We start from the raw sequence: 57,671 nt of genomic DNA, 5'->3' as shown, positions 1-57,671 counted from the left end.
TCGTGACTTCGTCGAGGCCTTGAAGCCCTACGGGCTGGACCAGAAGTACGCCCACATCGCCGAGCAGCGTGGCATGTTCTCCTACACCGGCCTGACGCCGGAACAGGTGGACCGCCTGCGCGACGAGTACGGCATCTACATGGTGCGCTCGGGCCGCGCCAACGTCGCCGGCTTCTCCCAGGAGAACCTGCCGTACCTGGCCAAGGCGGTGGCCGCCGTCAACGACTGACGCCCTGCCAGCGGGCTGTGCCAGCCAGCAAACGACGCCCGGGCCTGTCCCGGGCGTTGTCGTATCCGGACGAACTTCCCGGCGCCACCGAGCGCAACCACCATTCCTGCAAGCCTGTTTCTGCAAGCCATCGGCTCTGTCCGAAAAGTCGACGAGCGTAGGCAGGTTTCGCAAAAGCCCTAGGCGCAGTCCGAAAAGTCGACGAGCGAAGGTTAGACAAGGCAAAAATCGGTGAGAAAGCGCAGTTTACGGGGTGTAAATGAGCATTTTGACCGGGCTGGCGCACCAGACGATTTTTAACGCCGTATTACCGAGCGCAGGCACTTTTCAGACAAGCCCTAGCCCAGGCCATGCTTGGTGGCCCACACCGCTGCTTCCACCCGTGAGCGAAGATCCAGCTTCTTGAACAGATGCTTGACGTGGACCTTGACGGTGCCCTCGGCGATGTCCAGCTCACGGGCGATCATCTTGTTGGACAGGCCGCGAGCCAGGGTCCGCAGGATGTCCCGCTCCCGAGCGGTCAGGCACGACATGCCGTCGTCGCCCCCTGCCGGCAGCTCGCCCTTGACCACGCTGGCCAGCAGCGACGCCATCTGTGGCCCCAGCACCACCTGACCCTGGGCAGCCTCGCGAATCAGCCGCAGCACCTCCTCGGGGTCCATGTCCTTGAGCAGATAGCCATCGGCGCCTTCCTTGAGCGCGCGCACCACGTCGTCGTCGGAGTCGGACACGGTCAGGATCACGATGCGGCTCTTGACCCGGGCGTCACGCATCCGCCGGAGCACCTCGATGCCGTCGATGGGCTGCATGTTGAGGTCGAGCAGGATCAGGTTGGGTTGCAGATCGACGGCCTTGCGCACCGCCTCGGCGCCATCCGAGGCTTCACCGACCACCACCAGACCAGGATCCATGTCCACCAGTTGACGCACCCCACGCCGGAACAGGGGGTGATCGTCCACGATCATCAATCGAAGCATGCTCATAGTGCTATCTCCAGAGTGGTTTCACCCGACCCGCTGCCGGGCAACACGTTCAGCAGGCCACGTCGTCGCGACCTCGCGCCCGTGAAAGCCCATCACTCGGACGCCACAGGTAACTGCGCCAACAGACGCGGCAGAAAGCGGACGGTCACCACGGTGCCGCAGGGCTTGATGCCCCTGACCGTGAGCTTTCCACTCAGGCTTCGTGCCCGCTCCTCCATGATCGCCATCCCGTGGGACATGGATGGATCGGATTGCGGTCCGATGCCTACACCGTCGTCCGTGACCGAAAGTTGATAGTGCCCCGTGTCGTCGACGGCGAGGCTGATGGTGCAGTGCCGAGCACGTGCATGGCGGGCCACGTTGGACAGCGACTCGCGCACGATCTGCAGCACATGAATTTCCTCGTTGGGGGTCAGCGACAGCCCGCTCCACTGGCCTTTCAGGGTCAGCTCGAAGTCACCCCGCTTGGAGTACTCCAGCACCGTTTCCTCCAACGCCGCTTCCAGACCCGACTCATGGATGCGCAGACGAAAGGTGTTGAGCAGCTCCCTGAGCTGGCGGTAGGACGAATTGAGACCGTGCCGGAGTTCCGCGACCACCTGCGCCACCTGCTCGTGGCGTTGCTGATCGAGCTGCATCTGTAGACGGGTGACCTGGATCTTCAGGTAGGACAGCGACTGCGCCAGCGAGTCGTGAAGCTCTCGCGCAATCACCGCGCGCTCATCCATCAGCGCCAGACGACGCTGTTCGTCGGCTTTCTCGGACAGCGACAAGGCCGCGGCAATCAGCCCGGCCACCGTCTCCACCAGCTCGATCTTCCACTGGGCAAGCATATGGCCGGGAGGCTGATGGACACGCAACTCGCCAAAATCCCGACCCGCTTCGCGCACCCTGACCGCGTATTCATTGCCGTTGGCATACAGCCCGGCAGCCGCCTTGTCTGATATTTCACGCCCGCGCGATGGTGCCTGAACGAAAGCGCTTTCCGCGCCGGGGCGAGAGCTGAGTCTGACAATATCCTTGCCATTGCCTCCCATGGACAGGCGCAGCTCGAAGGGGCCTTCGTCGGTCACCGCCTCAAGCTGGCGCAGCACTTCCTCGAGCTCTTCCCGGGTCAGCGGAGTGACCCCATTGAGACGCCGCGCGGTCAGATAAAGCATACGCAACGCATCATTGCTGCGCTTCAGTTCATGGGTCTTCGCCGCGACACGCTTTTCCAGCTGACCGTACATTTCCGACAGGCTGGCATTCATCTTGTTGATTGTTCTGGATAACAAGCCTAACTCGTCGTTACCTCGGTAGATGGTTCTCCCCGAAAAGTCACCGACCATCACGCCATTTACAACGCGAATAAGGTCACGAAATGGCGGCATGACACCGCAGACTATTCGATAGACAACCATCACCATAAATATCACGAGAACGGCGAGTGATACCCCCTGAAAAACCTCAAGAAATACGACCTTTGACTCGGCATATTCTTGAAGCCTTCCCACCAAAATATCGACCTTGTCGACGAACTCGGCGACCTTATCATCCAGCCGAAAGACGTCACCACCTTCGAAATCCACCGTGTTGGGACGCAGGGTTTCGTGCCAGCACTCCACCACCCTGTCGTAGGCCTCTCTGAGCGGATCATCGGCGTCCACCGGAATCAGCGCGATGATCGCCCCGGCAGCCAGCGTGGCCTCCATCTGTTCGTGCTGCCAGCGTCGCCTGGGGTGATCCGCCGGCAGCAACTCCGACGTCGCCAGCAGTCGATAGGCCTGCATTCGCAGCGAGCCCGCCTGGTTGATGGCGTCGGCGTAACCTCCCGCGCTCTTTGCGATGACGATGGAGCCCAGCAGGCTGACCAGGGCCAGACAGGATATCGCCGCCATGGCGACCAGCATGCGCAGCATCAGTGATCGGCGCAGGTAAAAGGCGCCGTTCATCTACCACACCTTCCCTTTTTGACCCAGATCAAGGGTTTCATCATCTAGAAGTTTCCGGAATGTCGCATCCATCTGAGAGGGCAGATAATACGTGACGATCACCTCAAAAACACCCGGATACCTCCATGGAGGTAATTAAGCAAATGCGCTGGATATAGCACGCAATTCTCTTGACCACAATCAAGTGCCATACAGATAAATTGTAGCAAGGTTTAGGGGCCGAACCGGCACCCCTAAAGAGGAAAGCACATGCTCCAACATGACACCGTACCCCGGCGTCAGCAGAACAGAGCGCTAGGCCTATCCACACTCGCCTTCACTCTCTGCTTCGCCGTCTGGACCCTGTTCTCGATTCTCGGTATCCAGATCAAGGAGGACTTCGCGCTCTCCGACACCCAACTTGGCCTGCTGATGGCCACTCCCGTGCTGACGGGTTCGATCAGCCGACTCTTTCTCGGTGTACTGACTGACCGCTTCGGGGGCCGCTGGGTCTTCGGCCTGCTCATGCTGGTCACCGCTACCTGTGTCTACCTGCTGACCTTCGCCAACAGCTACGTGATGCTGTTGGTCGGCGCACTGGGTATCGGCCTTGCCGGTGGCTCCTTCATCGTCGGCGTGGCCTACACCTCGGCCTGGTTCGAGAAGGAACGCCAGGGTACGGCGCTGGGCATCTTCGGGGCCGGTAACGTCGGTGCCGCCGTCACCAACTTCGGCGCGCCCTTTCTGCTGATGGCCATGGGCTGGAAAAGCACCGCCCTGGTCTACGCCACCATCATGGCGATCATGGGCGTGGCCTTTATCCTGCTGGCCAAGGAAGACCCCCAGAATCAGTCGCGCAATGCCGTACGTCTGCCGTTGTCCGAGCAGTTCGCGCCCCTGGCCGACCTGCGCGTGTGGCGCTTCTCGCTCTACTACTTCTTCGTCTTCGGTGGCTTCGTCGCCCTCGCCCTTTGGCTGCCCCACTACCTGATCGAGGTCTACGGTCTGAGCCTCTCCGCGGCGGGTATCGTGGCGGCGCTATACACCATCCCGGCCTCGCTGTTCCGTATCCTCGGCGGCTGGATGTCCGACCGCTACGGCGCCCGTCGCGTGATGTACTGGACCTTCCTGGCCTCGGTCATCTGCACCTTCCTGCTGAGCTATCCGCCCACCCAGTACGTCGTCGATGGCGTCCGTGGTCCGGTCGAGTTCACCTTCGCCATGCCGCTGGTCGGCTTCATCCTGTTGACCATGGTGCTGGGCTTCTTCATGTCGCTGGGCAAGGCCGCCGTGTACAAGCACATCCCGGTCTACTATCCCAAGAGCGTCGGCCTGGTCGGTGGCGCCGTCGGCATGGTCGGTGGCCTCGGCGGCTTCTTCCTGCCGCTGACCTTCGGCATGCTCAACGATGTCATCGGCATCTGGCAGAGCTGCTTCATGCTGATGTTCGTCGTGGTTGCCGCCGCGCTCATGTGGATGCACTTCGCCATCCGCAAGGCCGAGCGTATCGAGGCCCGCGATCGCTGCGAGTCCACCGACCTGCCCGAGCTGTCCACCCCGAGCCGTTTCGTGCTCGAGGACTGGCGCCCCGAGGACGAGTCCTTCTGGCAGTCCACCGGTCGCAAGATCGCCACGCGTAACCTGTGGATCTCCATCCCCTGTCTGCTGCTGGCCTTCTGCATCTGGATGGTGTGGTCCATGGTCGTGGCCAAGCTGCCCCAGGTAGGCTTCGAGTACACCCCGAACCAGCTGTTCTGGCTGGCGGCCCTGCCGGGTCTTTCCGGTGCCACTCTGCGGATCTTCTACAGCTTTACCGTGCCGATCTTCGGCGGCCGTCGCTTCACCGCGATTTCCACCGCCTCGCTGCTGCTGCCTGCTCTGTGGATCGGCTTCGCCGTCCAGAATCCCGAAACGCCCTACCTGGTGATGGCGATCATCGCCCTGCTGTGTGGTTTCGGTGGCGGCAACTTTGCGTCCTCCATGGCCAACATCGCCTTCTTCTATCCCAAGCGTGAGAAGGGCAAGGCCCTGGCCATGAACGCCGGCCTCGGCAACCTCGGCGTGTCGGTGATGCAGTTCCTGGTGCCCGTGGTCATCTCCACCGGCAGCTTCGTGATGTTCACCGGCAGTGGCCAGCCGATGTCCGACACTGATCTTCTGTGGCTGCAGAACGCCGGCTTCGTGTGGGTGCCGTTCATCGCCATCGCCACCGTTGCCGCCTGGTTCGGCATGAACGACATCGCCAGCGCCAAGTCCTCCTTCAAGGAGCAGTCGGTCATCTTCAAGCGCAAGCACAACTGGCTGATGTGCATCCTCTATACCGGCACCTTTGGCAGCTTCATCGGCTTCTCCGCCGGCTTCCCGCTGTTGACCAAGACCCAGTTCCCGGCCATCGATGCCCTCCAGTACGCCTTCCTCGGCCCGTTCGTCGGCGCCCTGAGCCGTGCCTGGACCGGTGGACTGGCCGACCGCTTCGGTGGTGCCCGGGTCACCTTCTGGACCTTCCTGACCATGATCGGCGGCGTGATCGGCGTGTTGTTCTTCCTGATGAACAAGGACATGTCGATCGCCTTCTACGGCTTCTTCGCCTCCTTCATGCTGCTGTTCTTCGCCACCGGCGTCGGCAATGCCAGCACCTTCCAGATGATCCCGTCGATCTTCCGCAAGGAAGTGCCGCGGCTGATGCCGAACCTGACCGCCGCCGAGCAGCTGGTCCACGCCGAGCGCGAATCCGCTGCCACCATCGGCTTCACCTCGGCCATCGCCGCCTACGGCGCCTTCCTGATTCCGAAGTCCTTCGGTACCTCGATCTCGCTGACCGGCGGCGCCGAGGCGGCACTGATCGGCTTCATCGTGTTCTACGTGTTCTGCACCGCCCTGACCTGGTTCTACTACAGCCGCAAGGGCGCGGAGATCGAACTGAACCTGGATGCGGGTCCCACCCGCAAGCCAAGCGCCGGTGCGGCTCAGACCCAGCACTGACGTTCCCATCAAGACCGTGACATTCGAGTCCACAAGGACCGTCTAGCCAGGCCCCCTTCGGGGGGCCTTTGAGGAGACCTCCATGAGTCATTTTCTCGATCGCCTGAGATACCTGACCAAACGTCCTCCGGAATTCGCCAACGGACACGGCGAAACCCGCGAAGAGACACGTGACTGGGAAGACGGCTATCGCGCCCGCTGGCAGCACGACAAGATCGTGCGCTCCACCCACGGGGTGAACTGCACCGGCTCGTGCAGCTGGAAGATCTACGTCAAGAATGGCCTGGTCACCTGGGAAACCCAGCAGACCGACTATCCGCGCACCCGCGCCGATCTGCCCAACCACGAGCCCCGTGGTTGCCCACGTGGCGCCAGCTACTCCTGGTACCTGTACAGTGCCAACCGCCTCAAGTACCCGCTGATTCGCCAGGAGCTGGTCAGCCTGTGGCGACGCGCGCTGGACAAGCACGCCGACCCGGTGGATGCCTGGGCCTCCATCGTCGAGGACCCGGTCCTGGCCAATCAGTACAAGCGTGCCCGCGGCATGGGCGGCTTCGTCCGCGCCGACTGGGACGAGGCGCAGACCCTGATCGCGGCGGCCAACGTCTACACCGCCAAGACCTACGGTCCCGACCGCATCATCGGCTTCTCGCCGATCCCCGCCATGTCGATGGTCTCCTACGCCGCCGGCGCCCGCTACCTGTCGCTGATCGGCGGAGTCTGCCTGTCGTTCTATGACTGGTACTGCGACCTGCCGCCGGCCTCCCCCCAGACCTGGGGCGAGCAGACCGACGTGCCGGAATCCGCCGACTGGTACAACTCCGGCTACATCATCGCCTGGGGTTCCAACGTGCCGCAGACACGTACCCCGGACGCCCACTTCTTCACCGAGGTGCGCTACAAGGGCACCAAGACGGTGTCGATCACCCCGGACTACGCCGAGGTCTCGAAGCTCACCGACGAATGGCTGTCCGCCAAGCAGGGCACCGACGCCGCCCTGGCCATGGCCATGGGCCACGTCATCCTCAAGGAATTCCACCTCGCCTCGCCCAGCGTCTACTTCACCGACTACGTCAAGCGCTACACCGACATGCCCTTCCTGGTGGCCCTCGAGCCCCGCGAGGACGGCACCTACGCCCCGGGCAAGCAGCTGCGTGCGGCCGACTTCGACGCCTCGCTCGGCCAGGAAAACAACCCCGAGTGGAAAACCGTCGCCTGGGACGAGACCCGTGACCAGCTGGTGGTGCCGCGCGGTTCCATTGGCTTCCGCTGGGGCGAGAACGGCGACGACGAAAAGGGCAAGTGGAGCCTTGAGTCACTGGACGCCGACGGCCAGGAGATCGACCTGCGACTGTCGCTGGCCGACGCCCACGACAGCGTCGCCAAGGTGGCCTTCCCCTATTTCGGTGGCATCGCCCACGAGCACTTCGACCACGTCGAAGGCAACGAGGTGCTGCACCACTGCCTGCCGGCCAAGAAGCTGACCCTGGCCGATGGCAAGGAAGTGCTGGCGGTCACCGTGTTCGACCTGATGTGCGCCAACTACGGTATCGACCGTGGCCTCGGCGGCGAAGGCGAGGACGACGGCGCCACCGCACTGGACCAGCTGCGTCCCTACACCCCGGCGTGGCAGGAAAAGATCACCGGCGTGCCCGCCAACCAGTGTATCCGCATCGCCCGCGAGTTCGCCCACAACGCCGACAAGACCCAGGGTCGGTCCATGATCATCGTCGGTGCCGGGATGAACCACTGGTACCACATGGACATGAACTACCGTGGCCTGATCAACATGCTGGTGCTGTGCGGCTGTATCGGTCAGTCCGGCGGTGGCTGGTCCCACTACGTGGGCCAGGAAAAGCTGCGTCCCCAGACCGGCTGGACTCCGCTGGCCTTCGGCCTGGACTGGCAGCGTCCGCCGCGCCACATGAACGGCACCTCGTTCTTCTACAACCACTCGAGCCAGTGGCGCTACGAGAAGCTCGAGGTCAAGGAACTGCTGTCGCCGCTGGCCAAGGCCGACAAGTACGACGGCAGCCTGATCGACTTCAACGTGCGCGCCGAGCGCATGGGCTGGCTGCCGTCGGCGCCGCAGCTCGGGGTCAACCCGCTGCGCCTGGCAGGCCCCGCCAGTGAAGCCGGCATGTCCACCGCCGACTACGTGGTCAGCCAGCTCAAGCAGGGCCGTCTTGGCTTCGCCGCCGAGGACCCGGACAACCCCCAGAACTTCCCGCGCAACATGTTCGTGTGGCGCTCCAACCTGCTGGGCTCCTCGGGCAAGGGTCACGAGTACATGCTCAAGTACCTGCTGGGCACCCGCCACGGGCTGCAGGGCAAGGACCTGGGCGAATCCGGCGGCGCCATGCCCCGGGAAGTCACCTGGCACGACGAGGCCCCCGAGGGCAAGGTGGACCTGTTCACCACCCTGGACTTCCGCATGTCGACCACCTGCCTGTACTCCGACGTGGTTCTGCCCACCGCGACCTGGTACGAGAAGGACGACCTCAACACCTCGGACATGCACCCCTTCATCCATCCGCTGACCGCCGCCACCGATCCGGCCTGGGAAGCGCGCAGCGACTGGGACATCTACAAGGGCATCGCCAAGAGATTCTCCCAGGTCTGCCCCGGCCACCTGGGCGAGGAAACCGACCTGGTCACCTTGCCGCTGCAGCATGACAGCCCCGGCGAGCTGGCCCAGCCCGAAGTGCTCGACTGGAAGCGGGGTGAGTGCGAGCCGATCCCCGGCAAGACCATGCCGAGCCTGATCGAGGTAAAACGCAACTACCCCGAGACCTACGAGCGCTTCACCTCGGTGGGCCCGCTGCTCGAGAGCATCGGCAACGGTGGCAAGGGCATCGGCTGGAACACCGACAAGGAAGTCGAGCTGTTGCGTGGTCTCAACCACGTCAAGCTCGAGGGTCCGGCCAAGGGTCAGCCAAGACTCGAAAGCGCCATCGACGCCGCCGAGATGATCCTGGCGCTGGCACCGGAGACCAACGGTCAGGTGGCGGTCAAGGCCTGGGACGCGCTGTCGAAGATCACCGGACGCGACCACACCCACCTGGCGATTCCCAAGGAAGAGGAGAAGATTCGCTTCCGCGACGTGGTGGCCCAGCCGCGCAAGATCATCTCCAGCCCGACCTGGTCTGGCCTGGAGGACGAGCACGTGTCCTACAACGCCGGCTACACCAACGTCCACGAGCTGATTCCCTGGCGTACCGTCAGCGGCCGCCAGCAGTTCTACCAGGATCACGCCTGGATGCGTGACTTCGGCGAGAGCCTGCTGGTCTACCGTCCGCCCATCGACACCAAGGCCACCAAGGCCATGGCGATGCCGCGGCCCAACGGTAACCCGGAGATCGCGCTGAACTGGATCACCCCGCACCAGAAGTGGGGCATCCACTCCACCTACTCCGACAACCTGTTGATGCTGACCCTGTCGCGTGGCGGCCCCATCGTCTGGCTGTCCGAGGAGGACGCGGTCGCCATCGGTGTCGAGGACAACGACTGGATCGAGCTGTACAACGCCAACGGCGCCATCGCCGCCCGCGCAGTGGTCAGTCAGCGGGTCAAGACCGGCATGGCGATGATGTACCACGCCCAGGAGCGCATCGTGAACGTGCCCGGCTCCGAGGTCACCGGTACCCGCGGCGGTATTCACAACTCGGTCACCCGCGTCTGCCCCAAGCCGACCCACATGATCGGCGGCTACGGACAGCTCTCCTACGGCTTCAACTACTACGGCACCGTCGGCTCCAACCGCGATGAGTTCGTCATGGTGCGCAAGATGAAGCACGTCAACTGGTTGGACGGCGAAGGACAGGACAGCGCCCAGGAGGCAGTGAAATGAAGATCCGTTCCCAAGTGGGCATGGTGCTCAACCTCGACAAGTGCATCGGCTGTCACACCTGTTCGGTGACCTGCAAGAACGTCTGGACCAGTCGTGAAGGCGTCGAGTACGCCTGGTTCAACAACGTCGAGACCAAGCCGGGCATCGGCTATCCCAAGGAGTGGGAGAACCAGGCGCGCTGGAAAGGCGGCTGGCTGAGGCGCGAGGACGGCACCATCGAGCCACGCATCGGTGGCAAGTGGCGGGTGCTGGCGAACATCTTCGCCAACCCCGACCTGCCGGAGATCGACGACTACTACGAGCCGTTCACCTTCGACTACCAGCACCTGCACCAGGCCAAGAAGGGCCGCCACCAGCCGGTGGCGCGCCCCCGTTCGCTGATCTCCGGTCAGCGCATGGAGAAGATCGAGTGGGGCCCGAACTGGGAAGAGATTCTCGGCACCGAGTTCGCCAAGCGCCGCAAGGACGCCAACTTCGACAAGATCCAGGCGGACATCTACGGCCAGTTCGAAAACACCTTCATGATGTACCTGCCGCGCCTGTGCGAGCACTGCCTCAACCCGGCCTGTGTGGCCAGCTGCCCGAGCGGTGCGATCTACAAGCGTGAAGAGGACGGCATCGTCCTGATCGACCAGGACAAGTGCCGCGGCTGGCGGATGTGCGTGTCCGGCTGTCCGTACAAGAAGATCTACTACAACTGGAAGTCCGGCAAGTCCGAGAAGTGCATCTTCTGCTACCCGCGTATCGAGTCGGGCCAGCCTACGGTGTGCTCCGAGACCTGCGTCGGTCGCATCCGCTACCTGGGCGTGCTGCTCTACGACGCCGATCGCATCGAGGAGGTTGCCGCCTCCCAGGACGAGCGCGACCTGTACAAGCGCCAGTGCGAGATCTTCCTCGACCCCAATGATCCCGAGGTCATCGCCCAGGCCAAGCGTGACGGTATCGATGACAACGTGATCAAGGCGGCCCAGGAGTCCCCGGTCTACAAGATGGCCATGGACTGGCAGCTGGCGCTGCCGCTGCACCCGGAGTACCGCACCCTGCCGATGGTCTGGTACGTGCCGCCGCTGTCGCCGATCCAGTCGGCGGTGGACGGTGGCCACGTGGAAACCGACGGCGTGCTGCCCAAGGTCGAATCACTGCGTATCCCGGTGAAGTACCTGGCCAACATGCTCACCGCCGGTGACGAGGCGCCGGTGGTTCGCGCACTCAAGCGCATGATGGCCATGCGCGAGTACATGCGCGGCAAGCACGTGGACGGTGAGTTGCGCCACGACGTGCTCGACGAGGTCGAGCTGAGCGAGGCCCAGGTCGAGGAGATGTACCGCTACCTGGCCATCGCCAACTACGAGGACCGCTTCGTCATCCCGACCAGCCACCGCGAGCAGGCCCGCGAGGCCTTCCCGGAGCGTGGCGGCTGCGGCTTCACCTTCGGCAACGGCTGCCAGGGTGGCAGCGACAAGACCAGCCTGTTCGGCGGACGCAAGCAGACCACCACCCTGGTCAACGTCGAGCAGTACGACCCCAGCCATCCGGAGGTCGAGCATGACTAATCCACTCGCCCAGGGTCTGCGCGCCCTGGCCCGGCTGCTCGACTATCCCGACCGGGAACTGATCGAGGGGCGTGCCGAGGTCAAGGCGGCGATCGCCGCCATGCCACTGCCGGGGGGAGCCCCCCGGCAGGCACTGCTCGACTGGTGTGATCGCCTGGCGGATGCCCGCCTGCTGGACGTCCAGGCGGCCTACGTCGCCCAGTTCGATCGTGGCCGCGCCACCTCGCTTCTGCTGTTCGAGCACGTCCACGGCGAATCCCGCGACCGCGGCCAGGCGATGGTCGACCTGCTCGGCGAGTACGAGGATGCCGGCTTTGCCCTCGACAGCCGCGAGCTTCCCGACCACCTGCCACTGCTGCTCGAGTTCCTCTCCACCCGCGAGGGTGATGAGGTGGCCCGCTGGATCGGTGACGTCAGCCATATCCTGGCGCTCATCACCGCCCGTCTGGAGACCAAGCAGTGCGACCAGGCGCTGGTGACCCTGACCCTGCTGTCGCTGATCGGCGCCGAGGATCAGGTGGACCTCCACCGCGAAGCGGTCAAGGAAGAACCGGCCGACAACACCCCTGCCGCCCTCGACGCCGTGTGGGAGGAGGAGGCCGTGCGTTTCTCGGCCGAATCCGACCAGGACTGCGCGCTGACCTCCGCCGAGGGCAAGCGCCTCGCCGAACGCCGGGGCAGTATCCAGCCCGACACCGTTCGCCTCCCCGATGCCATGCCCTCTCGACCCACTGGAGGTCTGTCATGAACTACCTGCACACCCTGCTGTTCGGCCTCTATCCCTACCTGGCGGGCAGCGTCTTCCTGATCGGTAGCCTGTTGCGCTTCGACCACGGCCAATACACCTGGAAGACCGGCTCGAGCCAGATGCTGTCGTCCAGGCGCATGCGCCTGGCCAGTCCGCTGTTCCACGTCGGCATCCTGGTGATCTTCTTCGGTCACCTGGTCGGCCTGCTGACACCGCATTGGGTCTACGCTCCCTTCATCAGCGCCGGCACCAAGCAGGTGTTCGCCATCCTGGTCGGTGGCCTTGCCGGTATCGCCTGTCTGATCGGTGGCGCCATGCTGCTGCATCGCCGCTTCACCGACCCACGGGTCAAGGCATCCTCCAGCTTCATGGACAACCTGATCATCGTGCTGCTGGTGGTTCAGGTCACCCTGGGCCTGCTGACCATTCCCGCCGCCCTGCATCACCTGGACGGCGGCGTGATGATCAAGCTTGCCGAATGGGCACAGGCCATCGTCTTCTTCCAGGGCGGCGCCGCCACCCACCTCGAAGGCATTGGCTTCATTTATCACCTGCACATTCTGGTCGGTCTGACCATTGTGCTGGTGTTCCCGTTCACTCGCCTGGTTCACGCCTGGAGCGCTCCCCTGGGTTACCTGGGGCGTCGCTACCAGATCGTCCGGCGCCGTGCCTGAGGAGGCATGTCATGCAAACCATCCCCGTGGAAACCCTGCCGCACACAACGGTTCCCAGCATTCGTGTTGGTGACAGCGTGATCGGCGAGGAAGCCATCGCCGGGGAGATGCAGTTCCATCCGTCAACGGATCGCGAGGCCGCCGCCAAGGCGGCGGCCCGCGCCCTGGTCATCCAGGAACTCTTGCGCCAGCGCGCCGAGATCCTGGGCATCGAGACGGGCTCGTTGCACGAGCCCGACGAGCGTGCGATCGCCGTGATGCTGGATCAGGAACTGCAAGTCCCCCCGCCCGATGAAGAGGCCTGCGTACGCTTTCACGCGGCTCACCCCGAACGCTTCTGCGAGCCCACCCGTCTCAAGGTCCGGCATATCCTGCTGGCGGCGGCCCCCGACGACCTGGACGCCCGCGACGAGCAGTTCAAGAAGGCCGAAGGGCTGATCGACACCCTCAAGCAGCATCCCAAACGCTTCGATGAAATGGCGCAGCGGTTTTCGCAGTGCCCGTCGAAGGACGAAGGCGGGAGCCTTGGCTGGGTCAGCCGCGGCCAGACCGTCAGCGAGCTCGACCGCGCGCTGGAACCCCTGCCCGAAGGCCTGCACGAGCGTCCGCTGCCGTCACGCTACGGTTGGCACGTGGTCGTCATCGACGCCCGTCTGGAGCGCCAGCCACTGCCCTACGCCGAGGTCAAGGACAGGGTCGCCCACGAGCTGACCGAACAGGCCACCCGAGTCGCCCTGCGCCACTACCTGCTGGCGCTGGAAAGCGAGATCGGCGTCGAGGGTTTCACCCTGGCCGACGATGACGTCGACGGTCCCCTGATGCGCTGATAAGGGCGCTGACAGGTCGCTGAAAGAGCACAGACAGAGCGCCGACCAGGCGCCACTAGCGAACGACGCGTGCGACTCCCCCTTTCCCTCTCACCTGACACCCCCGCCAGACCTCAGGGTCCGGCGGGCTCCCTTCACGTTCTCTCCACCGGAGTCCTTGCATGTCTCATACGTCCACGTGCGCCGTGTTCACCCCGCTGGATATCGCCATCCTCACCGTGTCCGATACCCGTGGCCTGGACGAGGACGGCAGCGGCAACCTGCTGGCGGACCGGTTAGCCGGCGCCGGACACCGCCTGACCGAGCGCGCCCTGGTCCCCGACGACATCTATCGCATTCGCGCCCAGGTCAGCGCCTGGGTGATCCGTTCCGACATCCAGGTGGTGCTGGTCAACGGCGGCACCGGCTTTACCGCCCGGGACAACACCCCGGAGGCACTGACGGTACTGTTCGACAAGGTCGTTGAAGGCTACGGCGAGCTGTTTCGTCTGCGTTCCTTCGAGGCCATCGGCACCTCCACCATCCAGTCCCGCGCCGTGGCCGGGGTGATCGATCGCACCCTGGTGTTCTCCATGCCCGGCTCGCCCAAGGCCTGCGCCATGGCCTGGGACGACATTCTTGCAGCCCAGCTCGACGCCCGCACCCGGCCCTGCAACTTCGTCGCCATGGTGGTGAAGGACAGCCAGCGCTGCACCAGCCGCAGCGCGGATCACCACGTCGCTTCCGACACCCGGACGACGGCTCGACACGAAGCCCTGGAGGTCACCCCATGAGCGAGATCTGTGGTTGTGACACTCCGACCAGGGACCGCTCCCTGGTCGATCCCTGGCAGGCCCGCGAGCAGGTCATCGCCTTGACCCGCCCGCTGGAGGACACCGAGACGCTGAGAACGACCCACGCCCGTGGCCGCATCCTGGCCGCGCCGCTCAAGGCGCTGCACGACGTTCCCGGCATCGACAACAGCGCCATGGACGGCTACGCCCTGCGTCTGGCCGACCTCAAGCACCGGCTTGCCCTGCCGGTGGTGGCCCGAGTACCCGCCGGCGCTGCCCCGATCACCCTGCCTTTCGACGGCTGTGCGCGCATCTTCACCGGCGCACCGATTCCCCGCGGTGCCGACGTGGTGGTGCCCCAGGAACGGGTACGGATCGACGACGCCGGCCAGATCCACTTTCCCACTGACTTGCACCTGGGAGACCATATCCGGCGACGCGGCGAAGAGCTCACCCAGGGAGCGGCTCTGCTCGAGCCAGGTGAGCCCCTCGATGCCATCCGCCTGGCGCTGCTGGCGGCCCAGGGCATCACCGAGGTGCCCTGCCGGCGTCGGGTGCGCGTCGCCGTCATCAGTACCGGCTCGGAGCTGGTCACGCCCGGCAAACCGCTGGCCCCGGGCCAGATCTACAACTCGAACGCCGGCATGCTGCACGCCCTGCTGCAGGATCACAACGCCGAGCTTGTCGACCTTGGCAACATCAGCGACAGCGCCACGGCGCTGGAAGAAGCGCTGACCTTCGCCGCCCGCCAGGCCGACCTGATCGTCTGTACCGGCGGCGTCTCGGTGGGTGAGGAAGACCACGTCAGGCCCTGTCTCGAGCGCCTTGGCGGCATCTGCCTCAGCGGCGTGGCGATGAAGCCCGGCAAGCCCTTCACCCTGGGCTACATCGGCCAGTCCCCGTCCACCGGCACCCCGTTGCTGGGACTTCCCGGCAACCCCACCGCCGCCCTGGTCGCCTGGCACCTGCTGGGCCTGGCGGTACTGCATCGCCGACAGGGTCGAACCATCGCCCCGCTGGCGAGCTTTGCAGTGCATGCAGGCTTCACCTACCGCGCCAACCGCACGCGCACCCAGTGGCTGCGCGTCCGCGTGGATCACAGTGACATTGCCCCGGTGGCCAGGATCGCCGGCGACCAGGGCTCCAATATGCTCAAGAGTGCGGCGCAAGCCGACGGCTACCTCCAGGTGCCCCCCGGCCAGCAGGTGGTGCCCGGCCAGCGCTATCCCTACCTGCCGCTAAGCCAGTTCGCCCGCTAGCGCCACGACCTGAACACCGACAGCACACCTAAAAAATGTTCCGACAAGGAGAGCCCACCATGGCCACCCCCTCACCCCTTCCCCTGGTCTACGCCTGCTCTGGTTGCTCCGACGTGGCCCAGCTCGCCAACAGCGTTGCTGTTGCGCTCGACCATCGCGGCATCGCCGAGATGTCCTGTATCTCCGGCGTTGGTGGCGGCGTGCCCGGGCTGGTGCGCAAGGCACAATCCGGGCGACCGATCGTGGCGCTGGACGGCTGCCAGATGCACTGCACCGCGCATTGCCTGGACAAGGCCGGCGTCAGCGCGTCCCACCATCTTCGCCTGTACGAACAAGGCTTCAAGAAGCGACGCGGCCGCCGCTACGATGACGATTGCGTGGAAGCCGTCATCACACAGCTCATTCCCGTGGTTGACGCACTCGCCTGCGGCGACGCGACCCTCGACCAGGGCGACTCCCCTGTCAGACTCACCGCCCACCACTGAGCAAACGCGACGCAATAAAGCCAGCCCCGTCAGGTGAAAGCGGCGTGGCGCGTGAGAGCAATACGCAAGAACGACAAGGCCCCGCCGGGCTGCAGTGCAGCAGCTGCCCGGCGGGGCCTTATCATTGGCCATGTCATATTAGCGGTGCGTCATGACAGCGACGTCGCTGCTCAGCTCATCCCCGCTGTCTCGTCGAGCCCATACTCCCGCTCCACCAGTGCCACCCTGACGCGATAGCTTGCATACCAGCGCTCGCGGCCCCTGGCCTGGGCCTCGCGATGATCCAGGTTGGCCTTCCAGGCGCGGATCGATGCCAGGTCAGACCAGTAGGACACCGTGATGCCGGCGGCATATTCACCCGGCGAGCGTGCCGACTCCACCCCCAGAAACCCCGGCTGCTGTGCCGCCAGTTCGACCATGCGCTCGGCCATCTCGCCGTAGCCGTCATCCCCCGGCGTTCTCGTGGAGGTGAAGATCACCGCGTAGTACGGCGGTGTCGGTGTGGTGGCGATGGCGCTCAACGGTTTTCCTCAGTGATGATGGACAAGACACTCCGAGGCCGTCACGGAACTCGCTATCCGCCACGGCGAGCTTGGCAATGTAGCATGAGACGACGTCAACGGCCTTCCCGGTGCATATGCCAGGCTGACACCAAAGACCTGCGCCGACGCCAGAGACCTGCGCCAGAGACCCGCACTGACAAGAGCGGATCAGAAACCACCGCTACCCGAGCCAATCGCCCCCTCATTGATATGTTCAGTAAACGGATCATCGAACCCCGAGCCTACCGCGCCTTCATTGATACCCGGGGTAAAAGGATCGTCGTGCCCTGATCCGACTGCACCTTCGTTGATATCGTCGGTGAACGGATCATCGATGCCCGCGCCGATCACGCCTTCGTTGACGTCTTCCGTGAACGCATCATCGAAACCGGTTCCTACCGCCGCTTCGTTGATGCCTTGCGAAAAAGGATCATCAAAGCCGGAACCCACCGCCGCTTCGTTGATGCCCCTGGTCCAGGGATCATCATGGGCCACGGCGCCTCCCGGCAACAGCGCCAGCATCAGGAAAAGTCCACAGACGCCATACCTCATGACATACCCCATGTCGGCAAAATGTCAGGATACAAGGTCCCATCCGATGCCATGCTGACCCGCATCCTGAAACAAGGGCCGTCAATTGACGGCCCTTGTCCATGGCGACGAGGCACCTATTCAAGATTCATGGAAAAAGGCGCCACCAGGTCGTCCACGCGATAGGCATGACCGCCCTTCATCACCATTTCCACCTTGATGAGGTCACGGATGTCCTCATCCGGCTTCCCCCGGACAAAGGCGATATCCGCCATCTTGCCGACTTCCAGCGTGCCCAGTTGCTCGTGCAGGCCAAGCTCCATGGCGGGTACTGCTGTGGCAGACCTCAGCGCCTGGAACGGCGTCAAGGGGCCGCTTTCCAGCCAACGCAGATTGCTGTGGAGTCCGAACCCGACAAAGTCCAGAGGGGAGTCGCTGCCGGCGATCAGCCGCCCTCCCGCTTCGACGATCCGAGCAAACGTTTCGGGATTATCCGCGTACTGTGCCAGGAAGTGGGAGTTGTCGGGGGAGCTGTCGCTGTCGAAGGCCTCCTGGAGGGCATCTCGCTCGGCCCGAGGGACCAACGCCTTGACCCTGACATCGTCTCTAATGTCGTTGTCGCCAAACAGCGATGGCTCCACCGCGAAGAAGGTCGACACCACCGACATGTTCGCCCGGGAAAAAAGATCGATCACATCCTGATAGGTCCTGCCCGTCAGCGAGCCGATACGCGAGTAATCCAGCCGCTCGGTGGCGCCCAGATGGGTCGTGCCGCTCTGGTCCAGATAGACGCCCGGGGCGAGAAAATGCGAATAGGTCGGCACCCCTCGCTGACCCGCTTCATCGGATACCGCTTTCATGAAGGCCGGGTTCATCCGCACATAGGTCTTCATCACATCGAAGTCCAGGGCCTCGGCGCGCTCCAGCTCTGCCGATAACTGGCCTTCGTCGGCTACCGGGCGCATGGCATTGTAGTAGATGCGCGAACCATCGAGCGGGCCCCCCGTGTAGAAGAAGCGCGGACCGACACGCTTCCCTGACGCGATAGCCTCGTGGTCGCCCACCGCTCGGTAGGCAAGATCCCCCACCGAGACCGTGCTGGTGATCCCCATGGACAACAAAAGGCGGCCCTGCCGGGCGCCATAGCCGAAGGTGTGATTGCCCCAGGTCTGGTGGGTGTGGCCTTCGATCAGCCCCGGTACCGCGGTCAGCTCGCTGGCGTCGATGACATTGCCCTGTGGCCTGCTGTCATCGTGCGAACCGATGGCGGCAATTCGACCATTCACCACCGTGATATCGACATCGGTAAGCACCTCGTCGCTTGCGCCGTTCCACAGGCGGCCAACATGCACAACCGTGCTCTCAGGCAGCTCCTGTGGCGACCACTCGAGCCTCACTTCGATGTTCTGGACCTCGCCATCGTCGAGGCTCACCATCTTGAGCTGGCCATCTTTCAGAAACAGCAAGCGGGATGCATCCCCGCTCCAGGAAGGAGAATCGGCGATGCCCTCTGCGACTCGCCTCGGCTCGCCTGTGGGGCGGCCTTCGGCGGAGACATCCATCACGTAGAGCGCGCCATCCAGTACAAAACTCATCTTGCCGCCGTCAGGCGCCCAGACGGGGCCATTGTCGGAGCGAGTGGTAATCGAGGCATGTTCGGCAACCGGATAAAAGCGCTGCTCACCCGACGCGACATCGACCACCAGCACCTGATTGGTGCCCTCCCTGAAACGGCTGGTGTAGGGCACGACACCGGCAAGCGCGACGTGCTTGCCATCGGCCGACCAACTGGCGCGGCCAGGCTGAAACATGCCTTCGACGATAGCGCGACTTTCACCTGACGCGATATCGATCACCTTGGTATCGCCCGAGGCATTCTGATAGACCAGCCTCGAGCCATCCGGCGACCAGGCAGGATAAAGCTCTGTCGCATCGGAGTTCGTCAGGGCCCACGTCTTGCCGCTCGCCATCTCTCGAATCCAGATGTCCAGAGCGCCATTGCGATCACTGACGTAGGCCAGTCGCTCCCCATCAGGCGACCATGCAGGGTCGGACTCGTAGTAGACATCGTTGGTCAAGCGTTGCGGAGCCTCGCCGAGCGTCATGAGCCACAGGTCATTGAGCGCGGCAAAGGCGACCTGAGTGCCGTCGGGATGCAACGCTGGCGTCACGATCCCCTTCACTCGGTGCCGCCCGAACCCGACAAGGTCGTTCTCGCGGCTGAAGTTCGGTCTGTCGATCGATAGGCTGGCGGCAAAGGGAATCGGGACCAGCTCATCAGACCCAGCTTCCAGGCGCATCAGTTGGCCATCGGCCGCCAGTACCGCACTACCGTCGGTCTGCCAATCCACGCGGAACGGGAACACGTCGTGTCCATCGAGGCGCACCTCGTCGCCCAGCATCAATTCGGTCTTGCCTGGTGTCGAACGAATCCAGGATATCGGCTCATTGTCCCCCGCCGACCAGGAAGGGGCGTAGGCAACTCCCTGAATATCGGAGACCAATGCCCGGATGTCTCCTGCGCGGCTTACCTCCTTGATACTCGTGCGATCGGCGACGTAGGCGATACGATTGCCGTCTGCTGCCCAGGTGGGATACGCCTCTTCTTCAGGCGTATCGGTCCACTGGGTAAGGGCCCCCGTTTCCAGCATCATCGTCCAGACGTCATAGCTACCGCCCCGGTCGGACACAAAGGCGATTTCACTGCCATCGGGCGAAAGCTCCGGCTCGCGCTCGTCCCAGGGCGCACCCGTGAGCGGTTTCAAGCCTTCGCCATCGCTGTCCATCATCCAGATATCGAAGGTTCCCTGCTGGTAGGCCTGCATGACGATATGGTCACCGGACGGCCCCCAGTGCGGCCTGGCCGGATCGAGACCAGGCTCGGTAAGCTTCACCGTCTCCCCCGACGCCATGTCCAGGCGCCAAAGCACACCTTGAATATCAAGGACGGCCTGGCTGCCGTCTGGAGAAACAGTGGCGGCAAGGTTCGTCACTTCCTGGAAGTCGATGTCGACGGGTTCCGCCACCGCCGTTCCTCCCACCATAAAAGGCACCAATGCAATGCACCTTATTGGTCTTGAGAAAAACATGGCTTTCTCCTACGTCAAAGCGCAATAAAGAGGGCATGCTGACGTAAGAAAGATAGATTCCACGATTAAAGAGTCGTCATGTTTTTTAGTAGCAACGACTTTCGTCTTGCTCCGATCACGTACAATCTTGCGAAATATTTCAACATCAGAAAAAATGCAACGTTCGCAGATAGACAATCCACAAAAAAGAGAGCTTAAATTTCTTTCCTCCTGTTCAAATAACGAAGGCCTCGATAAACCATCTTGGTCTCATTCGGCCAAAGTCTCGTCGAACATTACGTTTCAATGATTTCTTCGAATCCAGTACGCGCTCTCCCCCTTCGTCTCGACGAAAGACGACCCAATGCCAGAACGGTCGCCCTCTCTCCCGTCGCCATTTAATGGCCAGCACAGCCAGGTCGGGAAGCCCCTCCCAGGACTCGAACGGCAACTCCCTGGCGCCCAGCTCGACCCCCAGATCGGTTGCCAGCCGCCTGACGTATGCGGTATCAGACCAGAGCGCCTGGTCCTGTGCGTGGATGCCCAACACGTTGGCCCTGCTCCTGGCCTCGGCGTAGCTTACGCCGGCCAGAACCGCGCATGTCGCGATACCGCAACCCGATATCTCTTCCTGAACAACCGCTTCCATCTTCTACCCCCGCTATTAGCCGGCCAGCGTACGGCCACTAGGCGCTGTCCGAAAAGTCGACGAGCGAAGCGCTCGTCAAGCCTCCCTCGACAGGCTACCTCGCCAGCAGGCGGGGAATCCCGTGATCAGGTGGCGATGCACCGAGACGGAGTGCCCACTAGCCAGTAAAGGGCCGGCACCCTGCACGGGTACCGGCCCCTTCCTGCCAACTCTTTTCCTTCTACTTTCTTGCGTCTCTTGTGGGCTCGAGCCTAGCCGATGGGATCTACCTCGACCAGCGGCTCCCGCGGCAGCAAGGGTCGCCAGTAGGCAAGCTCAGCGGCCACCGGCAACAGATTGACCGACACATCCTTGCGAGTCGGTTTGCACGGACGGCAGCGCCGCTCTATACCGGGCTGATTGAGCTGAATACAGGTGTAGAGCTCCAGGCCACGGGCATCGATGGCGCTGACACACAGCTCGCACTTGAACGACTGGCCCATTTCGGTCGCGACCTTGAGGCGTCGTCCCTCCAGTCGATAGGTAATGATGCCTGCCGCGCTCTTCACCTTGCCATCGCCCTGTTCCAGGGTCTGCCCACACAAGCACCACTCGTAGTCCACCGGGAAGGCGGTGAGCCTGGGCCAGGCTTCAAATACACCGGACCATCGCACCGGGCTGGAACGACAACGAGAACAGTCCTTCGCCACGTAGTGCGTCACCTCTCCGCGCTCTGTCACGCTCCATCGTGCCGCAATATCCAGCGATGGCGTCGGGGTGTCGAAGGTGATCCAGTCCAGATGCAGTGCACCCTGCTGATCGATCTGGCGCCAGGCACGTAACTTGGCCAGGCGCCCTTCGGACGTGCGCATCCCGAAGACCACCTCATGGTGAGGCATGAACAGGAACCATCGTGGCCACGTGAGGGGTATCAGGCCCAGAGACATCTGGCTTGTTGCCAGCGGCAGGCGCGATATCTGCACCGGTGTCAGCGCGCCGAAGGAGGTCCCCGTCACCGTCAGTCCACTGCCACCGACGGCATTCAAGCCACTTGCGGGATTCCAGGCGAGATCGGTTCCGGGCCGCACCCCCGCACTGAGGGCGCCACTGTCCAGATCCACCGAGAACCCTCCGAGACCGATGTTTCCGCCCTGGTGTTTTACCGGCACCGAGACCGACCGCACGATGCTCGAGCGCAATTCCAGATCATCGAGGACGATACTGGACAGCGTCAGACCACCACCGATGGGCCCGAGCGGGATCGCCGGCAGGCCACCAATGGCCCCGCTGATTCCATCCGAAATCAGACCATCGGCGATGCCTTCTGCCACCGCCTCGACAATCGCCAGCACCACGGCGGCAATGATGACTCCGACGATACCGCCGAACAGACCTCCCAGACCGAGTGAGGCAAGCCACACCCACCAGGCCAGGTCCACATCGGTATCCACCACCGGCGTGGTGGCAGTCACCGTGATCGCCCCAGCATCCAGACCGATATCGATGAAGAACGAGAAATTCGACTCCGCCGACCAACCACTACCCGAGTCGGTGGCACGTCCCGTGACGGAAATGCGATTGGCGACAACGCGAGCCTCAAGACTTCGAAGCGTCCCCTGACCACCCGGTGCGGGGATACTGCGGTTTAGCCTCAAGGGGGTGTCGAAATCGGTGACAGGTCTGCCCATGGAGCTTGCGATACGTGGGCGCATTACCCTGGCCAGCAACCAGAAGTTGCTCATCGTCACCAGCGACTGGCTCCCGGCAGGGATCAAGCTGGAGGTGACGTTATTGATATTACCCCCGCCGTCGCTGGACATGCGCACACCGAACGCAAGGCAATCACGATCCAGTGCCGTGGTATCGTTCACGGTGGTGACATCGATGTCGAAGACGGTTGTCGCATCCGTATCGTCGACGACCGGGATCGCTGGCGTCAGATCGATTCGACCGATGCTGGACTGAAGCTGGTCGAGCACGACTCCCGCCATCATGTTCTGCGCCTGCGTGAGGCTCAGCCCCGCAACATCCAGAAGCGGCTCAAGCAGTGACACCGACGCAGGATCGAAGGCCACATTGACCGTGGGCGCACCGGCATTGAAGTCCATGGTGGCGAATTGATTGCTGCCCTCGGTCACCATGGCGATACTGTCCACCACCGTGATGGCGCCACCGATCGGGGCGACCGGCAACGCCAGGGGCGCGGTGATCTGGAGCTGAGAATTGGAAAAGGGAACGGTCAGCCCCATTCTCGGCCGAGGGCGGTCCAGGTCGGCGACGGGAGTATCGAAATTCAGATCGGCGCTCCCGCTGACACCGCCTGCATTGACCGGCACGCTGATACTGGGTGGAAAGATCCCTCCGGCGAGGAAGGCCGTGGCAAGTTGATTGTTGAGTTCGTTCTCGGAAATCTGAACGAGCATGTCAAAACCGGCAGTTCGATCAAGTGCCATGACTAGCCCTCCTTGTGAACGGCAAAGCCATCATCGTCCTGCGGCTTCGCACCCGGCTTGATCTCGCCGATACGACCACGCGGGAAGGCCGCAGCCTTGAAACCCGCCACCTTCACTCCGGGACCTACCACTGCTGTCTGTTCGACCTCCCCGTGGGCCCGCTCGACGGCCTTCAGCTCCTGCCTTGACAATTTGACACCGGCCTTGAGCAAGGCCTCGACAGGATGCGCCATGTATAGGCTCGCGTTCGCCTCGTCCTTGGCCAACCACTCCATCATCAACTTGTCGGCCTCCTGGAGTTTCTTCATCACCTCCTCTGGTAACGCAAGAGGCTCGGCATCCCGACGGGGCGCTCCCTTGCGAGGACGGCAGCGCAGAGGACGCTTGGGGAGCGCGAAGTCTCCTCCAGGCACGAGGCGCACATTGATGTTGGCCTCAAAGCCCTGGGGCACCCTGGCCACCACGAGCTCTTCCGCCCGATCCTTGCCCAGCCCCACCTGAGGGCGGCATAGGCAGGGATCGGGGTCTTTTGACGTGTTCATGTGTTGGCTCCTTGACGTTGAATGACGTTTGCAACTTCGCAGGGCAGCGCAGTACAGGTCGTCAACAAGAAGCTCGGCGAGAAATAACGCTACCCGGGTCATCGAAACGATGACCGAGCGGGGGTAGTCGACTTCCGGGACGCAAGCCCACCGAAACAGGAGGCAGGCGACCGGAATCTGGTGCTATGCGAGGAAGGAGGGAAACATGCTCGGACACCGGAGCTTTGGATAACGGGCAAGGCTCCCCGACAGCGTCCCCGCGCTGACCTCTTTCATCTGACACGGAAAGGAAAGCGCTTCTGGCGGCGCAGCCCTGAATAAAATGAGCTTAAAAAAGCACCAGGGCCACGACCGCAGGACACCAAACATCTCGGCTAATTTATCAAGTGCTTACCAAGTATTCCTGATGGATTCAATCAGAATGACTACCCCCGTAGAACACTCTTCCTAAGTAAACTTGGCCTTTGAAGCATAGACTGTCTTCGTCAATGTGACGATGTTCAATCAACCATCAAGGCAACAAACGAAGACACCCCGCCGAGAGGCTTTCTCGACGGGGTGCCTGAAGGAGTCGGCGTAACGTTCACCGGAACAACCTGGTCCCTAGCGATTGATCTCGACACGAATGATGCGATTGGTGGCGCTCTGATGAATCAGCAGGTCGCCATTCCGGGTCGGTCGCATATGCCGCACGATACCGGCGTAAATACCGCCGGACGGGATCGCCCAGCTCTGGAAGGTCTCGGTGACGGGATCAAAGCGCACCAGAGCATCGGGGCGCATCCCGGATTCGTTGTACCAGACCACGCCATCGAGTACCGCGATCGCGTAGGGATGAGACTTCTCGCCGCTTGGCGACGGCCACTCCTGCACCTCACCGCTGCGGGGGTCATAGCGCCCAAGCCGGCCCCTTCCCGAATTGACGTACCAGATCATGCCGTCATCGGCGATATCGAGCCTGCGCACAGTGGTTGCCTGATGGGGAAGTTCGATTTCGGTAAGCGCCATGGTGTCGGGATCGACCCGTACCAGGCAGTTGCTGCCATTGCAGGCCACCCAGGGTGTGCCCTCTGCATCGATCTTGATGCCGTAGGGGCGTGACCCCGAGCTAGACATGGCAACGAGTTCGACCTCACCGGTTTGCGGATCGAGGCGTCCGACGCGATTGGCGTGCTGCGCCGTAAACCAGAGAAGGCCGTCATCATCGAACACGGCCGTGTGGGGATCACGCACCGAGGGCTCAGGCATGTCGACCACCTCGATATCCCCACTGGCCGGGTCGAGACGCCCCAGCGTCCCGTTCTTGTTACCGGTAAACCACACGCCGCCGTCACGATCCAGCGTTACCGAGTGAGGCATGCTGCCGGGCGGCAGCGGGTATTCGCGCATCTCACCGGACATGAGATCAATGCGCCCCACCAGATTTCCCCATTGGCCCGCCCACCAGATCCCGCCATCTGGCGCCTCGGCCGGATCCCGCGAGCGTTGCCCGAGCGTCGGCACCACCCATTCGTGGAAGCTGATATCGGTATCTCCCTCAAGCAACGTCGGTGCCCGTCGCTCATTGGGAGGAAAGTGCTCCGCCAGATAGTCGGCGATAGCCCCGCGGCGGGCAGGATCACGCGAGAGATCCACCATGGTGCCCATCAACTCGAGCCAACCCTCTCGGCTGTAGCCAAGGCTCTGGCTGATGCGACTGACCGGATGGCACACCGAGCACTGCACTTCGACAGCCTCCCTGCCCTCCCCCGATGGCAGGCCGGCGCCCAAGGCTACCGACGAACCAGCGAGCAGCCAAATCGAGAGACATAGCCTCCGAAACCCAACGTGCCTGGTCATACGCCATCTCCCCGAGCCTGAGCCTGAGCCTGAATGCATCGCGTGCACCGAGTGCACACTTGGGTGTACCGCACTATTTGATCGCCGGCCTCGGTTAGCCTGATGCATCCTCAGCCACCCGCTCACCGATTCGATACCGGATACCACCGAGACGGCGCCGTCCCGCTAAGCACCATCCGTCCTGAGCCACATGACGATCGCCCACGCAGATGCCTATTCAGCGCAGGAAAAATGGCGCCAAACTGCAGGTCCCGTTCGATGCCGCACGCACTTGCTCATTGAGGCCGCCGACTTCTTATGGCTCCGTAGCCCGATGTTGTTCATCACCAAGCCGCGCCATATAAAATGCTCCCACGTACTCACCACCTCGAAAGGCAAAATCCTTAGCCTCTCCCTCGATGTCAAAACCGAATCGTTTGTATAATTCAATGGCGCGTTTATTATCGACATAGACGGTGAGTTCCAACCGCCGAAGAGCAAGCCAATTGTCGGCCAGGTCGATCGCTGTAGAAAGCAAGGCTGTGCCCACGCCTGAACCTTGAGCCTTATCCTTTACTCCCATACCCAAGGAGCCGACGTGTCGTCGACGCGGGTTTTGACAAACCTCCAGGCCAAGGGTTCCGACGATTTCTCCATCCAGTAAAGCAACGTACATATACACATTGTCTGGTGTGCTGGCTAAGCGCTTTTCCCACAAGGCAATAGATGGGTGAGGAAGCTGGAGCGTACCCTCATAAGCGCTTCTGCAGTCGTATATTTCCTTGACACCACGAGCATCGGATGGCTCAGCTCTTCTAATCTCGACGTCCATGTTGGCCTATCCCTCGATTGGTAATATCAGCGCAAACATACTATTTACTTATCTATATCGCCCCACAAGCACCACCATCTTTCTAGCCTTTGTATATTATCTGACTGCCAGCCCATACCAAAGCACTGCACATATGTGTTACAACACTTACATCAAAGACTAAAAACCCGGCCAACTCCCACAAGCTTAACTTTAAAAGTCGAGAATACTCATTCAACTAAAGGTGCTCAATCGAGACGCGCACTACACACATACACTAGACCTTCAAACGTGGACTCATGAAACACAGCTGAAATATAGACCTGTAAAAAATGAAGAAACTCCCACGTTTTTCTACTCTACAGGCTTCCACAGAGTCTTAGATTGATCTTTGTAGCCTAGCTCTTTATAGAACCTCTCCGCATCTTCATTAAAGGACATGACCTCCAGCCTAATTTGCTCCGCGCCTTGTGCTTTAGCCCAATCATCGCAATGGGACATCAACATACGACCAATACCAGATCCTTTTGAGGCTTCATCTACGACTATGGTACTAACTCGACATATCGGGCTACTTATCAGAAACGTAATCGACTCATTTCGCGTGATTTTCGCTGTTACAAATCCGACAATGTCGCCGGCAACTTCCGCTACCAGAAAAATTCTAGCCGTCTCGTCTAAAGCGGTTAGAAGGAAGTCCTTTTCCGCGTCAGAAGGTTGTACAAATGCCTCTGGTGCATTGTCAAAGTGTGTTAAACCAAGCTCGTGATTCAAGCGTAGAAGTGCGTCTATGTCTGATCGTTCAGCCCTCCTTACTCCCAAATTCTGACTGTGTTTTTCTTGGCACACGGCTTACTTCCTCGACGGTTTCATTAAGCTTCCGGAGTGTGTTGACAGAGATTTGAAACTGACCATTACTCGGCACACGTTTGCCTCTGAAATGGCTCCATACAAGTTCTCCTGGTCCATTGTAGATTTCCTCGAAAGCACCATCGCGCAAGATTTTGATGACGATCGTATGCTGCGGCTGACTTCGAAACGCCACTGAATTTGACTGTGTTGCTTTTATCTCGACTTCCAGGCCGGACTCAGTGACCGCGTCATAGCCTTCGTTGGACGCTGCCATCAGCTCCAGATTATATGCATCCGCAACGAGACATTCCCCCAAACTACCAACCATATGTCCATCCGGAGTAAAGTGCCTTCCAGGAAACATGGCTTCCAATTCGCTAACCGTTGCATAAAGTTGTTTGACCAAGGCGCGTAACTTATCGTGATCGATCATCGGAGACCTGACACCTAGATGGCTGGACGATCTATCGTCGACTGTCTTCGTGATACGGTGCACCTTCCAAGGCACAACGCCCGAGTTAAGCTGCACCGAAAAGAAGCGCGGCTTGAATGAATTGTTATACGTCTGTTGCGTCTGACACGTCTGTTCCCGGCTTAGGTTGATTGGTGACGCCAAAAGGAATATGAACAGACGGGACGACAGCACTCGCGGACTTAAGGTGGCCAGACTGATCATCAAAGAATATATGAGGCTTTAGAACACCTAGAATTCTGCTTTTTTCAATACCACCAAGGAAAAATGCATCGTTGGCCATTACGCCCCAACTCTTTAGCGTTTTAAGAGCTCGTTCGTGCGATGGCGCATTACGTGCGGTTACAATAGAAACTCGAATCCTGTTTTCGTAATCAGGATTCTGTTTCTTGTATGACTCTTCGGCAGACTGAATCTTTGAGATGCGGACCAGTAATTCCTGAAGCGGCCCTGGATTGTGGGGCTGCATGACGTTCTTGACCTCATGGTCGTGGAAGGCTGTGAGACCGGAAGCTTGCATCACTGACTCAGACTCGTCACCAGCTAAAACCCCGTCGAAGTCGAACGCAATGCGTAGTGTTTTATCGCTTTCATCGTCGTCGAATTTTGAGTCCAGCACTTGTCCTGCAGGATGACCTAAGCCAATCGCGGCCTCCACATCTTGCTTATTCCCGGATAGGAACAGAGCGATATTAAGAGCGGGAATGTACTCGTACGGTGAACGCCCCTGCATAAATATTGCTCTAGTCATCCCCAAACCATAGTGCTCGATGGTTTTCATAACTCGAAGGCCAGTGTCAGGGTCATTGCGCGAGAGTAGCACCACTTCGACTAGTGGGTCAGACACATCGAGATCGTTAAGCGCCAGAAGGCGTTTGATGAAAGGATAAGCAATCCCTTTTGGCAGCGGAACGTCGAGGTTCTTTTCTTGGTACTTGCGGTACTGCTCCTCGCCATCGCTGCGGAAAACCGCATCCGACTCGCTGAGGTCAAAGACCGCGCTTGATGCAACCCCAATTACTAATCTGCTTTCAATCTCGTATGGCATTTACGCCCCTCTATAGTGTATTCCTGCCGCCTAACGCCGCCAACACCGGAAATTTTTGAGCGATAGCGAGTACATTCTCCGCGTGCTTGGTATTGTTAGCTTTCCATCAGCAATGATGACAACAACACCATATCTTCAACATCTTTGTGCTCAGAAACGAACAAAGCTATATTCTTACCATTTGGATTCTTTGAAGACTTATAAACAACGCCATCAATACTGGAACCATCTATTGTAAATCGATGACGAAAATATTCCGAAATTATTTGTGTTGGAATATAGTCTATGTGCTCCATCCCGTCTTTCGACATCGGTTTTGAAATCTCATCTCGAAATTGTCGAAGAAATTGTATTTCATGCCTCTCAGTATATTTATCGGGTTCAAAAACACTTGGTATTTGAGGCAAAATAGACAAATCCAATAAATTAAGTGGCTTTATAGTTTTCATTTCTGCCACTGCATATCGTCGTTTCTTATCAAAGAGAGTTTCAAGCTTTGCTGTTTCTTTTTCAAGTGCAACATACATATATGGAATTCCAGCCGGGTTCATTCTCCCTGCCCTAGCAACTCTTCTGGGAGGTACGCTTATCTCAGAGAACTTACTGTAAACTTCACCTTCTATTGAAACCCTAATTCTATAGCACACTGTTCCTTTATCCAGAACTTTAACAAGGTTAAGACGTTTAACTAGATTTCCAAGCGCGTCTAAAATATATTTTACAGGTATATAGTCGGGCCTCCCAATATCCAGATCATGGAATGGCTCTGAAAGAAATAGATAACGGGTCTTAAAAAGAACGGTGTTAGTAAATGCACTCCATCCATATGCCAACGCTTCTGCAGGATTGCTTAAACCCCAGTCCCCCTGTGAGTGTTGAACCCAATATTTATCACACCCTAAACACTCTAGGACGTCTTGGCTAAATTCGTCTTTCCAACCTGGGTTTACTGCTTCAAGCACATCATATGGTTCGGTTTCAGGAAAAACCCAACCTCCATCCCACGGGACCCCTATGTCTTGTGCGTCTGCATAGTAGACGCAAATAGACTCATAGATACGCTCCATTACTTTTGCAAATGGAGCGGCGATCATAGATTTTGATGATTTTTCGCAATAAGAGCACGAGTGGCTAACAAGATTATCGATCACAAGTTGAGCTAATACAATATCGAAAGTACATTCACCGCACACATGTTTGTCAACCATCTCAAACCCTTGATCATCCATGTGATCATTATGACCCATTTATGTCTCCATGCTCATAATAAGCTAACGCCCGCAGCACGGGAAAATTTGTAGCGCAGCGGAAATGTTGTCCCTCTGCCTGCGATTGTTAGGCCTTTATTATACGACTGGGGAAAAAGCATTGTAACTAGGGTTTGCATCCTTTGCTCCCATTTGGAAAAGATAGAGGCTCTTATCATTAATAAGCTTGATGGTGTGTGCGTTAAGCAGGTTGACTATTCGGTTTCTCCAGTCTTTGGCCTGCTCCTGATAATACGGATAGTCTGTTTTAGTGCCATAGGGGTTATCAGCGTGCAATATTCCGCCGCACCTATCATAAACTTTAACGAACTGTTCTTTTGTTAGAAAATCATCTTTTCGATCCGCCCAATCAGACGTGACTCCCGGCGTTTTGCTTGGATTTTGTATGATGGGGTGCGGATAAAAACCTGGATTGATGCGCTCTAGATCTTTGAGCATTAGCCTAGCATTCCAATGCTCTGCAAATTTCTTGTGTTGGGCGGAATATTTTTCTCTATTGGCGATCAAAGAGCTAAATGCAATCAGCTCTAGAATCTTTCTAATCTGCAAACAGACCGACTCAACTGTAGTAGGGACGTAGAGTGCGTGGGCTTGACCGAAAAGCAATGAATCTACGACAGCCGTTCGCCGCTTGATCTCAATTAGAACTGCCCGGTATTTATCTTGTGATGAGTCCATTTTATTGCCTAACGATTAGAGTAACCGGCCGGTTTCGGAGCGCCAGCGGAGAAGCCGGTCCGTGTTGACGCTTTTGTTAGGACGGCAGGCTTGAGATAATATCGTCATAGGTGATAGGAAATCGAGTTGCGTTCTTAGGATATAGATCCATAAGAAAGAACCGCTTTTTCAGATTCTGAAAATGGTGTTCTTCCTGCGCCAACCTATCCTTGATTCGGCGACGGACCTCGTTGACACCTAAAGCCTTACACTTTGGATCTTTCATCGCCTGCGTCACTAAGTTCTCAATGCGCGCTTGCTTCCCTTTTCCTTGGCAGCTGGTTCTGTGATAAGCGATGTACGCTCGCTTAAACAATCCAATACTGGTTAGAAAATGGTATGGTCGATCTCGACCCTGCACTCCTCTGTTAAGCGCCAGCATTGCATCATCGCCATTCAAAGACTCGAAGAATTTGCGATAGAAGGCTGCAAAATCGCGCTTCACTTCAAGGTCCATCACTTTTTCTTCTGGCCCGATAATCGCCCAGAAAGGAGCGCGATCTAATTGAGTGCATACATTTATCAGATGGATTCCGTTGCAAGCCGCTACAACGATGACAACATTGAGATTGCTCGCAATACTAATTGAGATCAGAGCGTCTCGAACCTCATGCCATTCTATGATTTCGCCATTACCTAACTGAAATCCTTCTTCCCCACCGTGGCACTCAAAGTGCAGCATTGGGAATAGGCCGCGTTCACAGTCTTTCTTTACTTTATCTAGAGCTTTAAAAAATGTATCGCGGTCAACGGGGCACTCTATGTCAACGTGAAGATCAGGATTGGATTGCGCAATGGGGAGCAAAACATCGTTATATAAACTCTTTCCTGTTTCTATATCCCCAGGGCGAAGAGACTCAATTATCCAGACTTTATTAAATTCCGTGCTTGTATCCATGTTTAGTCCTAACGCCTAAAACAGCGGCGCTGTTTTTTGCGTCCGTTGCCTTTACTTGTTAACTGGTTAAGGCCACCCATTCTCTTCAGAGTAGCCAGATTGTCTTTGCAGGTCTTCAATTAGGTTTTCTATGGCATCTAGATCAGTTGATCCCATCTTAACCCCGTGGATCAATCCATCTAAATCCGATTTCTTCAACGGAGCCTTGTACCTGGAACTCCATTGAACAGAAGTCGATAACCGTTCTAGAAGTACCGAGTGGTCTGGCTTTAAAGAAAGCCCTAACCGAGAAGCAACGTCATTGAGGTCGTGGGCTTTCTCATGAAAGTGTTTTGCACTAAGCCGCTCCTTCGACAAATCGGGGGCGTTTTTATATACATAAGCCCCCTTAAGCCCCCTTAAGTGCATTCTCCGCAGCCAGCCCCAACAAAAGCAATGCCCCCTTCAGTGATCCAGACTGTCGCTGCGTATCTCGCTCCGATAGTATCGGCTCCTTTTCCAGGAGACTTTCCCAAAGAACCGAGGCCGCCTCAAACATTTGCCATGATTGAGCAAACCAGTTTTCTGGATTAAGGACTCGCTCGAAATAATCCATCTCAATTTCCAGTTAACATTTTTAATCGTATGCGTGCTTAAATTGACGCCGCGCGGATCTGCACAAGGTGCTTCACATCTTCTTGATACTACCAAGAAATTCATCCTATGCCTTCTTCGCCCTTAGTCGCCAACACGCGCATGCTCGAATTCCTGCGAAAGTGTGCGCGACATTCCACCGGACTCTGCTCACATCTCTCTGATGTTCTGCCTTTTTTCTAGAATTTGTGCGGAGAAAACATGCGTTCTTCTGTTGCTTTCCAGGCGCGTCAGCTGGACGCTTCTCGATATACTGTATGAATGTATAGTTACCGTATTTTGGAGGTTGCACATGAGCAAGAGCCCGTTCCTGGAGTCCATCCGCCGAGATCTACGCTTGCGTGGCTACAGTATTCGAACAGAAAAAACCTACCTGCACTGTATCAAGCGATTCATCTTGTTTCACCAACGCCGACATCCTGCTGAGATGGGTGCACCCGAGGTGCGCGTCTTCCTGACATCGCTCGCCAACGACAACGGTGTCTCGGTCAATACGCAAAAGATTGCGTTGAATGCTCTCGCCTTTCTGTACCACAAGTTTCTTGGTGTCGAGTTGGGACCGCTCGACTTCAAGCATGCTCGCCAACATCGTAGGCTTCCCACCGTACTGACGCGTGCCGAGGTCGCGGCAATCCTGTCGTGCATGTCGGGACGAAACTGGCTGATCTTCTCTTTACTTTATGGCAGTGGGCTACGTATCGCGGAATGTCTTCGGCTTCGTGTCAAAGACATCGATTTCGATACAAGGGCCTTGACCATCGTCAGCGGCAAGGGAGGCAAGGATCGCAAGACATTGCTGAGTACAACCCTGATGTCTGAACTGACTCGGCAGATGGATACTGCCTTGTCCCTTCAACGCGAGGATGTCGCACGTGGGGTAGGCCCTTCGCTGCCCTTTGCGCTGGGTAAGAAATACCCAGGTGCCTACCGCCAACCGGCCTGGATGTTCGTTTTTCCTTCCACTGGCCTGTGTGCCCATCCTGTTTCGGGCATTCTGTGTCAACATCACCTCCACGACTCGGTCCCTCGCAAGGCGCTGAAGGTGGCGGTGAAACAAGCAGGTATCGTGGATAAACGGGTCGGCTGTCATACCTTCCGACATTCCTTTGCCACCCACCTGCTTGAGGCAGGTCAGGACATTCGTACGGTGCAGGAATTGCTGGGCCATACCGATGTCCGAACCACGCAGATCTATACCCATGTCATCGGCAAACGGTTTGCTGGCACATCCAGCCCGTTGGATCTGCTATAGCATCGACACAGGCCCTGGGTGGATATTCCGGCTGCCGATTACCCTTCAGGCAGGCTACCGCAGGAGAATGTCATGCAGACACGCCCCTCCCTTGGCGATTGATGCCACACCCTTCTATGAAATCAGCACTACCCCACCAGACTTGAATAAGGCGTCCTGGCTTCCACGCCCTGATGTATCTGGACTGTCTGTCATTCTGGCTAAGTTTAGTTGTTGCCTTTCAGCATATACCGACATATCCGGGGATTCGAGCTTTGCCTCGACGTCGCTGAGTGCGCCCCACCCTTTTCCTAGTTTGGCCACGATTTGACGACGCGCCGTGGTCGAATACCACAAACGACGACACCCCGGCGGGCAAGTCCCGTCGGGGTGTCGTTTGGTGGCGGCTGTGTCTTGGCGTTATGCCTTGTCTTCCCTCTACAGCCTCAGGCTTCAGGCGGCGTAGCGGGACACGGCCAGACCATCGGGGTTGATGGCGGGCGTGCGGCCGTCGATCAGGTCGGACAGCAGCTGAGCACTGCCACAACTCATGGTCCAGCCCAGGGTGCCGTGGCCGGTATTGAGCCACAGGTTGTCGTACTTGGTGGCGCCGATGATCGGTGTGGAGTCCGGGGTCATCGGGCGCAGGCCGGTCCAGAATTCGGCCTTGGCCAGATCGCCGCCTTCCGGGAACACATCGCGCACGACCATGGAAATGGTGGCACGACGCTTCTCAGCCAGGCTGAGGTCGTAGGATGCCAGCTCCGCAGTGCCGCCGACACGGATACGGTCGTCGAAGCGCGAAATCGCCACCTTGAAGGTTTCGTCCATGACGGTGGACTGGGGCGCGCCGCCGTCGTCGACCACCGGCAGGGTCAGGCTGTAGCCCTTGACCGGGTAGATCGGCAGGCGGATGTCCAGGTCACGGGCGAGGAACGGCGAGTAGCTGCCCAGCGCCATCACGTAGGCGTCGGCGGTCAGGGTGCCGGCGCTGGTGTGCACCGCCTCTACCTTGCCGGAGACCCGGGTCAGCCGCTCGATGGTGGTGTTGAACATGAACTCGACACCGAGCTTATCGCGGCAGTAGTCGGCCAGGCGATTGGTGAACAGGTGGCAGTCACCGGTCTGATCGTCGGGTAGATGCAGGCCACCGACAAACTTGCCGGGCACACGTGCAAGCGCCGGCTCCACCTGGGCGATGCGGCTGGCGTCCAGCAGTTCGTGGCGCACGCCGCACTGCTCGAGGACCTTCATGTCCTTGCCCACCGCTTCGACCTGCTTTTCCGTACGGAACAGCTGCAAAAGGCCACGCTGGCGATCTTCGTAGCGCAGCCCGGTCTCGTCACGCAGCGCATTGATGCAGGCGCGGCTGTGCTCAGCGACGCGGACCATGCGCTCCTTGTTGAGGGCGTAGCTGTCGGGATTGCAGTTGCTGAGCATCTGCATCATGAAGCGACCCATGTTCGAGTCCATCTTGGGCTGGATCTTGAGCGGTGCATGCTCCTGGAACATCCACTTGACCGCCTTCTGGGGGATGCCCGGGGCAGCCCAGGGGGAAGAGAAGCCGAAGGATACCTGGCCGGCGTTGCCGTAGCTGGTCTCCATCGCCACAGAGGGCTGACGATCGACCACCTTTACCTCGTGTCCCTGACGGGCCAGATAATAGGCGGTGGTAACCCCTACGACACCCGCTCCCAGTACCAGTACCTTCATGTCGCCACTCCTCTGTTCTCGTTGTCGATGGCCCGTCCCGATCCCGGGCGTTGAGCATGAGATAGGCCGTGGCCAATGGCCACGGCCTGCAATGAGAGGAGTATAGGGTCGAGTCCGAAGTGTTTTATTCTTTTTTACCCACCTTACGCGAACGGTGATATCGAAGTTATTACAAGTTGCAGGCTTTACTTTCTTTCAAGCTTCTTAAAACAGTTGATTCAACTACCCTGAATTTCACCCCTGCCGCTACGCTTGGGGCGCGACAGGGTCCGCCGCAGCAACAGGTAGGCGCCAAGCCCCGCCAGCAGGTTGCCCACCCCCGCTCCAAGCCCAAGGCCGGTAACACCGCCCATCAGCGTTACACCGAGCCACAGGCACGGCAGGTAGAACACGAACAACCGCGCGGCAGACAGCAGCATGGCGCGCATCGGCCAGCCGAGGGCATTGCCGGCCGATACCACCAGCATGCACACCCCGAGCGCGGCATAGCTCGGCAACATGAAGCGCATCAGCACCATCAGCGATTCGCTGACCTCCGGCGTGCCGGCCAGGGCACGGGCGACCCAGGGCGAAGCCAGTGCCAGCGACACACCCAGCATCAACTGCCACACCACCACCACCTTGAGGGCAAGGCGCATCAGGCGGTGCACCTGGGCCCAGTCGCCGGCGCCGTAGCAGCGGCCGAGCCAGGGTGGCAGCGACATGGTCAGCGCCAGCACCACCATCAGCGACACCGTCTCCAGACGGCTGGCCAGTCCCCAGGCCGCCACGGCGGATTCGCCCAGGCGTGACACCGTGGAAATCGCCAGCATCGCCGCCAGTGGCGGCATCAACTGGCTGACCATGGCGGGACAGGCGACCCCCGCAAACGACCGCCCCGATAGCCGCCATTCCTCCCGGAGGCCTTCGAACGCGAGCCAGTGGCGCCCCTTCAACTGCCAGCCGAGCAAGGCAAGGCCGCTGCCAAAGGCAAGCACCGTGGCCCAGGCGGCCCCGGGCAGGCCCATCCCGTCCCAGTTGCCGATACCAAAGATCAGAATCGGATCGAGACACAGGTTCACCAGGCTGGTCAGCACCATCATGCTGCCGGGAAAGCTGGTGTTGCCGTGTGCACGAAACAGGCTGTAGCCGAAGTACACCACCGCCCCCAGCCAGGCGGCGACCAGCTGGGGTGCCCAGTAGGCGCGAATCAACTCCCGCGCGTGAGCGTCGGCCCCAAGGGCCCCGAAGATGGGACTCTGCAGGGCCCATAACACCAGCGCCAGCAGGCCGATGGCGACTGTCCCCATCATCAGCGACAGACTGCCCAGACGTTGGGCGCGGTCGTCTTCGCCTCCGCCCAGCGCCCGGGAAATCAAGGCGGCAATGGCGATCCCCATGCCCACCTGGACACCGATGATCAGAAACGACAGCGGGAAGGTGTAGGACTGGGCCGCCAGGGGAGCGGTGCCCAGGCGCGCGACGAAGGCAGAGTCGACCAGCTGAAAGCCGAGCAGCGACAGCACTCCGATCGCCATCGGCCAGGTCTTTTGCCACAGGGTGCGCCCCAGGGAGGTAGAGTCGGAACTTAGGTGCACGGTGTCTCCGGATGGTAGATAGGCCGCTTATGGTAAGCCATAACGAACCCTCGCTCAGCCTCCTTCAACGGCAAAAGCCCCGGGCACCTGTCCCGGGGCTTTCGTCATGTTGACCAGGGCGTGTTACTGACGAATGCCTTCGAAGGTCACGTAGAGCTCAAGGTTGTGCATCGGCTCGGGGAACTTGCTCATGTCGATGTCGTAGTCGGACAGCGCCAGCTCGGTGGAACCTTCGAAGCCTGCGCGATAGCCACCCCAGGGGTCGTCACCCTCGCCCAGCAGGGTCACCGGCATCTCGATGCTGTTGGTCACACCGTGCAGGGTCAGGTCACCGCTCAGAACACCCTCGCCATCGCCGGTAGATTCAAAGCCGGTGGAGGTAAAGGTGGCGGTCGGGTACTCACCGGCGTCGAGGAAGTCACCGCTCAGGATGTGCTTGTCACGCTCGGCGTGGTTGGTGTTCAGGCTGGTGACATCGACCTCAACCTCGGCGGACGCCGCCTCGACGTTTTCCGGGTCGTAGCTGAAGGTACCGTCGAAGGACTCGAAGCTACCCAGAATATAGGAATAGCCGAGGTGGCTGATCTTGAACTGGATAAAGGCGTGCTGGCCTTCAGAATCGATGGCGTAGTCGGCGGCCTGGGCCTGGGCCAGCGGCAGCAGCGAAGCGGCGGTCAGGGCGGCGATGGCGGTCTTCTTGAACATGTCACTCTCCTTGATGGTTACGCGGTGATTGCGTCAGCACTATTTCTCTATACCGACCTTGGGTCATGCATCGGCCCCGGGGCGGTCGATTCTTGACGTCCGGACAACACTTGCCGGCGGTCGCAGGGTAACGTTGGCGTGCTCAGGCCTTCTCCCCGGTGGTCTTCTCAGCCTTGGCCCGACGCGCCAGGCGCGGGTCGACCATGCGAACCAGGGTGTCCTGACGGTCCAGGTAGTGATGCTTGAAGGCCGCCAGGGCGTGGCCCGCCGACAGGATGATCAACGCCAGCGCACTGTACCAGTGAACCACGCCGGCGCGGGAGGCCTGCTCCGGCAGGTCGCTGATCAGCGCGGGCACGGTAAACAGGTCGAGCACGGCGATGCCCTTGCCGTCGGCGGTGGAGATGAGATACCCGCTGATCAGCACCGTGGTCATCAGCAGATACAGCGCCAGATGGCCGAGCGCCGCTCCGCGACGCTCAAGCGCTGAACCGTGGGCCTCGGGGGATGGCTGCACCAGCCGCCAGAGAATGCGGCCAGCCACCACGAACAGCAGTAACATGCCGACGCCACGATGCCACCAGGGTGCCAGGTTGTACCAGTTGCTGTAGTAGTCGAGACCGGTCATCCACCAGCCCAGGGCGAACAGACCGAGAATCGCCAGCGCACTTGTCCAGTGCAGCAGGATGGCGAACAGGCCCCACCCCTGGCGTGAATTTCGCCACATGCCAACGTCCTTTGATTAATCGATGAAATCGAGCTTAACGCATCTTTAGACGGCAAACCGTGGAAAAATTTCGAACGATAGATACGATAAAACCGCGATATGGCGCGCCTGGCTGCTGCCCTTCCCCCGTAACGCAACGACCGCCGACGAGCGGACTCGTGCGGCGGTCGTGGTAAAGCAGCGCTTTGACACATCACTATTGGGAGGCTCCAGCATGGCAGCCTCGGGCGAACCTCTAGACCAGGGCGTCGAGCCCCCTGGCCAGGTCAGCCTTGATGTCGTCGAGATTCTCGAGCCCCACAGCGATGCGCAGCAGATTCTCGGAAATGCCGGCGGTTGCCTTCTGTTCGTCCGACAGACGCCCGTGGGTAGTGGTCGCCGGGTGGGTAATGGTGGTCTTGGCATCCCCCAGGTTGCCGGTGATCGACAGCATGCGGGTGGCATCGACCACTGACCAGGCCTGCTCGCGCCCGCCCTTGACCTCGACCCCGACCACGGCGCCGAAACCCTGCTGCTGGCGGCTCGCCACCTGGTGCTGGGGATGACTCTCGAGTCCGCTGTAGTGAACCTTCTCTACCGCCGGGTGAGCGTCAAGCCAGCGCGCCAGTTCCAGCGCCGAGGCGGCGTGAGCCTTCATCCGCAGGTTCAGCGTCTCCAGTCCCTTGGTGAAGATCCAGGCATTGAAGGGACTGAGGCATGGGCCGCAGGTCCGCACCACTCCGAAGACTTCCTCGAGCTCCTTGTCACGCCCGACCACGGCCCCGCCGATGGCGCGCCCCTGGCCATCCAGGTACTTGGTGGCCGAATGGATCACCAGATCGGCGCCCAGTGACAGCGGCCGCTGCAGCGCCGGCGTCAAGAAGCAGTTGTCGATGGCGAGCAAGGCATCGTGGCGATGGGCCAGTTCGGCCAACGCTTCGATATCGACGACCTCGGACAGCGGGTTGGAAGGCGTCTCGGCGAACAGCAGCCGAGTCGACGGGGTCATCGCCGCTTCCCAGGCGTCCAGATCGGAAAGCTCCACATAGCGTGTGGTGATACCGAACTTGCCGAGGTACTTGTCGAACAGGCTGACGGTGGAGCCGAACAACGAGCGCGAGGCGACGATCTCGTCACCGGCCTGAAGCAATGCCAGCGCGGTGGACAGGATGGCGGCCATGCCGGAACTGGTGGCCACACAGCGCTCGCCCCCTTCCATCGCCGCCAGGCGACGCTCGAAGGTACGTACCGTGGGGTTGGTGAAGCGCGAGTAGACGTTGCCCGGCTCATCACCGGAAAACTTGCGCGCCGCTTCGGCTGCGCTACCGTAGACAAAGCTCGAGGTCGGAAAGATCGGCTCGGAGTGTTCCTGCTCCTGGGTGCGATCGTGCCCCGCCCGGATGGCCAGGGTCTCGAGGTTCCATTCGTCCTGCGTCGGGTCCAGCATATCCGTCTCCATCACTCGCCAGGGTGCCGTCGACTCGGACGGGTAGAGAGAGCGCCTTCGGGCACTCCCCCTGCCGACCGACGACGCCCTGCGGTTAGCTGTTGGGTATCAGTCGATATCGTCCTGATTGTGCATGCCGACCAGGGCGTGATCGCCAGCGCTCTGATCCTGCTTGGCGCCATCGTTGCGCGAAGCCTCGAGATCGGACAGGTAGGCCTCGTCGATGTCGCCAGTGATGTACTTGCCATCAAACACCGAACAGTCGAACTCGGCCAGCGCCGGATTGACCTCACGACAGGCCGCCTTCAGGTCCTCAAGGTCCTGGTAGACGATACGATCGGCGCCGATCAGCTCACCCACCTCGGCCTCGCTGCGGCCGTGAGCGATCAGCTCGCTGGCGGCGGGCATGTCGATGCCGTAGACGTTGGGATAACGCACGGGCGGCGCGGCAGAGGCAAAGTATACCTTGTTGGCGCCGGCGTCGCGTGCCATCTGGATGATCTGCTTGCAGGTGGTGCCGCGCACGATGGAGTCGTCCACCAGAAGCACGTTCTTGCCCTTGAACTCGATATCGATGGCGTTGAGCTTCTGGCGCACGGACTTCTTGCGCTGGGTCTGCCCGGGCATGATGAAGGTCCGCCCGATGTAGCGGTTCTTCATGAAGCCTTCGCGATAGGTGACCCCCAGGTGCTGGGCCATCTCGAGTGCGGAGGTACGCGAGGTGTCGGGAATCGGGATGACCACATCGATATCGTGATCCGGCCATTCGCTCTTGATGCGATCGGCGAGCTTGCGGCCCATCTGCAGGCGGGTGCCGTAGACGTAGGCACCGTCCAGCAGCGAATCGGGGCGCGCCAGGTAGACGTGCTCGAAGATGCAGGGGGCAAGCAGCGGACGATCGGCACAGGACTGAGTGTGGTAGTTGCCATCCATGTCGACGAAGATGGCCTCGCCCGGCGCCAGGTCGCGCACCAGCTCGAAACCACCGACGTCCAGCGCCACCGACTCGGAGGCGATCATCACTTCCTGCCCCTCGCCCTGATCGCGGGTGCCGAAGACCACCGGACGGATGCCCTGGGGATCACGGAAGGCGACCAGGCCTACACCGTTGATCACCGCCACCGCAGCGTAGCCGCCGCGGCAACGACGGTGCACCCGACGCACGGCGTCGAAGATGTCGCCCGGCAGCAGATGGGGCCCCTGCTTGCCCAGCTCATGGGCGAAGACGTTGAGCAGCACCTCGGAGTCCGAGCTTGTGTTGATGTGGCGGAGATCCGAGGAGAACAGTTCCTTCTTGAGCTGCTCGGAATTGGTCAGGTTGCCGTTGTGCGCCAGCGCCAGACCGTACGGGGAATTCACGTAGAACGGCTGCGACTCGGCCTCGCTGGACGAGCCGGCGGTGGGATAGCGCACGTGGCCGATGCCCAGGTTGCCCTTCAGGCGCGCCATGTGGCGTGTGTGGAAGACGTCACGTACCAGACCGTTGCTCTTGCGCAGCAGGAAACGGCCCTCGTTCCAGGTCATCATGCCCGCCGCGTCCTGACCCCGGTGCTGTAGCACCGTCAGGGCGTCGTAGATTGCCTGGTTAACCGCCTGCTTGGCCATCAGGCCGACGATACCGCACATTCAACTTACCTCATTTACCGTGAAACGCCGCCCGGGGGCCAGCGCAAGAGTCGTCTGTCACTGGCGAAGTCAGAGCGTGCTTGTGGCACCTTGCTTCGCATCGTCGATGGCAGATCCCTCTGCCTCGCCACCGGTCGGCGGCGATGGTTCTGCCTGGGGCAGCTCGCGCAGGGACTCGGGAAAGTCCGGCAGGCTGCCCTCGAAATCACTCAGTTGGCCAAGGCCCCAGTCGCGCAGTTGCTCGAAGTGGGGGCGCACGCTGGCATCCTGCCAGGCCGTCAGTTGATCCAGCGGGGTAAAGCCGATCAGCAGCGTGACCAGGGTCAGCACCGCTGCCGCCTTCACCCCACCGAACAAGGCGCCGGTCAGGCGGTTGAGAAAGCCTGCGCCGGCCCACTCCACCGCCGCCTGGATCATCCGTATCAGGATGCCGCCGAGCAGGATCGTGATCACGATGATCAGGATAAAGGCCACGATTAGCCGGCCATCCGGACTGTCGATCCAGTTGCCCAGCACCTCGGCCACCGGCTCGGCGAACATGCGTGCCGCCAAAAGCGCCACGATCCAGCTGGCCAGGCCCAGCGCCTCACGCACCAGGCCACGGACGAACCCCGCCGCCACGGCCAGCGCCAGCACGGCGACGAAGACCCAGTCCACCCATGTCACCAGCATCAGCTATCCACCTTGACCAGAAGCCCCTGCAGATTTTCCCGGGACTTGAGCTCGCTCATCACGCCCTCGGCGTCCTCGGACGCCCCGAAGGGACCCACGTAGACCGTGGTCAGCGAATTGTTGCGCTCACGTGAGTAGGCGGGGTAACCCAGGTCGCGCAGCTTCTGCATCAGGCGCTGGGCGTTGCCGGCCTCGCCGAAGCTGCCCACCTGCACCGCCCACTCACCGCCTTCCACCGCGGTGGGGCCGCTCGTCGTGCGCTGCTCGGCCTGGCGCGCCAGGGCGGCGATAGGATCTTCCCGCGGCTGGCTGGCCTCGGGCGCCGGTTCGGGCTCGGCCTGGCGCTCGGAGGACGCCTGTTCGGCCACCTGCTGCGCCGGTTCAGGATCCACCTGCTGTGGTTGGCTGGACTCGGAGGGTTCGCTCTGGCCCTGGTCGGCCTGCGAAGCGTTGCCCTCGCCAGGGGCAACCGGTGCCTGAATCTGTCCAAGCCCTTCCGGCGGGGTGGGCTCAGGCACGTCGCGGCGCTCCACATCCACCGGCGGGTCGATGGTCAGCACCGGGTCCGGCCGCTGCTCGGGGGATTCGGGCTCATCAAACAACATCGGCACGAAGATGACGCCCAGCGCCACCACGATAATGATCCCGCTGATCCGCTCACGCATTCCGTATTTCATGTCGCTCCCTCGATGACGCCACCGCCACTGGACTGGCGGCTCCATCTCGCCAGTATGGCAGCCACGGTGAAGAAGGATCCCGTCACCAGTACACGATCTGCCGGCTCGACGCACGATTCGAGCCAGTCGGCGCCGTCATCGACGCTATCGGCGTGGTGAAGGATGGTGCCACCTTGATGTTCGATGCGTGCCGCCAGGTCGGCTGCGCTACGTCCGCGATCGCCCTCGAGCGTCACCGGCAGCCAGGCGTCCACCACCGGCGACAGCGCGGCGATGACCCCCTCGGCGTCCTTGTCCTCGAGCATGCCGATCAGACACAGGGTCCGCCCCTGGACGTCCCTTTGCACTTCACGCCGTTCGGCCAGTCGCCCAGCCAGGTAGTTGGCGGCGTGAGGGTTGTGGCCCACGTCAAGGCACCAGTTACCGCGCCACTGCATCCGCCCGGGAAGACGCACCTCGGCCAGTGCCTGGCGACAGGCGCCTGGATCGAGTTCACCAAGGGCCAGCCACAGTGCCTGCAGCGCAGAAGCGGCGTTGTCCAGCGGCAGCCCGGGATCGCTTAGTCGTTCCAGGCCGATCGGCTGGCCTTGCGCGTCGCTGCCGCGCCACGACCAGCCGCCCTGTTCGCCATCAGGTCCTGCACAAGGTGCTGCTTGAGGGCCTGCATGGCTGCCCGAATGGGCGAAGGCCTCACCGAGCGCAAAGATCGTCGCACCCAGCGAACGGGCATGGTCGGCAACGCTCGAGGGCAGGTCACGACTGCCCAGCACCGCCGGGCGCCCGGTACGCATGATCCCGGCCTTCTCGCGGCCGATGATGGCAATATCGTTGCCCAGGAAGGCGGCGTGGTCCTGAGCCACGGTGGTCACCACGGCCACATCCGGATCCACCACATTGACCGCATCCAGGCGACCACCGAGGCCCACCTCCAGCACCGCCAGCTCGGGCTGGCGCCTGGCGATGGTCCACAGCGCGGCCAGGGTACCGACCTCGAAGTAGGTCAGGCTGACCGGGGATGGCGCGAGCCTGGCCTGCTCCACCGCGACGAAGCCTTCGATCAGCACCTCGTCGCTGGCCTCGCTGGCGTCCAGCCGAAGGCGCTCGTTGTAACGCACCAGATGGGGCGAGGTGTAGGCCGCCGTGGACAGCCCATGGGCCCGTCCCAGCGACTCGAGCATGGCCACCGTGGACCCCTTGCCGTTGGTGCCGGCGACGGTGATCACCCGGCGTGCAATCGGCCGCTCGCTCAGACCGAGACGCTGTGCCACACAGGCGACCCGCTCGAGGCCCAGATCGATGCCGACGGGGTGGGCGGCCTCGAGTCGGGCGAGCCAGCTATCCAGTGTGGTGGGCAGACCGTCGTTGTCCATGGGCTAGCGCGGTGTGTCCTGGGTGCGTTCGCCGTCCTTCGGCTCCTCGCCTTGGGCAGCATCGGCTTCATCGCTTTGCGTCTGCTGCTCGGCCGTCTCCGGCGCGTGCTCGGCCTGGGCGCCTTCACTGTCTGCCATGGCCACCGCCAGGTCACGCTCGGCAGCTTCGGCGGCGTCCACCAGGTCGGGCTCACTGTCGTCGGCGATACCTACTGCAGGTTGATGGGTCAGCTTGCGCAGCACCCCACCCAGCCGCGAACGCATCTCGTGGCGATGGACGATCATGTCGACGGTGCCGTGCTCGAGCAGGAACTCGCTGCGCTGGAAGCCTTCAGGCAGCTTCTCGCGCACCGTCTGTTCGATGACCCGAGGACCGGCAAAGCCGATCAGGGCGTTGGGCTCGGCCACGTTGAGATCGCCGAGCATGGCCAGTGACGCCGACACGCCACCGAACACCGGATCGGTCAACACCGAGATATAGGGCACGCCGGCCTGCTTGAGGCGCTCAAGCGCGGCGGAGGTCTTGGCCATCTGCATCAGCGAGAACAGCGCTTCCTGCATGCGCGCACCGCCGGATGCCGAGAAGCACACCAACGGCTGGCCCTCTTCGAGAGCGATAGTGGCGGCACGCACGAACTTCTCGCCGACCACGGCTCCCATGGAGCCACCCATGAAGGTGAACTCGAAGGCCACCGCGACCACCGGCAGGCCATCGAGAGAACCGCGCATGGCGATCAGGGCATCGTTCTCGCCGGTGTCCTTCTGGGCCGCGGCCAGGCGGTCCTTGTACTTCTTGGAGTCACGAAACTTGAGACGATCCACCGGCTCGAGGTCGGCGGCGATCTCTTCGCGACCTTCCTTGTCGAGGAACCAGTCAAGGCGCTTGCGCGCAGTCAGGCGCAGATGGTGATCACACTTGGGGCACACGTTGTGGTGCTTTTCGAGTTCGGGCAGGTAAAGCACCGACTCGCACTTGGGGCACTTACGCCAGAGACCGTCCGGAACGCTCGCCCGGCGGTCCTTGCGCTGAATGCGGCCCACCGAGGGCACAATCTTGTCTAGCCAGCTCATGTCAGAAGTCTTCCGTTGCTACGGTCGCCGGCGGTGGCCGACGACAGGGTCGAATCTCTTCCCCGATCGCCTCTCAGGCGTCCAGGGCCTGGCGTATCTCTGTCATCACCGCCTTCAATTCGGCGATGGCCTCGCGGGGAGCGTCACAGTGCTCGGCGATACGTGAGACCAGGGCACTGCCGACGATGACGCCATCGGCAACCTTTGCCACTTCCGCGGCGGAAGCGCCGTCGCGGATACCGAAACCGACACACAGGGGCAGATCGGTCAACTCGCGCAGCGGCGCCAGATGGGCCGCCACATCGTCGGCGTTGAGGCTCGCCGAGCCGGTCACTCCCTTGAGCGACACATAGTAGAGATAGCCATGCGCGTGGGCGCATATTGTAGCGGCACGCTCTGGGGAAGTGGTAGGGGCGACAAGAAAGATTGGCGCCAAATCCTCGGCTTCCAGCAAGGGCCCCAGTTCATCGGCCTCTTCCGGCGGCATGTCCACCACCAGCACGCCATCGACGCCGGCCGCCCTCGCCTCCCGGGCGAAGCGCTCGATACCCAGGCGCTCGATGGGATTGAGATAGCCCATCAGCACCACCGGGGTGTCGTCGTCCTGACGCCGAAATTCGGCCACCATGGCCAACAGGTCGGTCAGGCGGGTGCCGTGCTTCAAGGCACGCTCACAGGCCTTCTGGATGACCGGGCCATCGGCCATGGGGTCGCTGAAGGGGACCCCGAGCTCGATGATGTCGGCGCCGGACTCTACCAGCGCGTGCATGTAGTCGACGGTCACCTCAGGGGTGGGGTCGCCCCCGGTGATGTAGGGAACCAGCGCCTTGCGACCCTGATCGGCGAGAGAACGAAAGCGTTTATCGATACGAGACATGAAATTCTCTAGCTCCTACAGGTCGATTCCGTCGATCTTGGCAACGGTGAGGATGTCCTTGTCGCCACGCCCGGACAGGTTGACCACGATGTTCTGGTCTGGCGACAGGGTCGGCGCCAGCACCTTGGCGTGGGCCAGGGCGTGGGCCGATTCCAGCGCCGGCATGATGCCCTCGACGTGGGTCAGCTCACGGAAGGCCTCGAGCACGGCGTCGTCGTTGGCGGCCACATAGTTGACCCGGCCGACGTCCTTCCACAGCGCGTGTTCGGGCCCGACACCGGGGTAGTCGAGGCCCGCCGAGATCGAGTGGGTATCGCTGACCTGGCCGCCCTCGTCGGACATCAGGTAGGTGCGGTTGCCGTGAAGCACGCCGCGGGGCGCGCCGGAGGCCAGGGGCGCGGCGTGACGGCCGGTCTCGACTCCGTCACCGCCGGCTTCGACGCCATACATCTCGACGCCGTCGTCTTCGACGAAGGGATAGAACAGCCCCATGGCGTTGGAGCCACCGCCGACGCAGGCGATCAGCGCGTCGGGCAGTTTGCCGAACTGCTCGAGCGACTGGCGACGCGCTTCGCGGCCGACCACCGCGTTGAAGTCACGCACCAGTTGCGGGTAGGGATGCGGCCCCGCCACGGTACCGATGATGTAGAAGGTATCGTCGACGTTGGTGACCCAGTCGCGCAGCGCCTCGTTCATGGCATCCTTGAGCGTGCGGGTGCCGGAAGTCACCGGAATGACGTTGGCCCCCAGCAGGCGCATGCGATAGACGTTGAGCTTCTGACGCTCGGTATCGGCCTCGCCCATATAGACGTCACAGCGCAGGCCCAGCCGCGCCGCCACGGTGGCGGTCGCCACGCCATGCTGGCCGGCGCCAGTTTCGGCGATCACCCGGGGCTTGCCACTCTTCTTGGCCAGCAGCGCCTGGCCGATGGTGTTGTTCACCTTGTGGGCGCCGGTGTGATTGAGATCCTCGCGCTTCAGCCAGATCTGGGCACCGCCAAGCTGCGCAGACCAGCGCCGGGCGTGATAGAGCGGCGACGGCCGACCGACGTAGTGCGCCAGGTCGTGGTCAAATTCGGCCTGAAAGTCAGGATCATCCTTGAGGCTTTCGTAGGTGCGGCTCAGATCGTCCAGCGCAAAGCTCAAGGTTTCCGAGACAAAGCGACCTCCGTAGGCCCCATAGTGCCCCCGAGCGTCAGGCCATTGGGTCAGTTCACTGAACTTGCTCACGTCGGACTCCTTGCGGATAAACTGGCTGAATAAAAAGTCGGTGATGGTCGCTCGCTACCGGGCGTGGGGCCTGCTGCCGCGTCAGCGGCGGGCGTCGCCCTGCCCCACGGCGCGCATGAAGGCCTGCATGCGCTCTGCATCCTTGTCGCCCGGCGCGCTCTCGATGCCCCCGGAGACGTCGAGGGCGAAGGGCCTCACCCGGTCAATCGCCTCGGCGGCGTTGTCCGCCGACAGGCCACCGGCGAGGATAACAGGTTTTGCCAGCGACGACGGGATGCGCGACCAGTCGAAAGTGTCACCGGTGCCGCCGGGCACGCCTGGGCGATAGGCGTCCAGCAGCAGTGCCTGGGCGCCGGCGTAGGTGCGTTCGGCCTCGTGCAGATCGAGGCCGTCGCGCATTCTCAGCGCCTTTATATAAGGGCGCGCAAAGCGCTCACAGGCCTCGGCGCTCTCGCTACCGTGAAACTGCAGCAGGTCGAGACACGGCAGTGCCCTTTCGATGGTCTCGTCGTCGGCATCGACGAACAGCCCCACCCGGGTGACGAAGGCCGGCACCCGCGCCGCGAGTTCTGCCAGCCGCTCCAGGCTGACCGCCCTCTTGCTGCCGGGCCACAGCACAAAGCCCAAGGCATCGGCGCCCAACGCCACGGCGGCGTCGATATCCTCTTCGCGGGTAAAGCCGCAGAACTTGACGCGGGTACGGTGCGCGGAAGCGATCATCAGGACTCCTTGTCCGCGGCGTGCGCCGCCGAAGCGCCGGCAGGTCCTTCAGCGAAACCGTCGCCGAGCCCGTCGCCGAGCCCGTCGGCGAGCTCTTCGGCACGTACCGCCCTGCGCGTCTCGGCGATCGGACGTCCGCGGCGAAATTCCACCATGGGGCAGTTCGGCAGCGGGCGCTCACCCGTCCACTCCCCCAGGAAGGCCAGCAGATTCGGCCCCAGTGGTTCGGCGGGCAGTTGCCACTCGGGGTCGTACAGGGTGTCGACGAAGTGCAACCCGCAGCCTGGCGCCGTCACATCGCTCTGCTTGCGATCCTTGAGTGCCATCAGTCGCGCGATGTAGTCGGTGCCCTGCTCACCCCGTCCCACCGTCACCAGCGCGCCGACGATGTTGCGCACCATATGGTGCAGGAAGGCGTTGGCCTGAAGGTCCACCACCACCAGCGGGCCGTGGCGGTGTACCTCGATAAAGTGCAGGTGGCGCCAGGGCGTCTTCGACTGACAGCCGGCGGCACGAAAACTCGAGAAATCGTGCTCGCCGACCAGCGCCTGGGCGGCCTCGTGCATGGCGTCGGCATCCAGCGGGTCGCGGCACCAGGTGGCGTTGGCACGCTCCAGCACCGGGCGGCTCGGCTGGTTGAGGATGACGTAGCGATAGCGCCGGCCCAACGCCTTGAAGCGGGCGTGGAATTCGTCGGGCACCTCGCGAATCCAGCGGATCGCCACATCCCGGGGGAGGTTGGCGTTGCCGCCGAACACCCAGGCCTTCTCGGAACGCTCCACCGGCGGGTCGAAGTGGGCGATCTGGCGGGTCGCGTGCACGCCTGAGTCGGTGCGTCCGCTGCAATGCAACGTGATCGGCACACCCGCCACCTTGGCCAGCGCCTTCTCCACCGCCCCCTGCACCGACGGGGCGTGCTTGAGCCGCTGCCAACCGCAATAGTGGGTACCGTCGTACTCGACGCTGAGCGCCAGACGACCCTTGAGGGGGGTACGTTCATCGAGATGGTGAAAGAAGGACATACGACCTGCTGAATACAAGATAATCAATAGAGGCAACCAGATCCGCGCTCCACAGCCGAATCTGCACCGCTGGCGCTAGTCGGCCATTATCGCCTATCCGCGTCGCGGCAGCCAGCCGTGCGCACAACTGGCGTTTTTCGCGTACAAACCAGGACCGGCTCATTACCATTTTTACCCCCCAGCCATGGCAGCGAACCCCGCATCACGACATCGTCTCAAATACCGCCCGATATCCAATGTAAGGAAAAACCCTTTTAGGCAAAAAAAAGACGAAAAGGTCTTTAAAAACCATCCCACATTTCGGGCATTCAGCCACCCTCTACTCTGAATCCCTTGCACCCGCCCATGAGTACAATGTCGCCATCTTTTTTCCTTGCATACGTTTAACAAGCCCCGCCTTCCCTAACGGCATCCATGCAAGGAATTACCCAATGAACTTCAACACCGATTCATCATTGAATCAGTCCACTGCCGCCACACTGCTGGCGCAGGACAGCACCACCCAGGTCACCGCCCTGGCGCTGCTGGATGAAGATGGCTTGCCCAATGGCATTCCTGGCGGCCCACAGGATGCGGCTGGCCAGGACACCGTGGCAACCGGCACCCTGGGCTATAACTTCGGTGCCAACGGCCCAGCCGCGACCCACCCCTTTCGCTGGGAAACCACCGGCCTTCCTTCACTGACATCTGGCGGCGAGGCCCTTTCCTATCAGGTTTCCGCAAGCGGCCGGACCTTGTCCGCCTCCACCAGCGATGGCACCACCCTGCTTCAGGTCAGGCTGACCGATCTTGCCTCAGGCAGCTACAGCGTCTCGCTGCTCGGCCCGATCGATCATCCCGACGCAACCATCGAGAACAACCTGATCTTTTCGGTCTACTACACCATCACCGATGGTGATGGTGATAGCGCCACTGCACGCCTGGGCGTGGATATCGACGATGACTCGCCGACCACCACCGTTATCGCGCCCTCGAGCCTGGAAGCCGGCGATACCGTCACCGGTACCTGGTCACAGCAAGGCGGGGCCGACGGCGTCGCCGATACCGTCGTCAACCTCCAGGCCGACGACAACGAGTATCCGCTCGGCACCCCGATCGATACCGGCAAGGGCATCTTGACCGTCAACCCCAACGGCACCTGGAGTTTCAGCGCCGACAACGATGCCAGTGGCGCACTCGACTTCAACATCACCACCAAGGACGGCGACGGTGACAGCTTCAGCTCCAGTGCCCACATCGTCATTTCCGGCGGCAATGGGATAGGCCCCACCACCCCCGAGACGGATGGCAATTCTGCCCCCGTATCGCCCAAGGCGGTGGTCGATGAAGATGGCCTTCCCGGCGGCATCGCCGGTGGCATCAATGACTACCCGGGCGAACGCACCATCGCCACCGGCCGGCTGCGCTATAACTTCGGCGATGACGGCCCTGGCGGCTTCACCTGGAGCACCGCCGGCCTGCCGGTACTGACCTCCCAGGGAAGCCTGGTCAGCTGGGCACTCAGCGCAGACGGACGCTCTCTTCTTGGCACCAGCGCCAGCGGACAGCAGGTCCTCTCGATTGAACTGAGCGATCTTGCCGCCGGCACCTACCGGGTCGACCTGTTCAAGCCGCTGGATCACCCCCGAGCCGATGTCGAGAGCGACATCAACTTCAGCGTCGGCTACACCATCACCGACGCCGACGGCGACAGTGCGCAGGGCATCCTCCGCGTTACCGTGGATGACGACATGCCAGTGCCGGGCGACGATACCGCCGCAGGCGACAACAGCGGGCCCATCACGGTTGACGTACTGGACAACGACAACTTTGGCGCCGATGGCCCCGGCGAGCTCACCAGTGTTACCGTCCAGGGCGGCCCGGATGTTGGTACCGCCACCATCAACCCCGACGGCACCCTGACCTTTGTTCCCAACCCTGACTTTACCGGAAACGCCACGATTGACTACACCGCCACCGATGGCGATGGCAGCACCGTTACCGGCAATCTCAGTGTCGGGGTCGCGGACGGCGGCGGCACAGGTACAGGCCCCACCACGCCGGAAACCGATGGCAATCCCGACACCACCCCGCCAAAGGCGGTTCTCGACGAGGACGGCCTGCCTGGCGGCATCGCCGGTGGCATCAATGACGTGGCTGGTGAACGGCTCGCGGCGATCGGCTCGCTGGGCTACGACTTTGGCAGCGACGGCCGCGGCAGCTTTACCTGGAATACCACCGGCCTCCCCGTCCTGACCTCCGGTGGCAGCCCGGTCACCTGGTCGCTGAGCGGCAATGGTCGTTCGCTGGTCGGCTTCAACAACGCGGGTGAACGTGTCATTTCCGTCCAGCTCACCGACGTTGCCAACGGCATCTATAAGGTGGTGCTGGCCAAGCCGCTGGATCATTCCAACCCCAGCGTCGAGAGCGACATCAACTTCAGCGTCGGCTACACCATCACCGACGGCGTCGGTGACAGCGCCTCCGGCAGTATCGATATCACGGTCGATGACGACATGCCGGTGACCAACGCCGACGTCGCTACCACCGACAACGACGGTTCCGTCACCGTCGATGTGCTCGGCAACGACCAGTTCGGCGCCGATGGCCCCGGCGGCATCACCAACGCCACCGTCCAGGGCGGCGCGGGCGTCGGTACCGTCGCGGTGAACCCCGACGGCACCCTGACCTTCACGCCCAACCCGAACTTTGTCGGCAACGCCACCATCGACTATACCGCCACCGACGGTGACGGCAGCACGGTCGGCGGCAGCCTCAATGTCGCAGTCGCCGACGGCGGCACTGGCCCCACCACGCCGGAAACCGATGGCAATCCCAACACCACGCCCCCCAAGGCGGTACTCGACGAAGACGGCCTGCCTGGCGGCATCGCCGGTGGCATCAATGACGTGGCCGGCGAACGGATCGCGGCGGTCGGCTCACTGGGCTACGACTTTGGCAGCGATGGCCCCGGCAGCTTTAGCTGGAACACCGCCGGCCTCCCCGTCCTGACCTCCGGCGGCAGCCCGGTCATCTGGTCGCTGAGCGGCAATGGTCGTTCGCTGGTCGGCTTCAACAACGCGGGTGAGCGTGTCATTTCCGTCCAGCTCACCGACGTTGCCAACGGCATCTACAAGGTGGTACTGGCCAAACCGCTGGATCATTCCAACCCCAGTGTCGAGAGCGACATCAACTTCAGCGTCGGATACACCATCACCGACAGCGTCGGTGACAGCGCCTCGGGCACTATCGGCATTACCGTCGATGACGACACGCCGGTGGCCAACGCCGACATCGCCACTACCGACAATGACGGTTCCGTCACCGTCGATGTGCTTGGCAACGACCAGTTCGGCGCCGATGGCCCCGGCGGCATCACCAACGCCACCGTCCAAGGCGGCGCGGGCGTCGGTAGCGTCGCCGTCAACCCCGACGGCACCCTGACCTTCACCCCCAACCCCGGCTTCGTCGGCAACGCTACCATCGACTATACCGCCACCGACGGTGACGGCAGCGCGGTCGACGGCAGCCTCAATGTCGCAGTCGCCGACGGCGGCACCGGCCCCTCCACGCCGGAAACCGATGGCAATCCCAACACCGCGCCCCCCAAGGCGGTACTCGACGAAGACGGCCTGCCTGGCGGCATCGCCGGTGGCATCAATGACGTGGCCGGCGAACGGACTGCGGCCACCGGCTCACTGGGCTACGATTTTGGCAGCGACGGCCCCGGCAGCTTTAGCTGGAGCTCCACTGGCCTCCCCGCCCTGACCTCCGGCGGCAGCCCGGTGACCTGGTCGCTGAGCGGCAATGGTCGTTCGCTGGTCGGCTTTGACAACACGGGTAACCGTGTCATCTCCGTCCAGCTCACCGACGTTGCCAACGGCAACTACAAGGTGGTGCTGGCCAAGCCGCTGGATCATTCCCACCCCGGTGTCGAGAGCGACATCAACTTCAGCGTCGGCTACACCATCACCGACAGCGTCGGTGACAGCGCCTCCGGTAGTATCGATATCACGGTCGATGACGACACGCCGGTGGCCAACGCTGACAGCGCCACCACCGACAACGATGGCACCGTCACCGTCGATGTGCTCGGTAACGACCAGTTCGGCGCCGATGGTCAAGGCGCGCTAACCGGTGCCACCGTTCAGGGTGGCGCGACCGTCGGTACCGTCGCAGTCAACCCGGACGGCAGCCTGACCTTCACGCCCAATCCCGGCTTCGTCGGCAACGCTACCATCGACTATACCGCCACCGACGGCGACGGCAGCACGGTCGGCGGTAGCCTCGATGTCGCAGTCGCCGATGGCGGCACTGGTCCCACCACCCCCGATAGCGATGGTGACCCAACCACCACCAACCCCACTGCTGTCGTTGACGAAGATGGCCTGCCTGGCGGCATCGCCGGTGGCGTCGGTGACGTGGCAGGAGAGAACACCGTCGCCAGTGGCACCTTAGGATACAGCTTTGGCACCGATGGTCCTGCAGCCAACGGTGCCTTCACCTGGCGCCTTGCCGGCCTGCCATCCGATCTCGAGACCGCGGATGGTCGTGCGGTAACGTTCACGCTTGGCAACGCTGGCAGCACCATTGTCGGTTTGGCCAGCGATGGTAGTGGCGGCACCGAGCAGGTAATCACCATCACCCTGACCGACCAGGCCTCGGGCACCTATCAGGTGACGCTGCACCAGCCGCTCGAGCACTCCCCGGGCAATGGCGAGAACGATCTCGGTTTCTTCGCTGGTTACACCATTACCGATGCCGATGGCAGCCAGGCAAATGGCTTCCTTTCGGTGGTGGTCGATGACGATACGCCCCATGCATCCGATGCCCAGGATGGGCTGCTGGCCTCAGGCACAGTCAACTTTGGCGATATTGCGGGAGCCGATGGCATCAAGTCCGTGCAATTTGGTGCCGGACTGAACGGGGCGGAGGTTAAGAGTGCCAGTGGCGGGATGCTGCTCACGTCTAATGGCGAGAGCCTGACCTACCAATTGAGCGGTGATGGCAAGACGCTGCAGGCCAAGACCGCTGGAGGTGACGTGGCGTTCGAGGTGAGTTTGGCGGCGGATGGTTCTACCTACGAGGTAGAGGTCCTCGATGATGAAATCCGAGCATTTGACGGTACCAGCACGCAAATCAGTGACGGCAGCAAACACATTGTGTTTGAGTTCGGAGACAATGGTTCCGGATCCGGGCATCGCTTCGTCGGCTTTGAGGGAACCGAGGGAGCAGCCGATGTTGTGGCATCCGCCTGGACTTACAATGGGCCTCATGCGTCCTGGCTGCGAACTGACGGGGATACACAGCTGGCTGCGGGCCACGATGACCTGACGGGCTTCAACGAGTCGGTTCGACTCGATTTCGTTGACAACCTCCGTTTTACCAACACCGAAGCAAGCTGGGATAACCATCGCGGAATTACCTATATCCGCCAGTTTATCAATACAGAAGCAACTTTTGCCGATATCGAGATCAGGGCCATTTCTTCAGCTTCTGATGGCACCGACACGAGCGGACATCCGGTTGCCGTCAGCGGTCAGGTGCTGGACCTTTCAAGGAGCGATGTTCGCTTCCTGGATAGTGCCGGCAATGACATCACCTCGTCGGTGACGATTGAGGAAAATGCCGATGGCACCCTCAACGTGAGAAGCATTCCCGTCGGTGCTCAGCTGGTGCTTACGACCAGCGAGGCTTTTGAAGCGATCGAGTATCGCGGTTTGGATGGCACCCGGCCATTTTCTGTAGGGGACTTTGTCTACGCCGAAGCGGAGGATGCACCGACACTGGCATTGCCACTGGCCGTAACGGATAACGACGGCGATACAGCCGACGGTACTCTGGCGCTGGCTTTGCCGGATGGTGACCAGCTACTCGTCGGCGGCAGCGGCGATGACAGCACCACCGGTGGCAATGGTGACGACGTCATTCTCGGCGATGCCGGCGGTACCCATACCGTGCTCGAACCTGCGCAGAACTACAATGTCTCCTTTATTCTGGACGTGTCACCAAGCATGGGGCAGTTTCTGGAAAACGGACAATCACGCTTCAAGGTGGCCATCGAAGCGCTACGAGCCCAGCTTACCGAACTGGCTTCTTTCGAAGGATCGATCAATGCCCAGATCGTGACGTTCGCTGGAAAGGTGGCTAACTCGATCGAGTTCAATGATCTGTCAGTAGCGGATCTGGACGACATCAATGCCTACCTGGATAGCAGAGGGGTTATTTCTGGAACCAACTATGAGCAAGCCTTTGTTGTCGCCAACGATTGGATGACGTCTGTCAGTCAGGAGGGCTTCAACAACGTTGCCTACTTCATGTCCGATGGAGACCCCGTATCTCATAACGCGAACGGAAACATTGGCGTCACTGATACAGGGGAAGGAAACGTCACCACCCTAGGTGATATTGTCAACTCTCTCGAAGGATACGATCCGCTGGCCGCTATCAGTCGGGTAGAGGCGATCGGGGTAGGCGACGACGCCAACCTTGAGGTATTGAAGGTTCTTGACAACACCTCAAGTGGTGGGTTGAAGATGGTGCCCACTCCCCTGGATGCCGGTACATCGGTAGGCGATGCGGAATTTCTTGCAACCTTTAATACGGGAGACACGGGAAGACTCGCATCCATCGATAGTTGGGCGCTGCAGACGGCTGATGGTGGAGTGACCATCGACAGTAGCTCGATCGGCACCTATCTACGCATTCGGGACAATGGCACGGGTGATGGCAGCACGATCGTCACCAGTGACGCTTTCGTCGTGAATGAACCTGCCGGTGTCAACCAGTTCTATAGCGTGTCATTTAACTTCGTGACCGACACCGCAAACGACCTGGAACAGGAAGGAAATATAAACGACAACTTCTCCTGGGAGCTGCAGACGCAAAATGATGAGGGAGGCTGGGATGCCGTTGCCACGGGGTTAAGATTTCGCTCGGGCAATATCAACAATAGTACTAATCAGATTGTAGCCAACGGGCTGGAAGGAGGAACCTATAGGCTACAGTTCGAGGTGGAGAACGCTAGAGGGGAGTTCTTCACGTTGTACGTTCAGGATATCTCACTCGATCTTCAAAGCTACACAGACGACCAGCTTGTGCCAGCCGGTGAGGTGTCCATGATTGGCACCCCCGAGGAGTTTGCAACGGCGCTGGACGGTGGCTCGTCCTTCGATCAGCCGGCGGATCTCGGCGATGACGTTCTGGCCGGCGGTGCCGGCGACGACGTAATTTTTGGCGACGAGATCAACCCGGCGGGTGTCGGAGGAGAGAGCGGAAGTGGCTTTGTCGGACTGGTCGACTACCTGACCACGCAGAATGGCGCCGAGCCCACCAGGGATGAGACGGCCGCCTTTATCCGGGACAATGTCGATGCCTTGGCCAGCGGATCGCGCAGCGATGGTGGTGACGATCAGCTATCCGGTGGGGCGGGCGACGACATTCTGATCGGCGGCGGCGGAAACGATCTACTACTCGGTGGTAGTGATAGCGATCTGCTGATCGGTGGTGGCGATAACGATCAGTTGACCGGTGGTTCCGGAGCCGATGTCTTTGCCTGGGGGCTGGATGATGCCGGTAGCGCGGCCACGCCGGCACGGGATACCGTGACCGACTTCACCGTCGGTGAGTTTGGCGTCGATGCCGATGCCGATCGGCTCGATCTTGCCGACCTTCTCCAGGGTGCCGACGAGAACAACCTCGCAAACTACCTGCAGGCCAGCCAGGACGGAGACGACACCGTGCTGTCCATCAGCAGCGAGGGTAACCTCGCCGCCGGAGGCGGCAACGCTGACCAGGTGGTCGTTCTGATCGGCGTTCAGATGGGAGCAGATGGGGACACCTTCCTGCAGAACCTGCTCGACGATGGCCAGTTGAAGGTCGACTAGGGCAACGGAGGGAAAACGGGGTGGGCGGCCCGCCGCCCACCCATTGACAACAACCTGATGGCAAGCATTGGAAAGAACTGAAAATAGCGTCGACAAGTATGACCAGACCCACAATGGCTGGCCATCTCGTTCAGCCGGCGCTCAAAGCCTGAGTCCTGTTCTGTACAGGGTTCAGGCTTTTCGTTTCCGCATGAGGCGTTCGTGGTTGCCACCATGGGTGCACTGGATGCAAGCCTGCTGCGACGGTTCCATCGTGGCGAACGGATTCAGGTGAATAACCTCGGTCTTCAGGATTCAGACGTAGCTCTCCAATTCGCACCCCCAGAGCTGAAGCAACCTCCGCTTCTTCGACACGGCCGCAATCGATTTCTCCTCGGGTCTGGGCATGACCGCGTTGAATGTAGCCAGCAGCCTCCGGATTTCGGTCTTCAAGACAAGGCGCGATGTACGAAATCGATGCTTTTTCCTCTAGTACATTGTCACACCCTGAAGTGGACCCCATTCGTCGGACCACCTGACAGGTCATCTAAGCTCGGATCAGTAGGTCATTGGCGTCAGGCCGCCTGGGTCAGTGATGGAGAGAAGTAGACTTCATCCGGAGTCGC

General features: G+C 61.1%; 42 protein-coding genes (1 of these 42 running past the window's edge). 12 read left to right on the top strand and 30 right to left on the bottom strand.

All coding sequences use genetic code 11. From position 1 onward, the window contains the following. Positions 1-229 carry the 3' portion of an aromatic amino acid transaminase gene (locus tag KUW00_RS08970; protein WP_222568867.1) on the top strand. 962 nt of this gene lie to the left of the window's left edge, so only the last 229 of its 1,191 coding nucleotides appear in the window; its start codon lies off the left edge, out of view; the stop codon is at positions 227-229. Positions 230-567: 338 nt separating this feature from the next. Here the strand turns inward: KUW00_RS08970 and narL are convergent, their stop codons facing one another. Both narL and KUW00_RS08960 read right to left on the bottom strand, forming a co-directional pair. Next, positions 568-1,212 carry a two-component system response regulator NarL gene (narL, locus tag KUW00_RS08965; protein WP_108133055.1) on the bottom strand — a complete coding sequence of 215 codons (645 nt, stop codon included), beginning with the start codon at positions 1,210-1,212 and terminating at the stop codon, positions 568-570. A 92-nt stretch (positions 1,213-1,304) separates the two neighbouring features. Further along, complete coding sequence (locus KUW00_RS08960) at positions 1,305-3,146, bottom strand: histidine kinase (protein ID WP_222568866.1); 1,842 nt, start codon at positions 3,144-3,146, stop codon at positions 1,305-1,307. A gap of 249 nt (positions 3,147-3,395) precedes the next feature. On the opposite strand from KUW00_RS08960, the gene KUW00_RS08955 reads away from it, so the two are divergent. From KUW00_RS08955 to KUW00_RS08915, 9 genes are all read left to right on the top strand, one after another. Continuing rightward, positions 3,396-6,107 carry a nitrate/nitrite transporter gene (locus KUW00_RS08955; RefSeq protein ID WP_108133053.1) on the top strand — a complete coding sequence of 904 codons (2,712 nt, stop codon included), beginning with the start codon at positions 3,396-3,398 and terminating at the stop codon, positions 6,105-6,107. A gap of 82 nt (positions 6,108-6,189) precedes the next feature. Further along, positions 6,190-9,957, top strand: coding sequence for a nitrate reductase subunit alpha (locus KUW00_RS08950; RefSeq protein ID WP_222568865.1), 3,768 nt, complete (start codon positions 6,190-6,192; stop codon positions 9,955-9,957). Then, positions 9,954-11,510: a nitrate reductase subunit beta gene (gene narH, locus KUW00_RS08945; protein WP_108133051.1), complete on the top strand. Its 1,557-nt coding sequence runs from the start codon at positions 9,954-9,956 to the stop codon at positions 11,508-11,510. The genes KUW00_RS08950 and narH overlap by 4 nt, the downstream gene beginning before the upstream one ends. Next, on the top strand, positions 11,503-12,258 hold the full coding sequence (gene narJ, locus KUW00_RS08940; RefSeq protein ID WP_108133050.1) for a nitrate reductase molybdenum cofactor assembly chaperone: 756 nt from the start codon (positions 11,503-11,505) through the stop codon (positions 12,256-12,258). The genes narH and narJ overlap by 8 nt, the downstream gene beginning before the upstream one ends. Then, positions 12,255-12,932 (top strand): respiratory nitrate reductase subunit gamma, encoded by a 678-nt coding sequence (gene narI / locus KUW00_RS08935; RefSeq protein WP_108133049.1) that lies wholly within the window; start codon positions 12,255-12,257, stop codon positions 12,930-12,932. Before narJ ends, narI begins: the two co-directional genes overlap by 4 nt. 11 nt (positions 12,933-12,943) lie before the next feature. Beyond that, positions 12,944-13,759, top strand: coding sequence for a peptidylprolyl isomerase (locus tag KUW00_RS08930; RefSeq protein WP_108133048.1), 816 nt, complete (start codon positions 12,944-12,946; stop codon positions 13,757-13,759). Between the two features lie 161 nt (positions 13,760-13,920). Then, positions 13,921-14,532 (top strand): molybdenum cofactor biosynthesis protein B, encoded by a 612-nt coding sequence (moaB, locus tag KUW00_RS08925; protein WP_222568864.1) that lies wholly within the window; start codon positions 13,921-13,923, stop codon positions 14,530-14,532. Continuing rightward, a complete protein-coding gene (glp, locus tag KUW00_RS08920; RefSeq protein ID WP_222568863.1) occupies positions 14,529-15,791 on the top strand; it encodes a gephyrin-like molybdotransferase Glp in 1,263 nt (420 codons plus the stop codon). Before moaB ends, glp begins: the two co-directional genes overlap by 4 nt. 59 nt (positions 15,792-15,850) lie before the next feature. Further along, positions 15,851-16,276, top strand: a complete 426-nt coding sequence (locus KUW00_RS08915) for a putative zinc-binding protein (RefSeq protein WP_222568862.1) — start codon at positions 15,851-15,853, stop codon at positions 16,274-16,276. A gap of 170 nt (positions 16,277-16,446) precedes the next feature. Here KUW00_RS08915 and KUW00_RS08910 read toward each other — a convergent pair whose 3' ends face one another. The 14 genes from KUW00_RS08910 to KUW00_RS08845 all read right to left on the bottom strand — a co-directional run bounded on the left by KUW00_RS08910 (position 16,447) and on the right by KUW00_RS08845 (position 31,924). Then, positions 16,447-16,797 carry an antibiotic biosynthesis monooxygenase family protein gene (locus tag KUW00_RS08910; RefSeq protein ID WP_045994429.1) on the bottom strand — a complete coding sequence of 117 codons (351 nt, stop codon included), beginning with the start codon at positions 16,795-16,797 and terminating at the stop codon, positions 16,447-16,449. A 189-nt stretch (positions 16,798-16,986) separates the two neighbouring features. Next, the gene (locus KUW00_RS08905; RefSeq protein ID WP_108448829.1) at positions 16,987-17,340 is read right to left on the bottom strand and encodes a hypothetical protein; all 354 of its coding nucleotides are present in this window, start codon (positions 17,338-17,340) and stop codon (positions 16,987-16,989) included. Positions 17,341-17,486: 146 nt separating this feature from the next. Continuing rightward, positions 17,487-20,375 (bottom strand): amidohydrolase family protein, encoded by a 2,889-nt coding sequence (locus tag KUW00_RS22540; RefSeq protein ID WP_222568861.1) that lies wholly within the window; start codon positions 20,373-20,375, stop codon positions 17,487-17,489. 277 nt (positions 20,376-20,652) lie between these two features. After that, entirely contained in the window at positions 20,653-21,066 is a 414-nt protein-coding gene (locus KUW00_RS08895) for a hypothetical protein (protein ID WP_222568860.1), read from the bottom strand. A 251-nt stretch (positions 21,067-21,317) separates the two neighbouring features. Beyond that, complete coding sequence (locus KUW00_RS08890) at positions 21,318-23,498, bottom strand: hypothetical protein (RefSeq protein WP_222568859.1); 2,181 nt, start codon at positions 23,496-23,498, stop codon at positions 21,318-21,320. A gap of 2 nt (positions 23,499-23,500) precedes the next feature. Continuing rightward, positions 23,501-23,806, bottom strand: coding sequence for a hypothetical protein (locus KUW00_RS08885; RefSeq protein ID WP_222568858.1), 306 nt, complete (start codon positions 23,804-23,806; stop codon positions 23,501-23,503). Positions 23,807-24,643: 837 nt separating this feature from the next. Next, positions 24,644-25,765, bottom strand: a complete 1,122-nt coding sequence (locus KUW00_RS08880) for a lyase (protein ID WP_222568857.1) — start codon at positions 25,763-25,765, stop codon at positions 24,644-24,646. 409 nt (positions 25,766-26,174) lie between these two features. Further along, positions 26,175-26,690, bottom strand: coding sequence for a GNAT family N-acetyltransferase (locus tag KUW00_RS08875; protein WP_222568856.1), 516 nt, complete (start codon positions 26,688-26,690; stop codon positions 26,175-26,177). A 333-nt stretch (positions 26,691-27,023) separates the two neighbouring features. After that, positions 27,024-27,518 (bottom strand): N-acetyltransferase family protein, encoded by a 495-nt coding sequence (locus KUW00_RS22640; protein ID WP_409996283.1) that lies wholly within the window; start codon positions 27,516-27,518, stop codon positions 27,024-27,026. Continuing rightward, positions 27,472-27,954 (bottom strand): DUF6998 domain-containing protein, encoded by a 483-nt coding sequence (locus tag KUW00_RS08865; protein WP_083970593.1) that lies wholly within the window; start codon positions 27,952-27,954, stop codon positions 27,472-27,474. The genes KUW00_RS22640 and KUW00_RS08865 overlap by 47 nt, the downstream gene beginning before the upstream one ends. Positions 27,955-28,078: 124 nt before the next feature. Beyond that, complete coding sequence (locus tag KUW00_RS08860) at positions 28,079-29,041, bottom strand: 5'-nucleotidase (protein ID WP_045994424.1); 963 nt, start codon at positions 29,039-29,041, stop codon at positions 28,079-28,081. A gap of 95 nt (positions 29,042-29,136) precedes the next feature. Next, on the bottom strand, positions 29,137-30,288 hold the full coding sequence (locus KUW00_RS08855; protein ID WP_222568854.1) for a HEPN-associated N-terminal domain-containing protein: 1,152 nt from the start codon (positions 30,286-30,288) through the stop codon (positions 29,137-29,139). Between the two features lie 99 nt (positions 30,289-30,387). Next, complete coding sequence (locus tag KUW00_RS08850; protein ID WP_222568853.1) at positions 30,388-30,987, bottom strand: hypothetical protein; 600 nt, start codon at positions 30,985-30,987, stop codon at positions 30,388-30,390. A 76-nt stretch (positions 30,988-31,063) separates the two neighbouring features. Continuing rightward, on the bottom strand, positions 31,064-31,924 hold the full coding sequence (locus KUW00_RS08845; protein ID WP_157033134.1) for a hypothetical protein: 861 nt from the start codon (positions 31,922-31,924) through the stop codon (positions 31,064-31,066). 925 nt (positions 31,925-32,849) lie between these two features. Here KUW00_RS08845 and KUW00_RS08840 point away from each other — a divergent pair. After that, positions 32,850-33,809: an integron integrase gene (locus KUW00_RS08840; protein ID WP_222568852.1), complete on the top strand. Its 960-nt coding sequence runs from the start codon at positions 32,850-32,852 to the stop codon at positions 33,807-33,809. A gap of 432 nt (positions 33,810-34,241) precedes the next feature. On the opposite strand, the gene KUW00_RS08835 is transcribed toward KUW00_RS08840, so the two are convergent. The 14 genes from KUW00_RS08835 to truA all read right to left on the bottom strand — a co-directional run bounded on the left by KUW00_RS08835 (position 34,242) and on the right by truA (position 49,201). Then, positions 34,242-35,501 carry a D-amino acid dehydrogenase gene (locus KUW00_RS08835; protein WP_222516556.1) on the bottom strand — a complete coding sequence of 420 codons (1,260 nt, stop codon included), beginning with the start codon at positions 35,499-35,501 and terminating at the stop codon, positions 34,242-34,244. Positions 35,502-35,719: 218 nt separating this feature from the next. Further along, a complete protein-coding gene (locus KUW00_RS08830; protein WP_222568927.1) occupies positions 35,720-37,018 on the bottom strand; it encodes an MATE family efflux transporter in 1,299 nt (432 codons plus the stop codon). A 183-nt stretch (positions 37,019-37,201) separates the two neighbouring features. Further along, positions 37,202-37,783 carry a YceI family protein gene (locus KUW00_RS08825; RefSeq protein ID WP_108448841.1) on the bottom strand — a complete coding sequence of 194 codons (582 nt, stop codon included), beginning with the start codon at positions 37,781-37,783 and terminating at the stop codon, positions 37,202-37,204. A 142-nt stretch (positions 37,784-37,925) separates the two neighbouring features. Next, entirely contained in the window at positions 37,926-38,510 is a 585-nt protein-coding gene (locus KUW00_RS08820) for a cytochrome b (protein ID WP_222568851.1), read from the bottom strand. 235 nt (positions 38,511-38,745) lie between these two features. Beyond that, entirely contained in the window at positions 38,746-39,936 is a 1,191-nt protein-coding gene (locus tag KUW00_RS08815) for an O-succinylhomoserine sulfhydrylase (RefSeq protein ID WP_261392072.1), read from the bottom strand. A 108-nt stretch (positions 39,937-40,044) separates the two neighbouring features. Then, on the bottom strand, positions 40,045-41,562 hold the full coding sequence (gene purF / locus KUW00_RS08810; RefSeq protein WP_045992459.1) for an amidophosphoribosyltransferase: 1,518 nt from the start codon (positions 41,560-41,562) through the stop codon (positions 40,045-40,047). Positions 41,563-41,631: 69 nt separating this feature from the next. Beyond that, positions 41,632-42,234, bottom strand: coding sequence for a CvpA family protein (locus KUW00_RS08805; RefSeq protein ID WP_071211105.1), 603 nt, complete (start codon positions 42,232-42,234; stop codon positions 41,632-41,634). Next, a complete protein-coding gene (locus KUW00_RS08800) occupies positions 42,234-42,911 on the bottom strand; it encodes an SPOR domain-containing protein (protein ID WP_222568849.1) in 678 nt (225 codons plus the stop codon). The genes KUW00_RS08805 and KUW00_RS08800 overlap by 1 nt, the downstream gene beginning before the upstream one ends. After that, positions 42,908-44,281, bottom strand: a complete 1,374-nt coding sequence (gene folC, locus KUW00_RS08795) for a bifunctional tetrahydrofolate synthase/dihydrofolate synthase (protein ID WP_222568848.1) — start codon at positions 44,279-44,281, stop codon at positions 42,908-42,910. The genes KUW00_RS08800 and folC overlap by 4 nt, the downstream gene beginning before the upstream one ends. Positions 44,282-44,284: 3 nt before the next feature. Then, a complete protein-coding gene (accD, locus tag KUW00_RS08790) occupies positions 44,285-45,352 on the bottom strand; it encodes an acetyl-CoA carboxylase, carboxyltransferase subunit beta (RefSeq protein WP_222516558.1) in 1,068 nt (355 codons plus the stop codon). 73 nt (positions 45,353-45,425) lie between these two features. Continuing rightward, positions 45,426-46,229 carry a tryptophan synthase subunit alpha gene (gene trpA, locus KUW00_RS08785; protein ID WP_108133029.1) on the bottom strand — a complete coding sequence of 268 codons (804 nt, stop codon included), beginning with the start codon at positions 46,227-46,229 and terminating at the stop codon, positions 45,426-45,428. 15 nt (positions 46,230-46,244) lie between these two features. After that, entirely contained in the window at positions 46,245-47,459 is a 1,215-nt protein-coding gene (trpB, locus tag KUW00_RS08780) for a tryptophan synthase subunit beta (RefSeq protein ID WP_181248630.1), read from the bottom strand. Positions 47,460-47,540: 81 nt separating this feature from the next. Beyond that, on the bottom strand, positions 47,541-48,179 hold the full coding sequence (locus KUW00_RS08775) for a phosphoribosylanthranilate isomerase (RefSeq protein ID WP_222568847.1): 639 nt from the start codon (positions 48,177-48,179) through the stop codon (positions 47,541-47,543). After that, the gene (gene truA / locus KUW00_RS08770) at positions 48,179-49,201 is read right to left on the bottom strand and encodes a tRNA pseudouridine(38-40) synthase TruA (protein WP_222568846.1); all 1,023 of its coding nucleotides are present in this window, start codon (positions 49,199-49,201) and stop codon (positions 48,179-48,181) included. Before truA ends, KUW00_RS08775 begins: the two co-directional genes overlap by 1 nt. Positions 49,202-49,632: 431 nt before the next feature. Between truA and KUW00_RS08765 the strand changes: the two genes are divergently transcribed. Continuing rightward, positions 49,633-57,066: an Ig-like domain-containing protein gene (locus KUW00_RS08765; RefSeq protein ID WP_222568845.1), complete on the top strand. Its 7,434-nt coding sequence runs from the start codon at positions 49,633-49,635 to the stop codon at positions 57,064-57,066. Positions 57,067-57,671 lie beyond the last annotated feature (605 nt).

The organism is Halomonas sp. DP5N14-9, from assembly GCF_019802175.1.
GTDB lineage: Bacteria > Pseudomonadota > Gammaproteobacteria > Pseudomonadales > Halomonadaceae > Halomonas > Halomonas litopenaei.
This window is presented reverse-complemented; position numbering and strand designations above follow the sequence as displayed.

Excerpts from the sequence above, each read along its gene's own strand:
- narL (WP_108133055.1), bottom strand. The coding sequence starts at position 1,212 with ATGAGCATGCTTCGATTGATGATCGTGGACGATCACCCCCTGTTCCGG.
- KUW00_RS08960 (WP_222568866.1), bottom strand. The coding sequence starts at position 3,146 with ATGAACGGCGCCTTTTACCTGCGCCGATCACTGATGCTGCGCATGCTG.
- KUW00_RS08955 (WP_108133053.1), top strand. The coding sequence starts at position 3,396 with ATGCTCCAACATGACACCGTACCCCGGCGTCAGCAGAACAGAGCGCTA.
- KUW00_RS08950 (WP_222568865.1), top strand. The coding sequence starts at position 6,190 with ATGAGTCATTTTCTCGATCGCCTGAGATACCTGACCAAACGTCCTCCG.
- narH (WP_108133051.1), top strand. The coding sequence starts at position 9,954 with ATGAAGATCCGTTCCCAAGTGGGCATGGTGCTCAACCTCGACAAGTGC.
- narJ (WP_108133050.1), top strand. The coding sequence starts at position 11,503 with ATGACTAATCCACTCGCCCAGGGTCTGCGCGCCCTGGCCCGGCTGCTC.
- narI (WP_108133049.1), top strand. The coding sequence starts at position 12,255 with ATGAACTACCTGCACACCCTGCTGTTCGGCCTCTATCCCTACCTGGCG.
- KUW00_RS08930 (WP_108133048.1), top strand. The coding sequence starts at position 12,944 with ATGCAAACCATCCCCGTGGAAACCCTGCCGCACACAACGGTTCCCAGC.
- moaB (WP_222568864.1), top strand. The coding sequence starts at position 13,921 with ATGTCTCATACGTCCACGTGCGCCGTGTTCACCCCGCTGGATATCGCC.
- glp (WP_222568863.1), top strand. The coding sequence starts at position 14,529 with ATGAGCGAGATCTGTGGTTGTGACACTCCGACCAGGGACCGCTCCCTG.
- KUW00_RS08915 (WP_222568862.1), top strand. The coding sequence starts at position 15,851 with ATGGCCACCCCCTCACCCCTTCCCCTGGTCTACGCCTGCTCTGGTTGC.
- KUW00_RS08905 (WP_108448829.1), bottom strand. The coding sequence starts at position 17,340 with ATGCTGGCGCTGTTGCCGGGAGGCGCCGTGGCCCATGATGATCCCTGG.
- KUW00_RS08895 (WP_222568860.1), bottom strand. The coding sequence starts at position 21,066 with ATGGAAGCGGTTGTTCAGGAAGAGATATCGGGTTGCGGTATCGCGACA.
- KUW00_RS08890 (WP_222568859.1), bottom strand. The coding sequence starts at position 23,498 with ATGGCACTTGATCGAACTGCCGGTTTTGACATGCTCGTTCAGATTTCC.
- KUW00_RS08885 (WP_222568858.1), bottom strand. The coding sequence starts at position 23,806 with ATGAAGAAACTCCAGGAGGCCGACAAGTTGATGATGGAGTGGTTGGCC.
- KUW00_RS08875 (WP_222568856.1), bottom strand. The coding sequence starts at position 26,690 with ATGGACGTCGAGATTAGAAGAGCTGAGCCATCCGATGCTCGTGGTGTC.
- KUW00_RS08865 (WP_083970593.1), bottom strand. The coding sequence starts at position 27,954 with ATGATCGATCACGATAAGTTACGCGCCTTGGTCAAACAACTTTATGCA.
- KUW00_RS08860 (WP_045994424.1), bottom strand. The coding sequence starts at position 29,041 with ATGCCATACGAGATTGAAAGCAGATTAGTAATTGGGGTTGCATCAAGC.
- KUW00_RS08855 (WP_222568854.1), bottom strand. The coding sequence starts at position 30,288 with ATGGGTCATAATGATCACATGGATGATCAAGGGTTTGAGATGGTTGAC.
- KUW00_RS08850 (WP_222568853.1), bottom strand. The coding sequence starts at position 30,987 with ATGGACTCATCACAAGATAAATACCGGGCAGTTCTAATTGAGATCAAG.
- KUW00_RS08845 (WP_157033134.1), bottom strand. The coding sequence starts at position 31,924 with ATGGATACAAGCACGGAATTTAATAAAGTCTGGATAATTGAGTCTCTT.
- KUW00_RS08840 (WP_222568852.1), top strand. The coding sequence starts at position 32,850 with ATGAGCAAGAGCCCGTTCCTGGAGTCCATCCGCCGAGATCTACGCTTG.
- KUW00_RS08835 (WP_222516556.1), bottom strand. The coding sequence starts at position 35,501 with ATGAAGGTACTGGTACTGGGAGCGGGTGTCGTAGGGGTTACCACCGCC.
- KUW00_RS08830 (WP_222568927.1), bottom strand. The coding sequence starts at position 37,018 with ATGGCGATCGGAGTGCTGTCGCTGCTCGGCTTTCAGCTGGTCGACTCT.
- KUW00_RS08825 (WP_108448841.1), bottom strand. The coding sequence starts at position 37,783 with ATGTTCAAGAAGACCGCCATCGCCGCCCTGACCGCCGCTTCGCTGCTG.
- KUW00_RS08820 (WP_222568851.1), bottom strand. The coding sequence starts at position 38,510 with ATGTGGCGAAATTCACGCCAGGGGTGGGGCCTGTTCGCCATCCTGCTG.
- KUW00_RS08815 (WP_261392072.1), bottom strand. The coding sequence starts at position 39,936 with ATGCTGGACCCGACGCAGGACGAATGGAACCTCGAGACCCTGGCCATC.
- purF (WP_045992459.1), bottom strand. The coding sequence starts at position 41,562 with ATGTGCGGTATCGTCGGCCTGATGGCCAAGCAGGCGGTTAACCAGGCA.
- KUW00_RS08805 (WP_071211105.1), bottom strand. The coding sequence starts at position 42,234 with ATGCTGGTGACATGGGTGGACTGGGTCTTCGTCGCCGTGCTGGCGCTG.
- KUW00_RS08800 (WP_222568849.1), bottom strand. The coding sequence starts at position 42,911 with ATGAAATACGGAATGCGTGAGCGGATCAGCGGGATCATTATCGTGGTG.
- folC (WP_222568848.1), bottom strand. The coding sequence starts at position 44,281 with ATGGACAACGACGGTCTGCCCACCACACTGGATAGCTGGCTCGCCCGA.
- accD (WP_222516558.1), bottom strand. The coding sequence starts at position 45,352 with ATGAGCTGGCTAGACAAGATTGTGCCCTCGGTGGGCCGCATTCAGCGC.
- trpA (WP_108133029.1), bottom strand. The coding sequence starts at position 46,229 with ATGTCTCGTATCGATAAACGCTTTCGTTCTCTCGCCGATCAGGGTCGC.
- KUW00_RS08775 (WP_222568847.1), bottom strand. The coding sequence starts at position 48,179 with ATGATCGCTTCCGCGCACCGTACCCGCGTCAAGTTCTGCGGCTTTACC.
- truA (WP_222568846.1), bottom strand. The coding sequence starts at position 49,201 with ATGTCCTTCTTTCACCATCTCGATGAACGTACCCCCCTCAAGGGTCGT.
- KUW00_RS08765 (WP_222568845.1), top strand. The coding sequence starts at position 49,633 with ATGAACTTCAACACCGATTCATCATTGAATCAGTCCACTGCCGCCACA.